We start from the raw sequence: 57671 nt of genomic DNA, 5'->3' as shown, positions 1-57671 counted from the left end.
ATCGATTGTTGATGTTTATTTTTAGAGGCCCCATTTATGTCTGACGTCCCCAATACCCCTTATGAAATTTTGGGTGATGACGGTATCCGGGCGCTGGCGGACGCATTCTACGATGCGATGGAGTCACTGCCCGAAGCAGAGGGTATACGCGCCATGCACGGCGATGACCTGACCAAGATTCGTTCCAAGTTCTGCGCTTATCTCACGGGTTGGCTGGGCGGTCCGCCGGTGTATCACCAGATTACCGGCACGGTTTGCCTGACCGAACCCCACGCGGCCTACCGGATTGGACCGGACGAGCGTGACCAGTGGCTGCTGTGTATGGAGAAAGCACTGGACACCATCAAGGCGTCCGACGTTCTCCGCGAGATGCTTAAAGACCCGCTCTACCGGATTGCTGAAGCGGTGCGCAACCGCGACAGTTCCGAGTTGCCCACCAGCGACCCCAACGTCATCGCCGCCGGTTAGCGTCGGTTTGACGGCGTCAGGGCGCCGCCGGCGGTAAAACATGTCGTCTCATGCGACATACCATCTCCTTCCGATCACAAATAGTCGGTTTTGAAGGCTAGAATCACTTGCATCGCGATCGATTTTTACTGATCATCCATACAGTACTTTTCAACCACCCGCAGGAGCCCAATCATGGACCCGAACAAGCAGAAGGCACTCGATGCCGCACTTTCCCAGATAGAGCGTCAATTCGGTAAAGGCACCGTGATGCGCATGGGGGATCAGGAGCGCGTCGCCATTCCCTCGATCTCGACCGGTTCCCTGGGGCTGGACATTGCACTCGGCATTGGCGGCCTGCCCAAGGGTCGGATTTGTGAGATTTATGGACCCGAGTCCTCCGGCAAGACCACACTGACACTGCAGGTGATTGCCGAGGCGCAAAAAGCGGGGGGTACAGCGGCCTTCGTCGACGCCGAGCACGCGCTTGACCCTCAGTACGCCGAAAAGCTGGGGGTTCAGGTCGATGACCTGATCATGTCGCAGCCGGATACGGGAGAGCAGGCACTGGAGGTGTCCGAGATGCTGGTGCGCTCCGGTGCCGTCGATGTATTGGTGATCGATTCGGTCGCCGCACTCACGCCAAAAGCCGAAATCGAGGGCGAGATGGGCGATTCCCACGTCGGCCTTCAGGCGCGTCTACTGAGTCAGGCAATGCGCAAACTGACCGGGGCGATCAAGCAGACCAACTGCCTGGTAATTTTCATCAACCAGATCCGCATGAAAATCGGCGTTATGTTCGGCAGCCCCGAGACCACGACCGGTGGTAATGCGCTCAAGTTTTACTCCTCGGTACGGTTGGATATCCGTCGCATTGGCGCGGTCAAGGACGGTGACGAAGTCATCGGCAATGAGACCCGGGTGAAAGTGGTGAAGAACAAGGTGTCGCCACCCTTCAAGCAGGCGGAGTTCCAAATCATGTATGGCGCGGGTATTTATCGCCTGGGCGAGGTGATCGATTGGGGCGTGAAGCTGAACCTGGTGGATAAATCAGGGGCGTGGTATGCCTACAAGGGCGACAAGATTGGCCAGGGTAAGGCCAATGCAGCGCGCTTTTTACAGGAGAACCCCCGTATTGGCGACGAGATTGAAAACCAGATTCGCCATCAAATGATGGGTGTGCCTCTCGCAGTCGTACCGGAATCCGAGTCCGAGGACGCCGGCGAAGTGGAGACCAAAGAGGCTGCTGCCGGGGAGTAACCTCCGCGCTGGCTTATGGAAGAAAAGCGGATTACCGGCGCCGATGTCCGTCGTTCAGCCATGGACCTGCTCGCCAGACGGGAACATGGCGTCGATGAGCTGAGGCGCAAGCTGCATCGTCGCTATGCCCGTCGCTTGCTGGATGCGGGCCTCATCGATGAGGCGCTTGAGCGATTGGTCTCCGAGGATTTACTGAGTGATACGCGCTTTGCAGAATCTCTGACCCGTCAGATGATCGAACGGGGCATGGGCCCCCGGCGAATCGTCCAGGAGTTGCAGGCGCGTGGGGTTGATGCCGAACTTGACAGCGTACTTGAGCGAGCCCAGATCGATGTCGATTGGTTCGATCAGGCATTCACGGTCTACAAAAAAAAGTATCGCGACGAACCGCTTCACAGGGATGAACCCGAAGCCACGTTCAAGGAGCGGGGCCGTCGGGCTCGGTTCATGCAGTACCGCGGATTTGAAGCGGAGCACTTCATGTCATTGCTCGACGTCGATTGATGGAGCCGGAGCGTTCCCCGTAACAGAGATCGATCACCGCGGTCAGTCCCTAATCAATATCTGCTACCCACTCAGTACCTGAAGCAGTAAAGGGCTGCTTCTGTGGGATCGCCCACCCGATCAGGGCGTAGAAAGCGCTTCCCGGAACGCTTCCGCTTTTTGTTTGATCACTTCAGCGTTGTCATCGCCCATTCGCATGATCTGTTTTTGCAGCGGCGGTAAGTTTTCCAGGGTTTCATCGACATAAACGTAGACCGCTTCCCGCTTGACCAACTCAGCATTGGGTCGAGCGGCCGGGGCGCTAATGATCAACTCGAGGGCGTAGAGAATCGAGTTCTCCAGATCCTCGGGTTGATAACCAAGCAGTCCATAGGCCTGCCCAATTTCGGCCTCAAATTGTCGATAGAGGTCGACAAAGGCTTCGGTATCAATATTCTCAATAAGCCCCGCGAGGTTCTGATAGCGGGAAAAGCCTTCGGGATCCATAGTGGTGACGCCGTTAGATTCCTCGATCGGAAAAGCGGCTTTGGGTCGACCGATGGGAATGAGTTTGTAAGGCACATTGCCAATCCGCAGATTATCGATAACAGCGACACCGCGGTCGATGGCAAAATCGGAAGCCATAAACTGATCCACCGCCGGTGGTGCCGAGAGCGCGGCATAGGCTTCCTTGATCGCCACTTCAGCGGCTTCTGGGGGCAGCGGGCCGCTATCGGCCTCTTCTTCCACGGGTCCCTCAGTCGGCGGGATAGCGGGCGTCATGGGTACAGACGCTTCTGCCGCTGTATCTTCGGGTTCTGCGGGGGCGGCGGGTGTAATGTCAGTGGCAGTGATCGGTTCGGCTACTGAAACCTCGGCTGGTTCTGAGACCACAGGTTCGTCCTGGGTAAATCCCCAAATCAGTGCGCCACCGATCAAAACAATGCCAATGATGGCTGGTAGCAGCGTACGACCCGATTGCCGGGCCAATCCCCGGTTAAAGGTGGGGTGTCTTCGATGCAAGATGGTCTTATTCATGGAGTAATTCATGGCGTAATCTCCTCTGCAACTGCGGTTCATTCAAGCCCGATTGACCGACTATCTTCTCATACCTCGGTTAGCGACGTTTAGCCCCTGTCGATGACCACCCATTGGGGCTCCAGCTACTGCTTAATTGCAACAGATTCAAAGCAATTACAGTACCGCGTGTGGGTTGGAGCCGCCTGAGCCAACGATGCATCGAGTACAACCTGTGGATTTTTCGATACTCAAGGTAGCTGCGTGGGTAGGAGGCCATGCAATCAGGGATTGTCACCCCTGCGGAGTGTTCGGTTTTGAGGCGGTTGGTGTAGAGGGTAAAGCGGGGCGTGTCAGAGAAGATCAACGATGGGAACAGAGAGGGTTGGGCAACTGTCGCAACCCTTGAGGTTGAAGTTCCAAGTAGCGCATCTTTCAAATAGGTCTTGGAGGTTGGTCGGGTTTGGCATAGGCAAAGCGTGTACCCGAACCCACCGAATGATAAGTATCCAGCCCGCAGGCGGTGACGAGTCGAAGCGCGCCAAGATCTACGGTTCCATCGTCAGCGACAGCGTTATCGGGAATGTCGATGCAGTCGATGTTGCCAATAATAAAGTGGGTGCCATTGTGTTTTAAAGGCAGGTGCTCAAGCAACGACAGACCTATCTGCAGCGGCGACTCGGCGACAAAAGGCTCTCTACGTCCGTCGATCCAGCGGGGTGTCAATCCCGTGGCCTCAAATTCAGAGGTCTCGCCGGAATACCGTGCCGAGGTCTGGTGCGCCTGTGGAACCATGTCCTCGGTAACGGCATTGACGCTGAATGCCCCGGTATCGAGAATATTGTTCAGGGTGTGCCGTTCAACGCCTTTTGGGCTGGGACGAATAACCATGCCCAATAGCGGAGGGTTGGCGCCGAGGTGGACGACCGAGGTAATGATGGCGAGGTTGGTCCGACCCTGATCGTCAATCGTGCCGATCAGATTGACTGGTTTGAAGCCGGCCACCGCGTTAATCAACTGCGCGCGCCATCGGGACTCATGGGCGTCCAGCGCTTCTTTATCAAGGTGCATCAGCGGTTGTTATCAAGCTGGCAGGAAGTGCCGTAGAGTCGGCTGAAGCGCTGTCGGGCCCAGACGTCGTAAACCCATCGCGTGAACGAATAAATCAGCGGCAGTTTCAGAAGCCGCCAAATTGGCAGCCAGGACGTGTGCTCCCAGGCGGCCAGATTGGCATCGATGCCGGTCAGGAAGGCGTCACCGCGTTTCATATGCAGCACTTTAAGCAGGGTGTCTTTGTCGGGTAAACCAGCGGAGTCAGATAGTGCGTGGATATCCTGCAGTATCAATTGATCATCTTTTACGCTGGCGAGTTTTGCCATCTCGCGCTTGCACAACGGACACTGCCCATCAAAATAAAGAATGTCGGCCATGATATTCAGAGACTCGTTTTGCTCGGGTGGAGTGAAGCGGTACAGGCTAGTGCTTTGATGGCGGTGTCGCCAACACACCAAGAATCTCTTCCCGAAGCGCCGCTTCGTCACCCCTGCGGAAACCGACATGCACCGACACCACGCGGCCGTCGCGATCCACAAGATAGCCCGAAGGCATACCGTTGACGGCAAAGCGTTTGGCGACATCACCCGATTTATCGATCACTGCCGGATAGGAGATGGGGTAGCGTTCGAAAAAGTCGAGGGCGTCCTCTTCGACGACATCGACGCTTATGGCGAGCGCTTCGAAGCCCTGATCCTTGAGTTCGCGGTAGAGCGCGTCCAACGCCGGTAGCGACAGTCGACAGGGGCCGCACCAGGAGGCCCAGAAGTCGATGTAGACCACTTTGCCGCTGAGATCTTCGCTGCCTATCGTGGTTGCCGATGAGTTGGTGAGGGTGGGTAGCTCGAAAAGAGGGAGCACCGGCCGATCGGCCTCATCGACCCCATCGGCCAACGAAACCGGTGCTGCCAGGATCAGGGTGACCACTGCGATGGCGATACTGCAAAAGAAGGGATTCATTGTGGACCTTTTGTGAATAAGCCCCCTCTATACGCAAAGCCGCGGCGGAGAGATTAGTCGCTGGTTAGGAGGCCATTAAGCGGTCTCGAGCCGCCGCATATTCGCTCTTCAGGCGGGCGATGTATTCGGCAGCAGGGCCCGTTTTGTGGACCGCACCGATGCCCTGGCCGCAGCCCCAAATATCCTTCCAGGCTTTCGAATCGGTATCACCACCGGAGCCGAAATCCATTTTCGTGGGGTCGCTTTCAGGCAGGTTGTCAGGGTCGAGACCGGCTGCAATGATCGAGGGCTTGAGATAATTCCCGTGCACACCGGTGAAGAGGCTGCTGTAAATAATATCGTCGGCGTTGTAGTCGACGATAGCCTGTTTGTAGGCGGCGTCCGCGTTCGCCTCGTCGGTGGCGATAAAGGCAGAGCCGATGTAGGCCAGATCCGCCCCCATGGCTTGCGCGGCGAGTACGGCTGCGCCATTGGCGATCGATCCGGACAGTAGCACCGGGCCGTCGAACCACTCGCGAATCTCCTGAATCAGCGCGAAAGGGGATTGTGTCCCCGCATGACCGCCGGCGCCGGCGGCAACAGCGATCAGCCCATCGGCGCCTTTCTCGATGGCCTTTTTAGCGAATCGATTGTTGATGATGTCGTGAAGAACAATCCCCCCGTAACTGTGAATGGCCTCATTCACAAATTCTTTGGCCCCCAGGGAGGTGATAACAATCGGCACTTTGTATTTCACACACATTTCGAGGTCATGCTGGAGCCGTTGATTGGAGCCATGCACGATCTGGTTGACCGCAAAGGGTGCCGCGGGTTGGTTGGGGTTTGCCTGATTGTAGGCATCGAGCTCGGTGGTAATGCGCACCAGCCATTCTTCGAGCACAGGCTCCGGCCGGGCGTTTAATGCGGGGAAGGCGCCGACAATGCCCGCCTTGCACTGGGCGATAACAAGGTCAGGATTGGAAATAATGAACAGTGGTGACCCGACAACGGGCAGCCGCAGGTTCTGGCTGAGTACGGGGGGCAACGCCATGAAACATCTCCGAAATGAGCGATGAACTGGATACAATTAAATTTGAACATACAGTATGTTTTTTGTTCGCTCAAGTATGTTGTCGGAGTATACGTAAGCCTTGATAGCTCCGCTGTCGGCGACAGTGCATAATCCGGGCAACGCTATTGATGAGCCGCCAATGTATTACCAGCACTTCGGGCTTGCGGAAGCGCCGTTTTCAATCTCGGTAAATCCGAAATACCTGTTTATGAGTCCACGACATCGTGACGCTCTCGCGCACCTGTTGTATGGCGTTGGCAGCGGCGGCGGCTTTATTCTGCTGACCGGTGAAGTCGGTACGGGCAAGACGACGATTAATCGCTGCCTGATCGCGCAACTGCCGGAGAATACCGACCTCGCTATCGTACTCAATCCCGCATTAAGTGCGGTGGAACTATTGGCCACGGTCTGCGATGAGCTTGATGTCGACTACCCCTCGAGCGCGCCCAGTCTCAAGCAGTTGACCGATGCCCTGCATCATTTCCTGCTGCAAAATCACAGTGCCGGTCGGCGCACGGTGTTAATGATCGATGAGGCGCAACACCTCGATTTCGACGTGCTCGAGCAGATTCGCCTGCTCACGAATCTCGAGACCGACGAGCAGAAGTTACTGCAGATTATTCTTATCGGGCAGCCCGAGCTGACGGCGAAACTGGGTCGCCCGGAGCTGCGGCAACTGAACCAGCGTATTACGGCGCGTTACGAACTCAGGCCATTGAATCCTGATGAAACCGGAGCCTACATTGCGCACAGACTGAGCGTCGCCGGGCTTTCGGGTGGCGAGGCATTGTTCCCGCCATCGGTGGTTCGTCAGATTCACAGGCAAACCGACGGTATTCCCCGTCGCATCAACCTGCTGTGCGACCGGGCCTTGCTTGGCGCCTATGGCCGGGGAGCCTCACGGGTCGATAAGCGTCTTGTGACTGATGCGGCAAACGAGGCTTTTGGAGCGGCGCAACGAAGTGGAAGACTCCCGGGGACTGCGATGTTGGCGGTCACGATCATGGTGCTGCTGGGGCTCGTTCTTGTCGGGCTCTTTTATACTCAGGATCGACGCATGGTTTCGGAGTCGCCACCGGTATCCAGTCCGGGTAATTCCAACCCTGTCGTTGTTGCACCCCAGACATCCTCGATAGCAGCCGATGCGGCGACAGTGGGCCCCTCGATCGAGCCCTGGTTACTCCCGCGTGCACAAGCCGAGTCCATTTTCTGGCAACTGCACACCGACGCGCCTCCGGTGCAGGATGTCTGTAGCGAGCGGATCACCACGGGTATGCAGTGTGTCAGAGATCGTGCGTCTACCTGGGATGCTCTGCGAGGTGCCAACCGGCCGGTTCTGCTCGACATGCAGACCCCGGATCGATTCAGTGCAGCAACGGTTGTCCTGGCCTTTCATGATGATCAGGCAACGGTGGTTGCCGGTGATGCTCTTGTGCGCGTGGCATTGGTTTCGCTCGCATCACGCTGGCAGGGCGGTTATCTCTGGTTATGGCAGCCCCCCGAGGACTGGTCAGGCCCTGTGGGTCTCGGGGATGAATCGCCGGTGGTGACGCTCGTCGCTCGGGATTTCGCTGAGCTCGACGATCAGGCGACCCCGCTTGCGGAGACGCGTTTCAATCAACGACTTGAAGCGAGGGTGAGGCTTTTCCAGCGCAGTGAGGGCCTCGCTGCCGACGGTGTGGTTGGGGCGGCAACGATGATGCGACTCAACCAGCGGCTGGGCCGTATGGCCACTGGCGATCTTGCCAGAGCGCGTTTTGAACGCGTAAAGGGCGAGGGGTAGGCCTGTGTCAATGATTCTCGATGCACTGCAGCGTAAGCGCCGTCAGGATGCCAACAACAATGAACTCATGCCCTCTGTGGATACCGAGCATCAGGTACCCCGATTATCGCCCGCGGGGGTTCAGGTACCCCTGTGGCTCATCGCGATTCTGGTCGTGCTGTTACTGGCGTTGGGCGTCTGGGTGTTTTGGTCTTCCCGGAGTGTCGCACCGGTACCTTTGGTCTCCAGTGAGTCGGCGAGTAGGCCGCCCGCTGTACTACCGCAGTCAACTTCGCCATCCTCATCAATTCAGCCGGCTCTATCGGCAGGCACAGCACAGGGTCAGGCGCCCGGGTTGGATCGCAATGCCCGGGATCCCGGTGCGGATAACGCGAATACCCCTGAGGTAATCCCGAAAGCAATAGCGCCGGTGCTACCCACGCCGGACTCCTCGGAACGCACCGGCAACTCGTCTGCGATTGCTGCGCTGTATCGGGAGGAGGGATCAATCGAGGCGGGTGAAACGGTGGCATCAACTGCCGGGCGCGTCGTCGATACGCCCGATGAGGAGTTAACGGGCAGAGACGTCGCTCAGGTCGCCGGCGACACATCCCCGCCAAGCGGTGAGACCGAGGAATCGCCCATAGACCTTGAGGCGATACTGCGAAAAGCGCAGGGCGAGCTCGGCAGACCCACACTGGCCCCGCATCCCGTTCCCTTACTTGAGGATCTCTCGCAGCAACAGAAAGACAAGATACCTTCAGTGCTATACACGCTTCATGACTACCGGTCCGATGGTACCTCCTCGCTGGTTATTAACGGACAAACGGTTGCTGAAGGACAGCGGGTGAAGGGCTTTCTGGTCAAGGAAATTCTAACCGACAGCGCGATATTGAACTGGGGCGGCGTTGACTTCAGGCTTCGTTCCTTAAACAGCTGGGTCAATCTGTAGCACATGGCGCTCCAGCCCATCAGGGGGCTGGATTGGTCAACCTGCGGTGGATGGCTTCGATACCGTTGATGACCTCGTCGTCCAAACTTAGGGTACTGCTGCCGATGTTTCTCGCCAGCTGATCCAGCGTGGTGGCGCCAATAATATTGGAGAGAACAAAAGGTCGCGAACTGACGAAGGCGAGGGCCATTTGTTCGGGCAGCAGCCCATGTTGCTCCGCCAAATCACAATAGGCGTCCGCGGCTTCCATGGCCTGCTCGCTGCCGTAGCGGACGAAGCGCTCGAATAACGCGAGCCTCGACCCTTCCGGTTTGGCGCCGTTGCGGTACTTGCCGGTTAGCAGGCCCATGGCCAGGGGGGAATAGGCCAGTAGCCCCACGTTTTCTCGGTGTGCAATCTCCGCGTGACCGATTTCAAAGACTCGATTGAGCAGGGAGTAGGCGTTCTGTACGCTTTGCACATGTGGCAAGCCGTGCTTCTCGGACTCTCGCAAAAACGACATGATGCCCCACGGCGTCTCGTTCGAAAGTCCTACGGCACGAATTTTTCCGGCGTTAACCAATGACTCCAGTGCGCGCAGCGTATCCTCAACAGGGGTCTCATCTGCCTCCTGGTGAACATACTCGAGCTGTCCGAAGGTATTGGTATGTCGATCGGGCCAGTGCAGTTGATAAAGGTCGATGGTCTCGGTTTGCAGGCGTTGCAGTGAGGCATCGACAGCCGCCTCAAGATGCTCACGGGTATGGCGAGGACCGCCCCGAAGATAAGCCATATGCTCACTCGGCCCCGCGGCTTTGGTGGCGAGTATCCAGTCGTCCCGCCGGCCCGTTTTTTTAAACCAGGTTCCAATGTACTGCTCGGTCAGTCCCTGTGTTTCCGGAGTCGGTGGTACCGCATACATCTCTGCGGTATCCATAAAATTGATGCCATTGTCGAGCGCGTATTCAATTTGCGCGTGGGCGTCTGCCTCGGAGTTTTGCTGGCCCCAGGTCATGGTGCCGAGGCACAGCTTTGAAACGGTCCTGCCATTAATACTGTTCAGTTGCATGGGATTACTCATGGGTATTTGACGATGTCGGTTGAGGGGCCAGCGACAGATAACGCATCATGACCGTGTGAATCTCACGTTGGCGCATATACGGTGTTACGAGGCCCTTGGCCTCGGCATTACCGAAAAGGGCTACGTTGGCTCCCGTGTGTTCGGTCACCGCATAATTATTGACGCCATAGTTGAGCCGCATCAGCCCGCCTTCCGGGGTCTTGAGACGGGCAATTTTCCCGGGGGAATGCACGCCCTCTGCGGCGCCACCACCGTAGGCACTCGGTTCGGGCACGATTTGTACGCCGTGGGAGTGGTCGGCTGTGACCAGTATCAAGGTTCGAGGATGGGACTCGGTAAACTTCAGAGCCTCAGCCAGTGCCTCTTCGAGCTGCTGGACTTCGCCGATGGCGCCGCAGGGATTACGTTGATGGCTTTGTTTGTCGATTGAGGCGGATTCCACCATGAGGAAAAAGCCTTTTGGATTCTCGGCCGAGAGCAGTCGCAACGCTGTTGCGGTCATTTGCCGTAGTGTGGGTGTATCACCAAATTCGGGATTGGGTTCGCAGCTCATCGGCGGTGGAAGAATAACAGGCGCATTAGGATTGGACGGATCCGTGAGTGTCACGGGTTCGGCCTTGCGGCTACCGGAGCCGCGCATTCGGACCTTTAGATTTTCCTTTGCCAATAAGCCCAGTGCACGTTGTCCCGGGGTGAGCGCGTCCAACTGCCCAAGTCGGTCGACTACCAGAAAGCCATTTTCGGAGGCTGCATCCCTCACGCGCTGGTTACTACCGGCAATGGTGGGTAAAAAATGCACTCGTCCACCGCCAAGCAACAGGTCAACCGGGGACTTTGCGATTTGCTCCGCGGTTGACCCCGGCCCGCCATTTTCGGTGGCTTCTTCGGGGCAGCCCGGGAAGTGCCTTCCATAGACAGTGCCGCCAAGAATGACCGCTGGATTTTCACAGTCGTCATGCGAGATGTGAGCGAGGAAAGTCGCCGGGGTGGCATCGGTCACTGCGGCGGTGGTAATGATGCCGGTGCGATAACCGGCACGTGAGGCGGCCTCAATAATCGAGGTGACCGGGGTGCCGTCGGGTCTTACGCCCACATGGTTGATATTGGTCACAACACCCGAGGCCATGGCGGTGCCGGTATTGGCGGAGTCGGGAACATAGAGCGGCGTGCCATCGGCTGCCTCGGTCTCAATCTGAATGGAGGCATAGACCGGTGCGGTATCCACCAGTAGCTGTCCGGCACTCCCGGTGAGGTAATTGCGGGCCATGGTGAGTTGCTGGGGCCCCAGGCCATCACCGATGAGCAGGATAACTGCCCGTGGCTCTTCAGAATTGCTGGACTCTGCCTGCACCAAAGATGCAAGTAGAGCGGTGAGCAACATAAAAAAAGGCCGATACTTCATTTCCAGTTCCAGTCGCAATCGGTGGCTACAGGACATTCGAGGGTATTGGTGACGGTGATTGTGGTACGGGGAAGGTTCGCTGTCATTAGGCCAATTTTAATTTAACGCCTAGCTTTTTCATTGCCGCTTCGCTCTCCTTGATCTCCCAGGTGGTCAGCGGGTGCAGATCGTGCCAGCCGTCAGGGAAGGTGAGGGTCAGTGTATTATCGCTGACCTCAACGGAAAAGTCGGGTAGCGTCACCAGGGATTCAACATATTTGAAAACCACCGCCAATCGCAGGAGCGCAATCATGCGCGATATTTTTTCGCGCTCATTCTTCGGAATGTCTTCCAGCAGATCGTCCCGAATTTTTCCCTGGAGTCCCTTTACGAGCGTCGCCATTATCTCCTGCTCATTCTGTGAGAAACCGGGCAGATCTGAGTTCAGCAGCAAATAAGCCGAGTGCCGATGATAGTGTTTCTGTGCAATCGCAATCCCAATCTCATGGCTACGACCCGCCCAGCGCAGTAGCTCGATATTGGCATCACTGAGTTTCCAGGCGTCCTGTACGCGCTCGGCAAGATAGCCCACCCGTCGCGAGACCAGCTCCGCGACCGTTTCGTCGGATTTATAGCGTTGCAGCATTGCTGCTATCGAGCGTTCACGCACATCTTCGTGGCTTAATCTCCCCATGAGATCGTAGATGACGCCCTCACGAAGTGCGCCACTTGACGTACGCATCTGATCAATATCCAGTCCGTCAAATATTGCCTGAGTGATGGCGACACCGGCGGCAATGACATCCCTGCGTTTTTCACTCAACCCTTCAAGCTTTATGTCGGCCATGGTTTCAAAACCCAACAGGGCCTTTCGCAACGCCTTCAGTGCCGCGCTGTCGATTCCTCCGCTGGTCAGCCCGGAGCTCTTTGCGAGCGCCTCGATCGCCTGCAGTGTTCCCGACGAACCTACGCACTCTTTCCAGTGCCGCGCGTCGAATTGCTTTCTGATATGAGAAACCTCGAGGCGCGCCTGGTCATAGGCGTTTTTGAAGTGTTGTTTGCTGATGACGCCCTTGGGGAAAAAACGCTGGGTATAGCTGACGCAACCGAGTTGCAGACTTTGCAAACGAATGGGTTCAAATCGCTGCCCAACGATGAATTCCGTACTACCACCACCAATATCAATAACAAGCCGCGAATGTTCGTCATCGGCGAGGGTATGGGCGACGCCCAGATAGACCAGGCGCGCTTCTTCGCGACCGTAGACAACATCGACAGGAACCCCCAGTAGTTTGGCGGCGGGCTCGGTAAACGATCGATAGTTTTTCGCCTGACGCAGGGCATTGGTACCGACCACTCTGATACGTCGCGGCTCGACACTGTCCAGCAATTGGCCGAATCGCGCGAGACAGGCGAGTCCCCGGGCTATGGCATCAGAATCGAGTTTCGATTTCTTTAGCCCCGCACCGAGTTGGACGCGCTCGGCGAGGGTATGCACCGGACGAACTTCCCCGTGCTCAACACGGGCAACAATGAGGTGAAAGGAGTTACTGCCAAGATCGATGGCGGCAAGTAAGTCGCCTTCAGCGAGGGGTTTCGATCGATATGGCGCCACAATGGGTCATCCCTTGAATTGAGTAGTAAATAAACAGCCACATACCGTGCCTCGAATTACGGCTCTGCAATCCCCGGTAGCCACTTTATCACGGTGATTGTGGCCTCGGCGCACGAGTGCGGTCGTTTACCCGTAGGTCCGCGGGGTTCGTGGCGGCATCCTCGCAGTCAGCTCATAGCCGATGGTACCGGCCCTATTGGCGACATCATCGATGGTAGGACTTGCCCCCCACAATAGGGCCGGGGTACCTATCTTTACCCCGGGGAGGTCGGTGACATCTACGGTGACCATATCCATGGAAACGCGGCCGACCAGGGGCGCTATTTCTCCGCCGATGTTAACCGGCGTACCATCCTCGGCGGATCGCGGGTATCCATCGGCATAGCCCGCAGCGACGGTGGCGATAACGCTGGGTCTCTGTGCACACCAGCGTCCCCCATAGCCCACGGTCTCGCCCGCAGCGATTGTCCTCAGGGCCATAACCGCCGACTGGAAAGACATGACCGGCTTTAGAGGCAGTGGATTCGGAGTGGTCTGCCCACCATAGAGCATGTAGCCGGCACGAACCCAGCTGGACTCCGGCACCGACCGCTGCGCGACCGCCGCTGAGTTACACAGGCTGGTGACGCTGGAATGTTGGCCGGTGATGTTCTGCCAGGCGTCGATCTGACGCTGGCTTAATGCCGTATCCGGATTCTCTGCATCCCCGAGATGGGACATGAGAGTGATATCCGAGAAACCCAGCTCGCGAATCCGGCTCAGCATCTGAGGTAACTTTTCGGGCTCTATACCAAGGCGATGCATACCGGTATCAATTTTCAGCCACAGCGGCGTGCCATGGTGTTCAGGTGATAGGTAGTCCAATTGATGCCGGCTATGGATAACCGGCCACAGCTTATGCTCAACAATGTGGCGCATATCGTCGGCAGAGAACAGGCCTTCCATCACCAGGATAGGTTCGGATATTCCTGCCGCGCGCAGTTCTACCGCTTCCTCAACAAGGGCGACCGCGAAGGCGTCGGCAATGCCGCGTAGTGCCCGTGCGCACGGTACGGCGCCATGCCCATAGGCATCCGCTTTGATCACCGCCATGAAGCGACTGGGGGCCGCCAGCGATTGACACAATTTCGCGTTGTGAACCAGGGCATCGAGATCTATCGATAACAGGGTGGGTCTTGACATGATTTTCCGTTTGCCTAATCCAGATCGAAGCGATGCCGATACAACAGCGTCTGGGCCTTTGACCAGAGTGGCCCGGGGGTGCCGTCACCCACAGATCGATTGTCGACCTCTATCACGGGTGCAATATCTTTTGTGGCACTGGTCAGCCATACCTCGTCTGCTCGTCGCACCTGTTGGCGGGTGATAATGGCTTCCTCGATGTTCCACCCGCCGTCTCGACGCATAAGATCAATTAATACGCTGCGTGTAATTCCCGGTAACTTTTGGTGGTCCAGGGGTGGTGTGATGACTCGATCGCCATCAGTGATGAACACATTGCACGCGGCGGCTTCTGTGAGTTCGTCTCTGTCGTTGAACAAAAGGATTTCCTCGACACCGGCCTCAACACCCTCCATGAGGTGTAGCACATTACCCAGCAGGGAAACTGATTTTATGTTGCAGCGCTGCCAGCGACGATCCCGGCCGGTGATCACCCGTAAGCCGGTGGCAGTCGAGGGGGCGCCGTCGCTGGCAGCCGGTATCGAATAGCTATAGGCGAAGACAGTTGGCTCGGATGTGGCCGGATACTTGTGGTTACGGGTAGAGGCGGGCCCGCGAGTGACCTGCAAATAGATGGCGCAGTCATCGGCGGCAGCTGATCTTCGAAGTTTTTCGAGGCAGGTATGCCAGTCGTCGGTTGTCATGGGGTTATCGATGTTTATGGCATCGAGACCGTCCTGTAATCGAGACATATGCCGCGTAAATGCCATCATGCGGCCCTCGCGGCAGGGAATGACCTCATAGATACCATCACCAAACAGGAAACCCCGGTCCATCGGCGAGATGGCCGCTGACTCGAGCGGTAAAAAATCCCCATTTACAAAAGCGGTTGTCACTGGTGCTACCCGTCCGTCGGTGTTGGTGCAAAAAGCACGTGATGAATTTTATCCAGAAGGTCTTCACATTCGCTGCAATCAAGTCCGTCCTCGGTCAGCGTATTTTGGTGGGTGACACCGTCAACGCTCCCGGCAGCGCTCAACATGCCGAGCAATCGTCGCGGTTGAATGCTCCAATGATGCTCAATGTCACTGAGTTTCTGCGCCATGGCGATGATTGCATACGCGCCCCAGTTGGATACGTCGGCGACCACCAGCTCATCACAGGTGGAAACCGCCGGCCGAATATTGAGGGTTTCGAGGACCTTTCCTGCGCTACCCATACCAATTTCGTTACCGCCATCGCCGATAGCAATAACGGGGCAGGGCGCGCGGTCGACCCAGGGCTCAAAAGGACGCACCTCCGCGCTGATGTCTTTGCCCGTAATATTGTAGTAATGGCCGTCAGCAGCGGCGCCGGGTCGCTCGATAACAATCATTAGCGAGGGTGAATGTTTTGCAAAAAAGCGTTCGGCCTCGCGATCGGCGTCGGCTTGCGAAAAACCGTTGATGATGTGGGTTGCCCGGTCCGCACCAATCGCGTTGATGAGTGGCGCACCGGCCATGAGTACGGGTCTCCCGCCACCTTGCAGGCAGAAATCGTAAAGCGCAATGGCCCCCGCGGGGCCATCGGTTTCGAAGGTGTTGGCTACGGGAAAGCCGGTTGCAATGAGTATTTCCTTGTCTGCATCGAGCAGACGACGGGCCGCACGGGCGACGTAACCCGGTTTCAGCGCATCGCGGACGCCCGACATTCCGCGCGGATTTCGATTAACCAGTAGCGCTTCGATCTGGTCACTGAATCGACTGATTTCGGCGTCAGTCATGGGCAATGGTTTGCCCCGGTGTCGTTACGGGTTTGAGCATGCGCTCTCTCTCAAAGTTATCGTTCAACCAGCGAATCCTATCAGCTTCGGTCTCTGTGACGGGCTGGAAGCGAACCTGCTGCCCCGGCCGGGCCTGCGCCAGCCGAACACAGTCGGATGAGATTACTGCCCCCGCCTTGGGATAGCCGCCCACAGTCTGTCGGTCATTGAGAAGAACAATAGGATTCCCCTCGGGCGGGATTTGTATGGCGCCAAGACAGGTGGTTTCGGAGTATAACTTTTCGATACCGGTTATGAGCGGGTCTCCGCTGAGCTTTATTCCCATTCTATTGGCACTGGCGGTCACGCTGAAGGATCCAGTATTGAACAGTCTGCGGGTCGCTTCTGGAAACTGGTCGAACTGAAAGCAGGGGATAAATCGCAGCGTGAGTATCCGTGATTCGTCACGGCGCGATACGGTCGGGTAGCACAGCAATGGGGCGGGAGATCCGGTTCGCAGGATCAATCGATCGCCGGCGACCAGCGCTCGACCGGCAAGCCCGCCCAGACCCTCGCGGACAACTGTACTGTGGCTGCCAAAAACCGCGGGTACATCGAATCCGTCTTTGACCGCGATATAGTGGTAGACCCCCCGACTCGGCGGCGGTAGCTCCAGTCGCTGGCCCGCTTCGAGCTGGAACCCCCGATTGATACCGATGTTATCGCCATCGACCAGTACCGGGGTGTCAGGCCCGGTTACCGCCACAGTACAGGGTCCATCCGCTGTGAGCGCGATAGATCCGTAGCAGGTTTCCAGGGCCGCTTCGTCTTTTGAGTTTCCGACCAGGCGCTGACCCAAGCGGTAGGCCGGAGGGTCCACCGCACCTCCCGGGCTCAGCCCCAGTCGTAATGAGTGTTGGCGCCCCGCATCCTGCAGTGTGCAGGGTGTGGACACGGTCTCGATCAACCACTCACTCAAGCGAACCACCGAGATCGAGGAATTCGCTTCGCTCTATCGCTTTGAAGCGTACGAAGGTGCCGACCGATATCAGGTTGGGTGTGCGAGATTCCGGGTTGAAAAGGGGTAGGGGGCAGCGTCCGATGAGATGCCATCCACCCGGAGAGTCAACGGGGTACACGGCGGTCTGGCGGTCTGCGATGGCGACAGATCCCTTGGGTACCCGGGCGCGGGGTGTGGAACGTCTGGGCTGGGACAGCCGCGGATTGAGATGTCCCAGATAGCAAAAACCGGGTGCAAATCCGTTGGCATACGCGTGGTAGCGTTCACGGGTGTGTAATTGAACAATTTCGTCTGGGGTGAGACCGGTTCTTTCAGCAATCGTCACGAGATCAGGAGCGACCTCGGTGCCGTAATAAACGGGTAGTGTGGTCTCAATAGCGGGACTGGAACCTGTTGATAGGGGTCGTTCCAGCCACTCCCGGATTTCGTGCATGACGGTTGGTCGGGTCAGCGCTGCGGGTTCAAAAAAGACACCGAGGGTCGTGTAGCTGGGCACAACATCATTGATGCCTGTCGGAAAGCGGGCTTCAATAAAATCAGCGAGCGCTATGATACGGCGGCTGGTCTCGGGTGTGGGTGCCCCGGTGAACGTGACCAGTAAACCCTGTTCACCCGCCAGGGTGATATCAGCCACGGGGGTTTAATACCCTTGGAGGGCTTCGCGAATCGCCGTCGCCACGGCCACCGCATTCGGCGTGTCGCCATGCAGGCACAGTGTGTCGGCGGTAATCGACAGTTTTTTACCTTTGCTGCTACGCAGCTCACCCTTCGCGACCGCCAGCGCCTGATCGACGGCCTGCTCGGTGCTCAGTAATGCTCCAGGTTTACCCCGTTCAATAAGATATCCGGCGTTGGTGTAGCCGCGATCACAGAACGCCTCAAAGCGCAGGTTGAGGCCGTGCTCCACCGCCAGCTCGACCGATTTTTTATCTCTCGGGGTCGCCATTACCACGAGATCCACCGACTTGTGCCAGCTGGATACGGCCGACATCACATCGTTGAGTAGGCCGAGATCTTTCATCATGTCGTTGTAGAGCGCACCGTGGGGCTTAACGTAATCGAGCTTTTTATTGTGTACACGGGCCATGCCATCGAGCGCCGACATTTGGTAGTGAATCAAATTGACCAGCTCGTGGCCCCGTATCGCCATTGATCGGCGGCCGAAGCCCTGCAGATCCGGATAGGATACGTGGGCACCAATTTCCACTTTGTGTCGACGCGCCAGTTCGAGGGTTCGTTCGATCGTGCAGGGATCACCCGCGTGAAAGCCGCAGGCGATATTGGCACAGTCGATCAGCGGCATCATTTCTTCGTCGAGCCCCATCTTCCATTTGCCAAATCCCTCGCCGAGATCACAATTGAGGGTTATTGCCTTAGCCATATCAATTTACCGCCAGTTCTGCATTACGTAAATCTGTGATCAGCATGTGCCCCGGAGTGTGGGTAAATGCAAGGGGTAGCTTCGCATTTTCCAAAGCAACCTGAGGCGTTACCCCGCAGGCCCAGAACACGGGAACTTCCCCTTCTCTTATGGAGACGGCCTCACCAAAATCAGGGGCCGTAAGATCGTTAATACCAATTGCCTCGGGCTGCCCAAAATGTATCGGAGCACCGTGCACCGTTGGGAAGCGCGCGCAGATCTGTATTGCGCGAATCGCCTGTGCGGGTTTCATTGGTCGCATGCTGACGACCATCGTACCGCGGAACACTCCGGACGACTCGCAGGGCAAATGGGTTCGGTACATGGGTACGTTAACGCCCTCCGTGATATGGCGCACTTCAACCCCCGCGGCGATGAGGGCCTCCTCGAAAGAAAATGAACAACCCAATGCAAAGGCGACATGGTCGGATTGCCAGTGATCGAGGAGATTATCGCACTCGGTGGTTAGCGCTCCCTGTGTCCAGATACGATAGCTCGGGCAGTCCGTCCGCACATCAATCGATGCGCCAAGCGCCGGTAATGTGGGATCGCCAGGTTCGGGGCTCATGGCGAGCAAGGGGCAGGGCTTTGGGTTGGTTTGGCAGAAGCGAAGAAAATCCGAGGCCGCCCCGGTGTCTAAAATCACGAGATTACACTGTACGAATCCGGGCGCGATGCCGCTGGTGGGCTTGCGCCATAACCCTTGTCGAATGTCGGCGCGTGCCGCAGCGCCGGTGTCAGGACAGTGATCTTTCAAATCGATCCCTACTCTTGTTGATGATTGTGTGTGCGGGTCTCTTGTATAGTAGCTGGGAAATAATCAGGAGCACACTCCATGCCGCATATCTCGGCTACCGCCGCTGAAACCCCCGCAAAACCCGCCCTCATTCTCGCCCCGAGTGGCGAGGTCGTTGATTACGGGGACCTCGATCGGAGAAGCAATCAAATTGCGCAGCTACTGCGCACCGCGGGTGTTCACACGGGCGATCATATCGCGCTACTGATGGGTAATCGACGCGAGCTTATCGAAATTGCCTGCGCCGCTGAGCGAGCGGGAGTCATTTTTTCCCCGATCCCAACGCACCTCGGGGAGGAGGATATACGCCATATTCTGGAAAATTCCGGCGCCACCTTGTTTTTTGCGGCTCTCGAGTGGGTCGATATCGCGCAGGCGGCGGCGGCCGGACTAACCGGGCTCACGCAGCGTTACCTGATGGATGGTGTGGTCGACGGTTGGGATTCCTTTGAGGAGGTCATCGATCAAATGCCCGAATGCGCGATTGATGATCAGGCCCTGGGGGCGCCGCTGATTTATACGGCGGGCACCACCGGCCGACCCAAAGCGGTATTACCACCTCGGGTATCGAAGGATTATGACGCGCCGCACCCCTTGGAAGTTTCTGTGGGATCGGCTTTCGGCTTCGGCGCGGAAACGACTTATTTGTCTACGGCGCCGCTTTACCAGGCGGCACCGATTCATTACAACTTACTGGTACTGGCCACCGGTGGCACCTCGGTTGTTATGGAGCGTTTCGACGCTGAAGCGGCGCTTGCCTTGATCGAGACCCATCGGGTGACCCATAGCCAGTGGGTACCGATGATGTTCATGCAGATGCTCAAGCTGCCCGCAGAGGTTAGTGGCCAATTCGATCTCGGCAGTATGCAGGTGGCGATTCACGCCGGCGCCCCGTGCCCGATTGCGGTAAAGGAGGCGATGATTGCCTGGTGGGGCCCGATTATTTACGAATACTACTCGGCGAGTGAGGGTGCTGGCTTCTCGGTGATTGATTCTGAAGAGTGGATGGCCCACAAAGGCTCGGTGGGTAAGCCCCTGTTCGGCGAGCCCAAAATTGTCTCGATTGACGGTAGAGAATTGCCGCCGGGGCAGATTGGAAAGGTTTTTTTCGCCGACCCTCAGCACCCATTCGATTATCACGGCGACCGGGAAAAATCACTGGCGGCGACGAATGAACACGGTTGGGTAACGGTCGGTGATGTGGGATACCTTGATGAGGAGGGTTTTCTCTATTTGACGGATCGTGCCGAGTTCACTGTGACCAGCGGGGGTGTTGATGTTTTTCCGGCTGAGATCGAAAACGTACTGATTACCCACGATAAAGTGGCCGATGTTGCCGTTTTTGGTGTCCCCAGTGATGAGCATGGTGAGTCTGTCAGAGTGGTCGTGGAGCCGGAGAACTGGGCGGACGCCACGGATGAGACCGCGTTCGAATTATTGGAGTGGCTGCGCGAGCGTCTCTCGCACATTCAGGTGCCGAGTTCTCTCGTGTTTCATGACCGTTTGCCGAGACAGGAAGATGGCAAGTTGCACAAGCGGTCCATGATGGAAGCCGCTCGCAAGGACTCGGATTGAGGTCGTAACATCAGGCCGCTCGGTCGTTGCTAAACGATGGCGCAGATCCGCCGGCTTTGAAGAAACGGAGTCGGGTGGCATTGGTGACAACACTCAGCGAGCTTAGCGCCATCGCTCCTCCGGCGACGACTGGGCTCAGTAGCGAGCCCGTGAAAGGGTAGAGCGCGCCAGCAGCAATCGGAATACCGACCGCGTTGTAGATGAAAGCGGCGAAGAGATTCTGCTTGATGGTTCGAATCGTTGCGCGGCTCAGTGCGATGGTATCGGCCACCCCCGTCAATGAATCGCTGAGTAGTGTGATATCGGCACTTTCGATGGCGATATCGGTGCCCGAACCCATGGCAAATCCAATATCGGCTGAGGCCAGAGCCGGGGCGTCGTTAATACCGTCACCCGCCATCGCAATCACCGCACCCGGGTGCCGCATGGCAGAAATCAGCGCGGCTTTATCTTGCGGTAGAAGGGTGTTTTCTACGCGCTCAATCCCCACATCATGGGCGATTCTTGTTGCTGCCGGTGCGGCATCACCCGTGAAGATGGCGACCTTGATGCCCATTGATTTGATGCGCTCAACGGCTTGTTTGGCGTCGTGTCTTAGGGGGTCGTCGATGCAAACGGTGGCGGCGAGCGTTTCGTCGATAGCCACGAAAACGACAGTCTGGCCGGGCACAGCGGCCACCGATGCCTGTCCAGTGTCAACGCCATGGTGTTGAAGGAATTGCTGATTGCCCGCCAGGATCCGCCATTCGTCGACCATCGCTTCGACACCCTGGCCAACATGGGCCTTAAAGCCTTTTGCGGCAATTGGCTGCAGGTTTTCCTGCGACGCATAGTCGACAACGGCGCGGGCAATGGGGTGCTCTGAGTGTGTTTCGACACTGGCCAGAAGCGCCATCACGTCGGGAATACTGTGGGTCCCGGTAGCGTCAACCTGCGTGATCCTGGGCCGGCCCGCGGTAAGGGTCCCGGTCTTGTCGATGACCAGATGAGTGATTTTGGCAGCTGTCTGCAGTGCGTCCCCACGCCGGATAAGCGCACCAAACTCGGCGGCCTTGCCGACACCCATAATGACCGCCATTGGCGTGGCCAGTCCGAGCGCGCATGGGCAGGCAATAATCAAAACCGAGGTAAATACCACGAAGGCGAGAGTTATCGACGGGTCGGGCCCGAAGGACAACCAGGCGAGCGCGCTGATCAGGGCTGTCGCCATCACGGCGGGTACGAACCATGCGGCGATATCGTCCGCCAATCGGCTTATCGCCGGCTTGCTCGACTGGGCTTCGCGAACCAGCCGGGTAATTCGCGCGAGCGTCGTGCCCGCACTGTGGCTGGCTACCCTGACACGAATAGAGCTCGAACCGTTCACCGTGCCTGCCGTCACAGTATCTCCGGCGTTTTTCAGGCGCGGCATCGGCTCCCCGGTGAGCATCGATTCATCGACATAGGCGGTACCTTCGATGATGCTGCCATCAACCGGCATCCGCTCCCCCGGTTTGACCCGGACCTCGTCATGACGCTTCAGGCCCCTGACCGGCACGTCGGTCTCGGTGTCGCCGTCAATTTTGTGGGCGGTGTCGGGCTGCAGCGACAACAACCGTTTCAGCGCGTCGGTACTGTGTGCCTTTGCATTGGCTTCGAGCGCCTGTCCAAGGCTGATCAGGCCGAGAATCATTGCAGATGCTTCGAAATAAACGTATCGCGACACGACGGGGAAAAGCGAAGGAAAAACCACGACCAGCATCGAATAGAACCAGGCGCTAAAGGTGCCAATGGCGATCAAACTGTCCATGGTGGCATTGCCGTGAAATAAAGCTCTAAGCCCATCGCTATAAAAATGGCGGCCCGTGGTCAGCATTAATGTCAGCGTGAGCAGCCCGATAGCGCCCCAGCCCAGCTGTTGCGACGGCGATGTGATCAGCATTGAGCCGCCCAGCCAGCCGTAGGCCATAACCGGTAGCCCGAGACCCAGTGCAAACACAGTAGAACGCCATGCGCGCCGGCGTGCGTTATGGGTTGCTTCCTGCTGCTCTTCGATAACGGCGGAGAGATCCGCCTCATCAAGTAAACGGGCGCGGTATCCCGCATTTTGCACCGCATCGAGCAAGCGTTCGTTGTTGACCTGCCCAATAACGCTGGCGGTGTGCTCTGCAAGGTTCATGCTGGCCTGTTCGACCGCGGGCACGGCTTGCAGCGCGCGCTCTATTTTTCCCACACAACTGGCGCAATGTGCACCATCGATGGCGAGAAGGTGGCGCTGCTGCAGGCCTTCTTCGCTTGCCGGCGTCGTTGTCATGGCCGTAGGCGCAGAGTCTGCCCCGGTTGCAGGTAGCGGTCGGGGGCGAGTTGGTTCCACTGTTGCAGCGCGTCGAGATCGAGGCCGAATCGGCGAGAAATGCTCCACAGGGAGTCGCCGGACTTGACTTCATATCGACCCGGGCGTCGTCCACGTTCCGGCCCGATACGGGCAAGCGCGAGTGCATTCTCACCCTGCAGCGAACCTGGGATCATCAGGCTGTCGCCGGCACGAATCAGGTGTCCCTCGATGTCGTTGATCTCGCGAATCAGTGTTACGGGCGCGCCCATACGCCGGGATATCTTCGTCAAGGTGTCTCCCGGTTCAATGGTATAGCGTACCCATTGCACTCGATCTTCGGGGGCGAGTTGTGCCAGTTTGCGGGCAAAAGGTTTGGCGAGCGATTCCGGAAGCCACAATACCTGGTCCGGGCCTCGCGCGGTCGCCCAACGCAGTTGCCCCGGATTGAGACGCCGCAGCTCCTCAAGGGGCAGTCCCGCCAGTTGCGCTGCCCGTTCCATTTCGATTTGACCCGCGACGGCGACAGGCACAAGGCGGGCATCAATCGGCACGGAGGGAAGAGCGATTCCGAGCGTTGCGCGCTCCCGGATAATTTCTGCCATGGCCAGTAGGCGTGGCACATACCGTCGCGTTTCACGGGGCAGATCCAGGGACCAGTAGGTGGCTTCCAATCCGTTCTCCTCGGCGCGGGTGATGGCGCGAGACACGCGTCCCGGGCCACTATTGTAGGCGGCCAGGGTTAAAAACCAGTCACCATCAAAGCGGGCGTTGAGCGCTTCCAGGTAGTCGAGTGCAAATTCGGTCGCCTCAGCGACATCGTAACGTGCGTCGTACCACCATGTTCGTCTCAAACCATAGTGACTGGCAGTGCCAGAGGTGATTTGCCAAAGCCCGGCGGCGTGGGCGCTAGAGTACGCCCAGGGGTCCAGCATGCTCTCGATGACGGGAACCAATGCCAGCTCGATGGGGAGGCCCCGCGCTCTGACGGCGGCTACCACGGTTTGCAGGTGGGGCTCTGCGCGCTCTGAGATCACCTCGCTGAGCTGGGGCTGTTGCAGGTAGCGATCGCGCGCGCTGGCGATTTCTGGGTCTTTATCGGGCGCCCGCCAGGTTGAATCCCGGGCGATGAGCGACCAGAGGTCGATAGGTGCTATTGGTTCAGCGACGACGGTTTCAACGACCTCGGTGGCCGGGCCCGCGTCACCAAGCTCTGTATCTGCTGTCCCTTGCCCCGTGTCTGACGGCATCAGCGCGCCACATCCTGCCAGCACGGACGTCAGCACCGCCAGGGTGAGAAAGCGAGGTGCAGGTCCCATTAAAAGTTGTCTTTCCAGCGCCTCAGTGCGGCAAATATTTCGTGGGGCGCGTCTCCTGTTAATCGATCCTCTCGCTGCAGCTGCTCGACTATCGTCGGCTCTCCGCATCGAAGAAAGGGATTGGTTTTGAGTTCCCAGGCAATCGAGGAGGGTACTGTGGGTTCGCCCGCTGCCCGCACCGTTTCAAGGTCTTCGATACGCGCAGTAATGGCGCTATTTCCAGGTTCTGCCGCGCGGGCAAAAGCAAGATTCGCGAGGGTGTATTCGTGAGCACAATACACAGCGGTTTGCGGCGGTAATGCGGCGAGTCTGGCCAGCGATTGGTACATGAGCGGCGGCGTACCCTCGAACATTCGACCGCAGCCTGCAACAAACAGGGTGTCGCCGCAGAAAAGCGCAGGCTCACTGGTGTGCGAGAGATACGCAATGTGATCGAGGGTGTGGCCCCCGACCTCGAGCACTTCGAATGATTCTCCGAGGACGTCGATCTGATCCCCGTCTTTCAACGGATGATCGATACCTTCGATCTCGGGGTTGCGGGGTCCGTAGACTTTGCATCCGGTAGCCGTCTTCAGGGTGAGCACCCCACCCACATGATCGGGATGATGATGGGTGATCAGAATGGCGTGGAGATCCAGTCCACGCTCGGCGAGTACCGCCTGCACGGGTTCCGCATCGCCGGGATCCACCACAACCGCACGATGTTGAGTGTCTTCCAGTAACCAGATGTAATTGTCCTGAAATGCTGGAATGGGGCTGATTGAAACAGACATTGTTTTGACTCCACTTGCCTGTTGGGAGGTAGCGGCGCTACAGTCCCCCAATGACAACACTTTCGCATGATACATCGTATTCTAACGATCCCCGCGAGGCACTGGAAACCTGGTATGCCACCAGTGGCGTTGGCCAGCGCCTTCGGGAGCAACTTGTGGATGACCTTTCCATAGCACTCGACGAACTGTTCGGCTACCACATGGTGCTTTTGGGAACAGACCCCGCGATCGATATACCCTCCATGACACGGGTACAGCAGGTGATACGCAGCAGGCCCGGCGCTGGCCCGGTTGGCACCGGGGCGTTGAGTGTGTATGCCCTCGATGAAGAATTGCCTTTTGAAACCGAGTCGGTGGACGTTGTCGTGGCATTACACGCGCTGGATGTAAGCGAGGACCCGCATCAGGCACTGCGCGAAATCCGCCGGGTGCTCACGCCGCACGGACACCTGATTCTTGTGGGAATGAACCCGCGATCCCTGCTGGGTGGCCTGCGCCGCCTGCAGTCGGCTCGATCCCAGTCACCCTGGCGAGGCATCAGCCCTGTTAGTCCGCACAAGGCGCAGGACTGGCTCTCGCTTCTGGATTTCAACAGTGATCATGCCCGCCACAAACTTGTAGTGCCAACTTCGACTCGGGGACGCCTGCGGGGCGTATTGCAGCGGCTTGATGAGCGGCTGGTCAGGCACAATGTCCCCCTGGGTAGCGCTACGTGATTCATGCGCAAAAAATGGTAAGGGCACACCTGATCGAGGTCGAAAGTCGTCGCGTTCGTGCGCGGCTGATCTCCATCCCGGTCAGCAGGCCGGTGGCGGGCGCTCGATTGCCCACGCAGCAACGCTACCGCCCAGGCCCGCGCCTGCGTCCCGTCAAATAAGCGACATTCGCATGACTACCAGCGTAGAGGCTTTCACCGATGGTGCCTGCCGCGGCAATCCGGGACCCGGCGGCTGGGGAGTGCTGTTGCGGCGAGGCGATCGTGAGCGGGAGCTGTGGGGAGGCGAGGCGCAGACCACCAACAACCGCATGGAGTTGACAGCAGCAATAGAAGCGCTTCGCTCCCTGAAGGACGGCTCTACCGTCGATCTCACGACGGATTCGGTGTACGTGCGTGACGGCATTACCCGATGGGTTGCCGGTTGGAAGCGTAACGGCTGGCGTACTGCTGCGCGCAAACCGGTCAAGAACCAGGATCTTTGGCAGTCGCTTGATGAGCAGTGTGCCCGCCATGAGGTGCGCTGGCATTGGGTTAAGGGCCACAGTGGGCATGCAGAGAATGACAGGGCCGATGCACTCGCCAACCGCGGCATTGATGAGCTTAAGGGATAGATAGCATGCGCCATGTGGTACTGGATACGGAAACGACGGGTCTCGAAGTCACTCAGGGGCATCGTATTATCGAAATTGGCTGTGTGGAGCTGGTGAATCGCAAGCTCACGGGAAATCATTACCACCAATACGTGCAGCCCCAACGCGAGATCGATCCGGGGGCGATGGAAGTCCACGGCATCACCCCCGACTTTCTTGCCGATAAACCCACATTTGATCGTGTTGCAGACGAGTTTTTGGCCTTTATTGATGGTGCGGAACTGATTATTCATAACGCCCCCTTCGATGTTGGTTTCATCGATGCCGAGCTGGATCGACTCGGTGCCCGGCGCACTGCGGTGGCAGATCACTGTCGCGTAACCGACTCGTTGGTGCTCGCCCGACGCAAACACCCCGGCCAGCGCAATAGTCTCGACGCCTTGTGCCAGCGCTACGGTGTGGATAACTCCACCCGGACCCTGCACGGGGCACTGCTGGATGCGGAGATTCTCGCCGATGTCTTCCTGCTGATGACCGGCGGACAGACCAGCCTGGGGTTGTCGGATGATGAGGAGGGGTCTTTGGATACCGCGGATAACCCCGACGGTGGCATCCGCAGGCTACCCACTTCGCGTCCGCCCTTACGGGTGATGCGAGCGTCAGCGGAAGAGCTTGCCCGGCACGAGCAAAGGCTCGATGCCATTGCCGCCGCCAGCGGCGGCCCGGTGATCTGGCGGGAGCAGCAATCCGCGGCGGAGTAAATTCACCACCGCGGTTGGATGGCTCCTGTCAAATAAAGGCCGCTACTGCTGCCGCGCCTACCCCACCGAGAACCAGCGTATAAGGCACAGCCATGATGACCATTCTGCCGTAGGACAGGCGAATCAGGGGTGCCAGCGCTGAGGTCAGCAGGAACAGGAAGGCGGCCTGACCGTTCGGGGTTGCCACGCTGGGCAGGTTGGTACCTGTATTGATGGCGATTGCCAGCTGATCAAATTCCGCCCGGGTAATCTCACCGGCATCCAATGCACTCTTGACCTCGCTGATATAAACGGTCGCCACGAACACGTTGTCACTGATCATCGACAGAATGCCATTGGCCGCGAAGAACATGATCGGTCGGACATTGGATTCCATCGCCAGTACCGCATCAATAACCGGAGTGAACAGGTGCTGCTCATGAATAACCGCCACAATGGCAAAAAAGACCACAAGTAACGCGGTGAAGGGGAGTGCCTCTTCAAAGGCGTGACCTAACTGGTGCTCCTCGGTGATGCCGTTAAAGGCGGTGAGTAATACAATAACCATCAGTCCAATCAAGCCCACCGCGGCAAGGTGGAAGGCCAGGCCAATTACCAGGATGGCCGCGACGATCCCCTGAACAACCAGTTTGGCCCGGCTTCGGGAATTGGCGCGGCTCGCTTCGCGTTCCTGAAACTCCTCCAGCACCCGCCGCACGTTCTCGGGCAGCTGAGCGCCGTAGCCAAACCAGCCCGTGGTCTCCAATAGCAGGCAAGTTACCAGGCCGCAGGCCAGTACTGGCATGGTGACGGGGGCCATCAGCTTAAAGAAGGTGATGAAGTCCCAACCGGCTACGGTCGCGATCAGAAGATTCTGTGGCTCGCCGACCAGGGTGCATACCCCGCCGAGTGCGGTTCCGACCGCGCCATGCATCAGCAGGCTGCGCAGAAAGGCCCGGAATTGCTCCAGTTCCTCGTGATGCGTATCCCGTACTTCGGCGTCGTTCCCGTGGTCGTGGTCCTCGTGATGGATGCCTTTGCCGGATGCTACCTTGTGATACACCGCATAAAACCCGACGCCAATGGTGATTAACACCGCGGTTACTGTTAGCGCGTCGAGGAAGGCTGACAACACTGCCGCTACCAGTGAAAACAGCAGCGAAAGCATTTTTTTGGATTTGACGTTTAATAAAATCTTTGTAAAAACAACAAGTAGCAAGTCTTTCATGAAGTAAATTCCCGCTACCATAAACATCAGCAGAAGGATGACTTCAAAATTAGCCAGAGCTTCATCGTAGACAGTGTGGGGCTCTGCCAAGCCAATAACGATGGCTTCAATCGCCAGAAGGCCGCCGGGCTGCAGCGGGTAGCAGCGCAACGCCAATGCTAGGGTAAAAATAAATTCGCCGATCAATACCCAGCCGGTAATAAAAGGGCCCGCTACGAGTAGCAGCAGGGGATTGATTACCAAAAAGGCAATAATCGTTTGCTTGTACCACGTCGGTGAGGGTCCAAGAAAGTTGTGCCATAACGCCTGGGAAGAGGTCTCGCTCATTGTGAACTTCGCCTTATTGTTAACGGGTGATACCGCGCCAACGGCCACACCGTTGATTCAGAAATAAATCACGACCCGACTATTCTAGGCGATGTAGCGCAAATTGGTGTCGCTTTAGGGCCGCGCTACGGGTTCGGGTACAATGCCCGCCGAAATCAGGAGGCGTCATGTTGTCGTTTGACAGTCCTTCGGGTCCGCCCGGACCCGAGGACGTTGTATTTGTATTTGCGGGTCAGGATTGCATTGGCGATCTCATGGCATCCCCCGGTAGCCCCTGGCGCTGGAATGAGGTGGTACGCGTGTTCGGTGAACGCGACGTTGTACCCGTGGGTTACTGGCAGCAGCAACCCGCCTTCGCGGTGGATCTGGAGCCGGAGAAGGTAGATCCTCTGAGGCACATCCCGAGCAGTCTGTATAGCTTGCTGGGGCGCATTGACGACGCCTTGTTCTCGGCGCAGGGTCGGGCCTTCCAACTCCTTAAGTGGCAACGCGATCATCAATTTTGCGGGCGCTGCGGCAGCAAAACTGAACTGGGGGATTCGGGGCGGGGTCTTGCATGCGCCCGGTGCGAGTTGATGCAGTATCCGCGACTCGCGCCGTGTGTCATTTTCCTGATTCAGCGCGGGGAGCAGATACTGCTCGCCCAGGCGAATCATCGACGCGCTACTTTTTACAGTACGCTGGCTGGATTCGTGGAGCCCGGCGAAAGCGCTGAGCAGGCCATCGAGCGTGAGGCGTACGAGGAGGTCGGTGTGCAGGTATCCGATATCCAGTATTTCCGATCCCAGGCGTGGCCCTTTCCCGGCCAGCTAATGCTGGGGTTTTTCGCCCAGTACGCGGGCGGTGAACTGCGGCCGGATGGCGATGAAATCCTCGAGGCCGGGTGGTTTGACGCCCATAACCTGCCACCACTACCGCCAATGACATCGATCAGTGGCCAACTCATATCGCACGGCTTGGTGAACGACCAGGCCTAAACGGAGCCGTTATGGAATTATTTTCGGAAATCGCAGTGTTCTTTTTTGAAGCCATTATTCTGGTTGTGGCTATTTTACTGGTGGTCGCCGGTGTTGTGGCTCTGACTCAGCGTCGACGTGGGTCGGAAGACGGCTATATCGAGGTGCGCGAGGTTAATGAGCGTTACACGAATTTCCGTGACACCGTACGTTCGGTGACGGAAGACGAGGCCAGCGCCAAGCGGCGAAAAAAGGAAGAGAAAAAGCAACGTAAGGTCGAGCGAAAAGCGGCGAAGAAAAAGTCTGCAGAAGACGCCCGGCGGCCTCGATTGTTCGTTCTCAACTTTGATGGCGATTTGCGCGCCGCGCAGGTTGAGCAGTTGCGCGAGGAGCTGTCCGCCATTCTTCCCGAGGCGCGAAAGGAGGACGAGGTACTCGTTCGGCTTGAGAGTCCGGGCGGTATGGTCCACAGCTATGGGCTCGCCGCCAGCCAGCTGCGTCGCGTCGTCGACGCGGAGATTCCGCTAACGGTCGCGGTCGACAAGGTTGCCGCCAGTGGCGGGTACATGATGGCATGCGTGGCCGATAAAATAATCGCGGCGCCGTTTGCGGTTATTGGCTCTATCGGAGTGATCGCGCAGCTGCCTAATTTTCATAAAGTGCTGAAGAAAAATGACATCGATTTTGAGCTTCTCACGGCGGGTGAATACAAGCGCACCCTGACAATGTTCGGGGAAAACACCGACAAAGGCCGGCAAAAGTTTCTTGAAGAACTGGAGGATACCCACGCACTGTTCAAGCAGTTCGTCGCTGAAAATCGTAAACAGGTGGCTATCGAGCAGGTGGCTACCGGTGAAGTGTGGTTCGGGCAGCGTGCCCTCGACGTACAGCTGGTCGATCAACTATGCACGTCAGACGAGTATCTTCAGAAACAGCTCGATGAGCGAGATATTATTGAGGTTCGCTACGTCGGTAAACGTCATTGGCAGGAGAAGTTGGGATTGGCGGCCGAGAGTGCCATCGAACGGGCTCTACTCAAAGTGTGGCAACAGGCAACCCAACGACGCCTTCACTAAGCCTTAGCGTCAGGATTTGATCGCGAGGTCATCGATCGCGTCTTGATGGCATAGATAGACGTTGCCATCCAGATTCTTCAGAAAGTCGGTGTTTTTCAGCGCATCCATTACCGGGCCCTTGATCTCGCTGAAGTGCAGCTGGATGCCTCGTTCGTGAAGTTGTTCATGGATCTCTGTAAGCGCCTCCAAAGCGCTCAGGTCGATCTCATTTACCGCCGGACACATCAAGACCACGTGTCGCACCTGCGTATTGTTGGCGAGTTGACCCATGATGACATCGTGCAGGTAATGCGCATTGGCAAAATAAAGGCTCTCATCAATTCTGATTGATACCACATTGGGATAGGTGACGACGTCGTGGCGATCGATATTGCGATAGTGCTGCGTACCGGGAATCGTGCCAACGACTGCGAAGTGGGGTTTGCTTGTTTTGTAAAGGTGCATGCCGATGGAGGCCAACACTCCCGATAGCACGCCTATTTCAACGCCGAAGCCGAGGGTCAGTAGGACCGTTGCCATTACTGCGATGAAGTCGTTTCGGGAAAATTGCCACGCGTGTCTTATGATCTTCCAGTCGATCAATGAGGTGACGGCAATGATAATGGTCGCCGCCAGGGTTGCCTTTGGCAGGTAGTACAGTGCCGGCGTCAGAAATAGCGCCGCCAGAGTAATACCGCCCGCGGTCATGACCGATGCGGCCTGAGTCTGGGCCCCTGCATCGAAATTAACGACTGAGCGCGAGAAGCCCCCAGTAACCGGGAAGCCGCCGGATACCGCGGCCGCGATATTGGCACCCCCAAGCGCGATAAGTTCCTGATTGGGATCGATGCGCTCGCGCCGTTTGGCTCCCAGCGTTCGGCCGACCGACACCGATTCCACAAAGCCGATTAGTGCGATCAGGAAGCCGGGTACCAACAGTGCCTTGATCAGGTCGAGATCGAATGGTGGTGTGCTGAAGGCGGGTAGACCGCTGGGCACGTGGCCCACCAGCGCAACGCCACGGGCCTCGAGGTCAAACTGGAGCACTGCCAGAATCGTGAGCACAATGGCCATCACGGGCGCCGCTCGTGCGGCCACGTCAGCGCTGGTTTTGGAGATCCCCATCAGGACCAGTGCAGGGCTCAGATAGTTGCGGCAGCCCAATAAGAAGAGCAGGGCGAAGATACCCACTGCTGTTGTTGCCCAATTGAGATCGGTGATGCTGTCACCGAGGCTCATAAGTAGTGTCGGTAGCGTTTCGCCATGGGCCGAGATGCCCAGAATGTGGCGCATCTGACTCAGCGCAATAATAATTCCGGAAGCCGTAATAAACCCGGACACCACCGGGTGTGACAGGAAATTACTGACAAAGCCAAAGCGCAGTAGACCCAGCGCCATCAACAGGACGCCACTGATACCCGCGAGGGTGATTGCGGCGCTGGCATAGTCCGCGGTTCCCTGCTGAGCAACCGTTCCCACAGAGGCTGCCGTCATCAGTGAGACTACGGCGACCGGGCCTACTGACAGGGTGCGACTGGTGCCGAAGATGGCGTAGGCTATGAGCGGCAGAATCGACGCATAGAGCCCCATTTCTGCAGGCAGCCCCGCCAACAGTGCATAGGCGAGGGATTGCGGGATGAGCATTACCGTTACGATAATTGCGGCGGTGATATCCCCCGTAAATTGCCGCGAGGTATAACGCCGACCCCAATTGAACATGGGTATGAAATGGGACATCAGGAGGTGTGTTTCAAACCTGCTGAACCGGTGCGGCCATCCACTCCCGACCCTTTAGCATTGCGTTCCAGTAGATCCAGGGCAGGGCGCGGGACTTTAAAAGCCAGGCAAGGCGGGACGGCTCTTCGCCATTGATAATCCATTTCGGGAAACTCGGTAGCAGTTTTCCACCGTAGCCAAACTCCGCAAGCACAATTTTTCCCCGTTCGACCGTCAGGGGGCACGAACCGTAGCCATCGTAATGGGCGATGTTGGGCGCCTTGCCCGCATGTTGAAGCAGGTTCAATGCGACCACGGGTGCCTGCGCTCGCGCCGCCGCCGCGGTCTTCGCATTGGGCGCACTGATGCAATCACCCAACGCCCAAATATTGTCATAGTGCTTGTGCTGAAGGGTATTTTGATCGACATCGACCCAACCTGCGTCATCGGACAGCGGTGACTGGGCGACAAACGCCGGTGCGCATTGGGGCGGGCAGACATGAATCATGTCAAAGTCTGACTCGATGGTTTCTCCGGACGCGGTACTAAACGTCGCGATCTTGCGCTCCCCGTCGATACGGGTGAGCGTATGTTGGAAATTGAGCGTCGCGCCGTAGCGCTCGATGTACTTCATCAATGCGGGTACGTAAGCCTGCACGCCAAAAAGGCCGGGAGTGGCGGTGTAGAACTGTACATCGATAGTGTTGATCACGCCGGTTCGCGTCCAGTGATCCGACGACAGATACATGGCTTTTTGGGGTGCACCGGCGCACTTGATGGGCATGGGCGGTTGCGTGAACAGGGCCTTGCCCGTCTTCATACCCTGCACCAGCTGCCAGGTATAGGGAGCCATGTCGTAGCGATAATTGGAGGTGACGCCATTGCGACCGAGGGTTTCCTCCAGGCCGTCGATACCCGACCAGTTAAGGGTTAAACCCGCACTGACGACGAGCCGGTCGTAGGCGATTTCGCTGTCATCATCGAGCACCACCCGGTTGTTATCGGGATCAAACCCGGAAACCGACTGCTGAATCCATGTGGCCCTGGGGGGGATGACGCTGGCCATTGGGCGACCGGTGGATTCTGGATTGAAGATACCGCCGCCCACCATTGTCCAGCCCGGCTGGTAGTAGTGCATAGTGGCAGGATCGATCAGCGCTATGGTCATCCTCGGTTCACGGTTGAGCAAGCTGGCGCAGACTGCAATTCCACCGGCGCCAGCACCCACCACCGCCACGTCAAAATGTCGCGACACTGTCGAGTTCTTCATGGTTATTCCCCCGTAGGTTGCTGTAGTAGTCCCGTTCGCGTTTCAGATCTTGTCGGCGAAGCGGGCAACGTCGTCGCCACCGAATACATTGATGGGCAAGCTCAGGAACAGGCGGCCATTGGCTTCGGCGGGTGGCAGATGTCCTGCACGCATGTTCACCTGAAGCGAGGGTAATATCAGCGTCGGCATCGCCAGTGTGTTGTCCCTGGTTTCCCGCATGGTGACAAACTCTTCTTCAGTGACGCCCTCTTTGACATGGATGTTGCTCTTGCGCTGATCGCCTATGGTGGTCTCGTAAGCCAGTTGCCGACCATTGGGTTGATAATCGTGGCAGACAAACACCCGGGTTTCCGCGGGCAGGTTAAGCAGTTTTTTGATCGACCGATAAAGGGTTTTTGCGTCTCCGCCGGGGAAGTCACAGCGCGCGGTGCCGGCGTCGGGCATAAACAAGGTGTCGCCCACAAACAGGGCATCATCGATGCGATAAGCCATGCAGGCTGGTGTATGTCCGGGCACATGCAGTGCACACGCCACCAAATTACCCACTTTGAAGCTGTCGTTGTCGCTGAGTGTGACGTCGAACTGGCTGCCATCGGTCGGGAACGCATCAGTCTCGTTGTAGACCTGTGCAAACGTGCTTTGTACGGTGGTGATGGCACTGCCGATAGCGATTTTCCCGCCCAGTTTTTCTTTTAGATAAGGCGCTGATGTTAAATGGTCCGCGTGCACGTGGGTCTCAAGAATGTAATCGACTGTGAGTCCCTCGGCGGTGACATAGGCGATGACTTCGTCCGCAGATTCTGTGGTCAGAGTACCCGACGCGTAATCGAGATCCAGTACCGGGTCGACGATAGCGCAGTGCCGGGTTTCGGGATCCGTAACGATGTAGGTCAGGGTCCAGGTGCGGGGGTCGAAAAAGTGCTTAACAACGGCGTTGTGGGGTGTTCGATGATCATTCACGGTATCGTCTCCATCGATGTGTTCAAGTGCTTAACAGGTCCGATCAGGTATCCCGCAGATTTCTATTATAACTACTTTTGGTTATTACGTTAGAATATAAAGTTATTAAAATGCGGTGGTTTAAAGGTGCGGCGTGTTCCAGTCGATTATCCCAGCAGCCAGGGTGCCAACTCTTCCCGATTGGCAACCACAATCTGCTGCGCCAATGGACTGGCTGACGGGTCGACGTTATCCAGTCTCAATAGCTGTAATAAATAGGGTAACAATCGTGCGCGAACCGTCAGTTTGAGCTGACCCGCCTGCATCTGGTGGTCGTGGGCCACGACCTCGGCCTGGGCTGCGGTCAGGTCGGGGTCCGGTTCGATGACGATCTCGAGGTAAGTGTTCCATGTGTCATCGCCCTCAACACCTTGAGGTGAAGCATCAAGCAACTCGGGATCCCCTCGGAACCGGCTGAGGACAAAGTCGCGATAATCCCGGTTTTTCTCACACCAGGCGCGAACATGCCACCTTAAGCCGGTCCAGACCAGGGTGTGTGGAACGATAATTCTTCCCTCTCGGTCGGGGTTGTTGAGCGAGACGTAATCCACCTCGACCCGCCGTTGGCCCCGGGCAGCCTGCACCAGTGGGCGGAGAATGGACGGGCTTACCGCACGATTGGGCGCGGCCAGTACCTCCGTGTTGGTGCCTGCAAGGGGCAGGCCGCCGGCAGCCCGGGTCAGTTCGCTGGTACTGGCAAGCAGTAGCAAGTAATCATCGGCGTCGCCGCGGCTTACCGTCGGGACGAAATCGTCGCTCGGGAGGTAACCTTTTTGGTATTTGTCATAGTAGAGGTTGCCAGGACCGATAACCCGGTTATAGCAATTGATATCTTTACTGGCTTGCTGACGGCCGATCCCGAACGCCTCGCAGAGATGTCGGGTGGTCAACCGACCCTCCCACAGTGCGATGATCTCGATAAACCGGTAGCGGACCAGAACCTCCCAGCGCTGGCTTGTATCCGTACCACTCATCGGAGTGAGTCGAGAATGAACTCAATATCCTCGACACGGGTTCTGGGGTTGACCACACAGAAACGCAGAACGGTTTCTCCTTCATGCTTGGTGGGTGTGACGAAGGCCTCCCCGCGCCGCATCAGGTCATTGCTCCAGGCCTGATAGTCTTCAGGGGTCCAACCCTTTCGCCGAAACATCACAATCGACAGGCATTGCTCGACAACGAGCTCAAGATTTGGGTGATCCTGCACCAACGATGCCGCCGCACGCGCCACAGAAAGGGTGGTTTCGACCGCATCGCTATAGGCTTTCGTGCCGTGGGTGGCCAAGCTGAACCATAAAGGGAGCCCCCGGGCCCGGCGCGACAGGTGATGCGCATAATCGGAGGGATTCCAGATGCCACCGTAGAGCACTTCCAGATAATCGCCGTGCTGGCGGTGGGCGCGGCGCCCGGTTTCCGGATCACGGTAAATCAGTGCGCAGCAGTCGAAGGGGGCAAACAGCCACTTATGGGGGTCAACGATAAAACTGTCCGCGCGTTCGATGCCATTGAACTGGGCTCGGACGCTGGGTGCGGCCAAACCGGCGCCGCCGTAGGCGCCGTCCACGTGGAACCAGAGTGATTCCCTTTCGCAAACATCGGCGATTCCTTCAAGGTCATCAATGATGCCGATGTTGGTGGTTCCTGCGGTCGATGCCACCGCGAACAATCGTGCCCGATCATCGGGGTCTAACTGCGCGATGGTCTCGGCCACACCCGCACCGGTCAGTCGGTGTCCCGGTACGGTAACGATGTCAGCATCCATTACCCGGGTTGCCTGGGCGATGGAGGCGTGGGCCCCTGCGGATGAAATGACCAATCCGCGCGTCTTTCCCAGTCCGCTTCGATCCCGCCACTGGTGGCGGGCCGCGACCAGTGCGCTCAGGTTTCCGGCGGTCCCTCCGGCGACAAACACGCCACCCGCTCCAGTGGGAAAACCCGCCAGATCGGCAATCCATCGCAGGGCCTGATTCTCGGCATACACCGCGCCTGCGCCCTCCAGCCATGAGCCGGCGTAAATGCTCGAGGCGCCCACTACCAGGTCAAAAAGTATTGATGCCTCGGTGGGTGCGGCGGGAACAAAGGCGAGTAGTCGCGGATGATCCACAGACAGGCAGGCAGGGGCGAGCACATCGGAAAACACGCGTAACGCCTCAGTACCACCCAGTCCGGCTTCGGTCACTGTCTGCCCGGCCTTACTCTCCAGTTCTACCTCGGTAGCCGGCGCATCCATTGGTGGAGGGTCCATTCGCATTCTATCCAATGAATACTGCATGACGGCCTTGGCCAAGGTTTCCATGTCGTCATTGAAACTATGCACAGACCGCTCCTGTGGGCATTGTTTGATGGGTCTAATTATGCCGCGAAGCTAGAGGCAAACCAGCACTATATTTGGCCATCAACCGGTTATAGCTGCACTTGTGTCGGTATTCGTACTGCTTCTTACCAGTAACAGCCCAATTCCAGCGATCGCTGTACCGATCAATATGGCCGCCGCTGTTGGGACCACGGTGCCGTCATACGCGGCGCCCGCGAGATAACCGGCAGCCGATGCCGATAGGGCATGGATAAAGCCGTACACCGCCGAGGCGGCGCCCGCATTCCTGGGAAACAGCGCGACGGCGCCCATGGAGGCATTGGCGAAAGTAAGCCCGATCCCCAGAAAAATAGAGAACGTTGTAATGACCATCACGAGCGCTGAAACCGGGGTTTGCAGCGCAAACCAGAACTGAAAAAGCGCAGCGATCAATGCCAGGATGCAACCCATCGACAGGGTGCGGTCGAGGCCCAATCGAATCACCACTCGGGAACTGAGCAGACTGCCCGACATAAACCCGCCGACCGTGATCAGGAACGCGTAGCCAAAATTAATGGGCTGCACAGCAAAGACGTCGTACATGATGAATGAGACGGTCGATAAATAGGCAAATATGGCGGAGAAAGACGCAGCTCCGCAAAGTTGGTAACCGATGAACTGGCGGTTGCGCAGGCAAGCCGCAAATTGGCGGAGCACTGATTTCAGCCCAAACGGTCCCTGACCGATGGCGGGCGCCGTCTCGTCGAAAGTCCGCAATCCCAAGAGCACGAGCACGGCAAACACGGCCAGTGCTCCGAAAGTCGCGCGCCAGCCGACAAAGACCAATAGCCAACTGCCGATGATTGGTGCTACCAAAGGCACTAGCGCCATGGCGGCGCCCAGCGTCGACATCACTTGTGCGGCGCGGTTGCCGTGGTAGCGATCGTGGACGATGGCTCGGGCAATGACCAACCCGCTGGCCGCTGAGAAACCCTGTAGTCCGCGGGACAACCACATCATCTCGATGGATTGCGCAAGACCACAGGCGATAGAGGTCACGAGAAACAGCACGGTGCCTGCTGTGGCGACGGGGAGCCTGCCGAAATAATCCGATAGGGGTCCGAACAACAGCTGACCCACAGCAATGCCAATCATAAAAATGCTGAGTGTGAATTGTCCGGCACCGGCGTCGGTGCCAAATTCCGCTGCCATATCGGGAATGGCCGGAAGGTAAAGATCGGTTGCGATCGCCGAGTAGGCAACCAGCGCGACCAATGTTACCGAGGCGACGCGTTCGCGCACTCAGTTTACCGTCATTGGTGCAAGAACGACCACGGGACAGCTCTCCGGCACAAAAAACTGACCGTTCTCAACATCCATGATGTCGAGACCGATGGCGCGATCGTTTTCCATGAGAGCAACCCGCATCAGGTACCGCGACTCACTGCTTTTAAGCTCGACGACCTGGAGTAAACGAATAGTGGTTTCTTCGTCCTTGGCAACGTGAACAGCAACCTGCTCCATATATTTTTGAGCGGCAGCAGGTTCCATGGGAGTCATTGGCTGTCGCAATGCCTGTTCCAGCATGTGGGCGAGCAGGGCTTTGTTTTGATCGGAAAACAGGATTGCACCCGCGATTTCATCGAGTTGTGTCATCGACTTGCCTTGATTGTGTTGGGTATTTGAAGGGCGGTTTCAGCGCTGAGGCGATGGCACGTGCAGCGCGTCGCCCAACCCAGTTATTATAACACTGCGTCGTGACAGCTGCTGGCCACGCACAAAAGCGATGCGCAACCGGTCACGGATTCTTAACAGGACTTGATATGGACCCTTTGAGCCAAGGTGCCCTGGGTGCCTCAGCGGCACTCTCTATACCTACCCCCCTGGCACCCACTGGGTCAGCTTCCGCAGCACCACCGACGCACAGGCTTGATGTCGCCGCGATGGGTGTGCTGGCGGGTATGGCAGCGGACCTCGACATATTGATCCGGTCTGATGTTGATCCGCTTTTGTTTCTCGAATACCACCGTCAATTTACCCACTCGCTGGTCTTTATTCCGATCGCCGCCCTAATGCTTGGCACCGTGTTTTATGCGTTTGTGCGACGCCAAATGCGCTATCGGGACACTGTGCTCATTGCAGGCATTGCCTATGCCACCCATGGTCTACTTGATGCCTGTACCAGCTATGGGACTTTACTGTTTTGGCCCTTTAGCGATGCTCGCATCGCCTGGAACAATGTATCGGTGATCGATCCGTTGTTTACGGTGCCGCTGTTTGTGCTGGTGGTTATGGCGCTGCTGAAAAAACAACCGCTATGGGCCCGTATGGGTTTCGCATGGGCACTGGTCTATTTGTCGCTGGGTGTGTGGCAGCACGAGCGCGCCGTCGCCCGTGGTGCTGAACTTGCCCTGTCCCGAGGGCATACGCCGGCTGCGGTTGATGCGAAACCCAGTTTTGGCAACCTTCTTTTATTCAAGACGATCTATGAGTACGACGACCGGTATTACGTCGATGCTGTGCGCGTCGGCTGGCAGCCCTCGGTTTATCCCGGTGAATCCGTGGCCAAACTCAATATCTCCAAAGATATCCCCTGGCTGGACCCCAAGAGCCAGCAGGCGCAGGATATCGAGCGTTTTCGATGGTTCTCTGCGGGCTATCTGGCAATGGACCCACGCGGGGAGTATCGAATCACCGATATTCGCTATTCGATACTCCCCAATCGCGTGCGGGGGCTGTGGGGTATCGAGCTCAATCCCAATGCCGCTGCGGATACCCACGCGGCGTTTATCAGCACCCGGGAAGTCGACGAATCAAAGACAGCGCTTTTTATGTCGATGCTACGGGGTTTGCCCGATAAGACTTGACGCGACGGCCAAGGCTACCTAACCTTGCCGTCCTCCGCCCGTAGCTCAGCTGGATAGAGCACCAGGCTTCGAACCTGGGTGTCGGGAGTTCGAATCTCTCCGGGCGGGCCAGATCTCTATCACTCCCCCAAACAAGACGCTACATCCCTAAGTGAGGACACCGATTACGCTCGCAAGCAGCGCCTCGCCCTAACAATGTTCGGTTGTTTTGTGCGACGCGGTAATGGGCTTGCCCAAAGCGTAATCGCACGAAAACAGGCACGGGTGGTGCCGTCTACTACCGCGCCGGGCAGTGTGGGGTGAATGCCGGTTAGGCGCTGGTTGGACGCAGGAGTCAGCGCTGGAGCCTCCCGACTTGATTGCAACCCCCTTGTCCGCGTATACCCGTTTATTCCCAAACCAAGCCAAATGAGCAGGACAGTCAATGGATGTGATCACCGCGATCGAGGGCCGGCAGAGTATTCGCGATTTTGACGCGAGTCGGGCGGTGTCCGATGACCTTATAAAATCCATGCTGGGTACCGCGGCACGAGCGCCCTCGGGCTCGAATATTCAGCCCTGGCACGTTTACGTGGTCAGAGACGAGCTGCAGCGAAAGATTACCGACGCCTGTGTCGAGCGCTTTTTGAGCGGTGACGAGGGCGAGGCGGAGTATCACTATTATCCTCGCTCGTGGCGCCAGCCGTATATTGGTCGTCGGCGCGAAACCGGTTTTGGCCTCTACGGTTTATTGGGTATCGATAAAAGCGATAAAGCGGCGGTGCAGGGTTACCGGATACGCAATTACCAGTTTTTCGGTGCGCCGGTAGGGTTTTTCTTTACCATTGATCGCGACATGGAGCCGGGAAGCTGGCTCGATTACGGTATGTTTCTCCAGTCGTTGATGCTTACCGCGCGAGCCCGAGGCCTGGAGACCTGTGCCCAGGCGGCCTTCTGCCCCTATCACGACAGCATCACGCCGTTAATCAACGCCCCCGAGCAGGAAATGCTGGTTTGCGGAATGTCGATGGGCTATCCCGTTGCAGGCTCGCTGATCAATACCTATCGCACCTCTCGCCTGACCGCGGACGCGTTTACTCATTTCCCTTCTTGAAAACCAGTGACCGTGTCGTGGTAGACGTGCCGGTAGCAAACCGGCCTTTATACAAACTGACGTTTATAGAAAACGCCGTTCACAGAAAGAGGTGTTTATAGAAAGTGCCGTTTATGGGGAAAGTGCCGTTTATGAGGAAAGCGCCGTTTATGAGGAAAGCGCCGAGCGTTCACCCCTGCTGGGTGTAGGAGTACTAGGCGGGTTTTTCCGTTGTATTGTGTGCGTGCTCGGCTGCCGCGTTCGCCGTTTTCTGGCGCTGTCGCGATCGCAGTTCGAGGAAGGCGACCGCCAGCACAACTAACAGGGTGCCGATGATCTGTGCCGGGGTGAGGATTTCACCGTAAAATTCATAAGCCATGATGGCGGTTGCTGGCGGGCCCAAAGTGCTGATCAGTGCGCCGCGGGAGGCCCCGATACGTCGCACGCCTTCGGCCATAAAAAAAAGCGGCAGGATGGTGGCAAAAACGACCAGTCCCAGCATGGTGAGTGCACTTCCCGCGTTGAGATCGATGGCCAGCCACCCCGGTGTGGTGAGCTGATAATGTACGAGAAAGGCGACCCCGGCCGCGGTCATCGCAATGGCCGTGAAGTTGGCGGACCCCATTGAGAGGGTCAGGCGGGCGCTGACCAGAAAGTAAATCGCGATCGTCATTGAGCAGAACAGGACCCAGGCGACGCCCTCGATCTCTTCGGCAGTTAATGTGGTATCGGCAGCGCCCGTGACCAGGACAATGCCGACGGTGGTTGCGCACAGCGCGCCCAGTGTCGACAGGGGTGGCCAACGTCGTGTAAGCACGGCTTGCAGTGCAACCACCATAGCGGGGTAAGAGAACAGCAGCGCGCGTTCTACGTTCGCCTGGATCAGGGTCAACGCGTAAAAGTCCATCAGCGACCCAAGGTAGTAGCACAGCAGCCCCGAAGCTGCGGCAGCTACGATGGCCCAGGGCGTAAAAAAGGACTGACTCCTGCGGGTGCGTTGTCCGTTGATAACGGCGATAAGCACAAAGCCGGGCACGGCGAGGACCGAACGAATCGCTGCGACGTCATGGTAATTGAGCCCTTGAGTATAAAGCGCCTTGGCGAACAGGCCCTTGCTGGCCAGCATGACGGCGCTTGCCGCGATCAGTAACGCGCCCAGTAAGGTCCCCCGAGGTAGGATGCTCAGGCTCCTGACGCGGCGTTCAGTTCTGCGATTAACTCCTGGGTACTCATCACCCGTGACCATAGGCGGCGCAGCATGGTGAGCGTCGCTTGCTGCATCTCGTCGCTATCAGTACCCGTGGCGTCCTCGACCACGACCACCTGGTATTGCAGATCACAGGCCTCCATCGCCGTCATGGCGACGCAGTTGTTGGTCGAAACTCCTGTGGCTATAACGGTCCTGACGCCAAGCGCCCGAAGGGTGCTGTCCAGCGCAGTAGAGCGAAACGCGCCCTGGGTAATTTTATTGAGCACAAGTTCCCCTGTCTTGGGCTTCAGAGCGTCAACGATCTCGTGTTCTGGCTGACCGGCAATATTGTTGGTCGCGCGTATGATGGGCGCCATATGCGCTGGCGCGTCTTCACCGTCGGCGCGATTGGCCCCGTAGGTAATGTAAATAATGTGCCCGCCCGCCGCTCTGAAATAATCGAGCAAGGTTCCGATATTGGGTTCGAGAACCGTTTCGATACGATCGTAGCGATAGGTGGCGCGGGCGTCTTCGCCGCGTTCAGTTAATAGCTTGCCCAGTCCCATCCCGCGGTTACCGGTAGCATTCTGCATGTCGATGACGATCAGCGCGCTGCTCTCAATATCGGGTGTGAAGGCCTGACTGAAGGCGTCGATAAAACTGGGATTGGTCATAACCGATTACCGGTAGGGTGGACAGGATCAGGCGTCGTCGTTCTCGACCTGGGCGACGACCGCGCTGTAGTCACTGGCATCGGTATCGTCAAGGCCCTCGAGCTCTGCCGAGATAATGCGGGTGACCTCCTTGAATAGTGTCTGATGGCGTGCTGATCGGTCGCTGAGCGCTTCCTCATCGAGCGCGAAGGTCTCGATGTCGACCTGTGAGAACAATCCCTTTTCCTGGGCAACTCGCTCGAGCGTATCGAGCCGATCCCGCGTTACCGACAGTTCTCCTGCAAGCGCCATGATCATTGACAACAGTCGATCGACGTCGGGATCGGAAAAATAGAACGGCCGTTTCCCTTTTGCGCGACGCTTTAGCGTAACGCCTTCGCCACTCATTTTTGGCATCCGTAGATAAACCAGACACCACCGCCACCAAAGTCACCCCCCTGAAACGTCATCGACCGCTGGGTTTCCTGGAAGGCACTCGGTGCCATAACCTTGATGATGGGCTTTTCAAAACCGGCATTACTCGCCAGGGCATCGAGATCCAGCTGGTGGCTCTTGCGCCAAAAGGGCTCGTTGTTGTTTTCGCTGTCCCAATCAAACAGGAAGGTTTCGAAGGGCGACATCCCCTCATAGGGAGGCGTTTCAACATGCAGCATAAGACCGCCGGGCTTCAACACACGATAACACTCGCCAATAATATTTTTAATCGCAGCCGACGAGGTTTCGTGCAACAGAATATGCGAGACCACCAGGTCAAAGGAGTTGTCGGCGTAATGTGTGGACTCGGCGTTTTGCTGAGAAAAGTGCACGGGTAGCTGCATTGCGGAGGCGCGGGCGTGGGCATGTCGCAACATCGGGGCGGCCACGTCGATAGCGTGGACTTCGGCATCGGGGAAGCTGCTGGCGTAGGGCAGGGTGCTGTGACCCACCGCGCAGCCCATATCGAGGATTTTCTCGGGAACAAAGTCCGGGTATTCGGATTGCAGCCAGGCGACCGTGCTGTCACCCATATCCGCGTTGTTCACGCCCATTTGTCCCATCGCATACAGATAAACGGCGCGGTCATAAATCGCGCCCTGGGCGACGTCATCCTCCGTGTATTCGGTGTGGTAACCGCCGGGTTGGCAGTGAATATCGACCGCAGTGTGATACGCGGGTGTCATGAGCTTGGGGTCGAGGGTCAGCGAGCCGCAGGGTGGGGTGTTGCGAGCATTCCCCACCAGCGAGGGTAGGGTTCGCTCTACAGGAATCTGGGCTGAGGACCACATCATTTCCTGACTGGTGCGCAGCAGTGAACTCCAGGCCTGATAGTGGCTGTCCTGTTTCATTACCGTGCCGACTTCCTGCATGGTTTCCGGCTCGCGCTGATGCTCAGCCTCGAATGTGGGCTTGGCGCGTTTTTCGTAGGCGGTCTCGAGTCCCGGGTGGATGGCGCCGACCAAATACTCCTTGAAGGAGCGAACAAAGTGTTGTCGCGCGAGTTCGTCGTGAGTGGTTTCCGGCAGTGCGCCATGTCGGGCTTGCTCTTTGTAAGTCGCAGACATCGTCGTCATCCTCGAGTGGTTCAGGTGCGGAGTAGGGGAACTATTTGATTGACTATAACCCAGTGATAACGCAAGTTAAAATCTGTTGCAGAAACACGGTTTTACTCGATGCCGCAGTGTTCTGCTGGTCTTTCTATCGCTAATTCGGAGAGGGGTTCCATGGGTGATTTGATAGTTGATCTTGCCGGAAAAGTCGCTGTAGTAACGGGGGCAAGTTCGGGGATTGGTGCCACTGTGGCGGCAGCTCTCGCAGCGGCGGGCGCGACGGTATTTGTTAACTACAGGGGGGAGGCCGACCGTGAGGCGGCGCTGTCGGTGGTAAATGCCGTGGAGCACGCCGGCGGCAGCGCCCATGCTATCGCCGCTGATGTGACCAACGAATCCCAGGTTGACGGGATGTTCAAGCAGGTCATCGAGCAGTGTGGCCACCTCGATATTCTGGTCAACAACGCCGGTATTGCACACAGCGCACCCATAGAGTCGATTTCCCTTGAGCAGTTCCAGCAGGTGCTGAATGTCCATCTGGTGGGGACGTTTTTGTGCACGCGTGCGGTGTTGCCCCATTTTTATGCGCGCAACAGCGGTCGAATTATCAACACCGCTTCCCAATTGGCGTACATCGGTGCACCGGGCTTTGCCCATTACACGGCGGCGAAAGGCGGGATACTGTCATTCACACGCAGTCTTACGCTGGAGATTGGTGATCGCCAGGTTACGGCAAACTGCGTCGCCCCTGGCGCCACGATGACACCCATGCTTGCCGATGTGCCGGAAGAAGTGATTTCTGCTATCCGCGCCAAAATTCCTGCAGGCCGTCTGGCCGAGGTCGACGATATCGTCGGTGCTTATTTGTTCCTGGCCAGCGACGCTGCGGCCCACTTTAGAGGCCAATGCCTGAGCCCGAACGGCGGTGATGCGTTTCTGTAGCGAGAGCGCGCGTTGAAGGACGGCGGTATGAACAATAGATAAGCCCACTTATTTGTCATTACATAACGCAACAGAGGAAGGACTATGAGCAAAAAAACCGCGCTGATCACCGGTGGTGGTATCGGTCTTGGAAAGGCCTCGGCCGTAGCGCTCGCGGAGCAGGGCTACACCGTCTATGTGACCGATGTCCTCACATCCGAGGGAGAGGAGACCGCTGCTGCGATACGTGAGGCAGGCGGGGACGCCGAGTTTCGTTTTCTGGATGTGACCGACTCGGATGCCGTCACCCGCCTGGTGTCTGAGATCGACGCGGAGCACGGATCGCTATCGGCACTGGTACTCAACGCCGGTATTGCCAAAACATTACCGCTCGATACGCTGACCGATGACCAATGGGATGTGACCCTCGATATCAATCTGAAGGGCATGATGCGTGTGCTGAGAGCCGCAGCGCCGGGAATGAAGCGGGCGGGAGAGGGCGCTGTGGTTTGTTTATCTTCAATCGTAGGCGCTCTGCTGGGCTGGTCGGAGCATATTCCCTATTCGTCGAGCAAAGGTGGCGTGGCGGGGTTGGTTCGCGCCGCTGCCCTTGAGTTAGCGCCGCATCAGGTACGTGTCAACGGCATTGCTCCGGGTGTGATTCGCAGTGCGCAAACCCTGGATCCGGTAAATTCGCTGGGCGAGGAGGGTTTAAAAGCGTTTGCGGGCACCGTGCCATTGGGCCGTGTCGGCGATCCACGGGATATTGCCGATGTCGTTGTGTTCCTGCTGTCCGATAAGGCCCGATACCTGACTGGGCAGGTTATTGCTGTCGATGGGGGTTCCACTATCAGCCTCTAGTATTAAAGGCGATCCCTGAAATCGGCGATGAAACATAAAAAAGCCGGCCTCGGTTACCCGGGCCGGCTTTTTCGTCGATGGTCGCTTAGAAGTTGTAGGACACTTCAAGACCCATACGACGCTGGGTTCCCGGGCTGATGAAGCCGCCACCAAACTCGGGGGCGAGAATCACTTCCGCGATGAACTCCTCATCGAAGACGTTCTGGGCGAAGGCTGTGATGCTCCAGTTCATGGAACGCAGCCCCAGACGCACGTTAGCCAGGCCAAAGCCGTCGACTTTGGTCACGTCGTAGTTGGCAGGCGGACCACCAAACAGCGTCGCGGGGACAATGTCATCCTGCACGGTGTGGTAGTACGTATCGCCCTTGTAGGAGTACTCGAACCGACCGAACATCTCCCAGTCGCCAATAGGCTGGGTGTACTGCAATGCGGCGTTGGCTGTGAACTCGGGGTTGTTGGGCACTTCGTTACCCACGGTGTAATCACGCAGTGAGTTCTTGTCGATCTCACCGTCGACCTGAGAGTAGCCCACGTCAAGACGCAAGGCATCCGTCATGGCCCACTGGGCGCTCAACTCGAAGCCCTGCAGCGTCACTTCGTCGATGTTGGAGGCGGTTCTCAACAGACCGAACGGACCGACAAAAAATTCGAAGAACTGCATGTCGTCGACTTCGGTGTAGAACACCGCACCATTTAGGTTAAGCGTATTGTCGAGCAGCGCTGAACGGAAACCGAGTTCGAACGCACTGGAGGTTTCTTCCTCGAATAGCACCGGCGGTGCGACCAGCGCGCCGCCATTTTGCACCAGATAAAAATCAACGATTTCGGTAGAGCCCGCGTTGTTGAAGCCACCCGCCTTGAAGCCTACGCCCCAGCTGGTGTACACGGTTGTGTCGTCGGTGACATCCCAGGTCAGGCTGACTTTGGGCTGAATCTGGTCAAAGGTTTCACTGCGCTTGCCAATCTCAGAGGCGACGGTGAAGTCGTCGAAGTTAACAAAGCCCGGGTTGAGTGGTGATGCCGGGAGCGTCTCGCCGTCGAGCGTACATTGGCCACCGCAGAAGTCGATGAAGTTGGAGAAGTTGCCATCGGCCGGCGAGGGCACATTGTTGGTGGCTTCTCTTTTTTCCCGGTCGTAGCGCGCAGCGACTGAAAGCTCGATACGATCGCTGATGTCGTAGGCAAACGAACCGAACACCGCCAATACCGTGGTGTCAAAAGTATCGTTCACCATGGCATCGGTGAGCGGGCTGAAGATTTCCTGGGGTGTATTGCCCGAGGGGTTCGGCCAGTTGGTACCGTCATCCAGGGCCTGGCTGACCGCCTGGTAGCGCTCGATATCGAGGAAATACGCACCGGCCTGCCACCGGAGGGCTTGATCGGCGGGTGAGTCAAACTGAATCTGGAAGCTGATGTCTTCCTGGAAGCGCTCCTGATACTGGTAGCCATCGCAGGTGGTCGGGCTGTAGGGCGGAAGGACTGCAGCACCGGGAGCGGAACCAAATATGAACGTAGGCGCGGGTAGCGCTGTAACACCACCCGGTACATCCGGCGTGTAAGAGGGCGCAAGCGCATCGAGAGTGTTCTGACAAGCTTCAGTGCCGTTGTAGAAGCCGAAGGCGCCGGAGGTGCCATCAGCGATAAAGGAGTCCTCGGTGTCGCTGTAGGCCATCCAGGTGGTCATGCTGGCCCAGTCGAACTGCCAATCCGCTTTGATTGAGAATTCCCAGACGTCCTGCTGGTTGTCGGGCTTTACGTTGTTCGAGAAAATAAAGTCGTGATCGTTGACGTCCTGGTAAAACGCTTCAGAGCCCGGGGTGCCAAAGGCCTGAAAGCTGGGAATCGCAAAGCCCGCGTTAAAGGCAATCGCTGCCGATTCGGACTTGCCATATCGCAGTTTGGTATCGATCGACAGGGTGTCAGTGGGGTCAAACACCAAACGTCCCTGAATCGCATAGTTTTCCTGATTATCAACCACATCGTCATTCAGGAAGGAGTTGCTGTAAAAGCCATCGGAGGTGCGGTAATCCACGGTGAGGCGACCGGCGACGTTCTCGCTGAGTCCACCGGCTATTGTCGCGAGGCCAGTGTAGGTGTTGTCTTCAGCAAAACTGAATTTCAACTCGCCTTCGGTTTCCTGCGTCGGGCGCTTGGTTGACATGATGACGGCACCTGCGGCTGCAGATCGACCGTATTGAGCGCCCTGTGGGCCCTTGAGGATTTCGATCTGCTCGAGATCCGCATATTCGCGGTTGAAGGCGTAGGTGTTGACGTAAAGAATGCCATCGATGATCAGCGCGAAGTTGGTTTCGGCGTCCCGCGCGCCATTGAGGCCGCGAATGGACAGCGAAGAATCGCCGGTCTCAACCGTGTTGATCATGCTCACGCCCGCTGTTTGCGAGATGAAATCCTCGGCGCGCTGGATACCCATGTCATCAATCTGGCCCGCGGTGAACGCGGTAACCGTGCTCGGTACGTCCTGCAGGGATTCTGATCGCGCACGTGCGGTAACCACGACTTCCTCAAGCTGGGCCTGCGCCGCCGCGGGAAGTAGTAGTGAGCCTGACGAGGAGGCGAGTGCACAAATCGCCGCTGTGAGTAAGCGCGGCTTGCTGGCCGGGCGCTGGAGGTTCGCGTTCTGGGATTTCATGAGTGGGTCACCTTTTGTATTCGCTACTGGGAAACTTCGCCGTGGGTCGGCTCTATCTTCACGCTTGACCACGGGAGCAGGCCACGTATTTTTACGTGGCCATGCGCTCTGGATGGGTCCCGACCAAATATCCCGATACCGGAGGCGCTGGTCAAGGCCTAATAGAGCCGCATTTAGGCGTGCCCACCACAGGTATATAGACGGGAATCGGCTACGCTTAGCAAAGATATACCCACGGTTACCCGGTACGGATCAACTCCGCTGAGCGGAAATATGTCGTATTCCCGGAGTTCGTTGGGGTCGTGACAGTCACTGCCCATTGAATCGGGCGCATGGCGTTGCGCTGCACACTGTGGGGCGCGGGTGGTTTGTCACGTGTCCAACCTGGCGGAGGCCCGGATTAGCTTGCGCCTGAGCCTACTAAAAGACGGACTCCTCTAAATCTGTGCGGATGCTCGACCGTTGAATGACGGGGTTTATCCTGGCGAAATACGTTTCTCTAAATCGGTCTCAATGGCGGCGTTTACTGCCCGGTGAATGTTACACTTTTTCGAATCGGGCGGCTGACCGCGGTAATTGCGCGTTGGATCCGGTCATTTTGGAACACTACAAGGAGAGGAAGAGATGGCGCGTTGTGTCATTGTGGGCGCGAGCCACGCCGCCGCCCAGGTCGTCTTTAGCCTGCGGCAGTTGAAGTACGAGGGCGAAATAGTGCTCGTCGGCGACGAACCCTATCTGCCCTACAACCGGCCTCCGTTGTCGAAGACCTTTCTTTCTGGCGATGTCAGTATCGATCAAATCTTGATCAGGCCCGAAAAAGCCTATGAAAAGGCTGAGGTCACTCTCAAGCTGGGCCGGCGGGCCATCGCGGTTGATGCGACGGCCAAGGAACTAACGCTGGATGACGGAGAGGTCATACCCTACGACAAGCTGGTGCTGGCCACAGGCTCAAAAGCGAGGCAGGTTTCCCTCCCGGGAAGCGATTTAAATGGCCTTCATTATCTTCGTACCATTGAAGACGTCGAGGCTATTCGCCAGCGCGTAGCTCCTGGTAGTCGCGCAGTTATTGTCGGTGGCGGCTACATCGGTCTGGAAACCGCCGCAGCAATGCGAAAGCTGGGCATGGAGGTGACGGTACTCGAAGCCATGTCGCGTATTCTCCAGCGCGTTACGGCGCCAAAGCTGTCCGAGTTTTACCACAGGGTGCACACCGAGGAAGGGGTGTCGATCCATGTCGATGCGATGGTTTCATCCATTGTCGGCGATAAGAACGTCGCGGCGGTGACCACCGCCGATGGCGCCGAATACCCGGCTGACGTGGTGGTTGTGGGCATTGGTATTCTCCCCGAGGTCGACCTTGCGGAGAGTGCGGGCGTCGACGTCGACAACGGTATTCTGGTTAATGAATTCGCTGAAACCAGTAACCCGGATATTCTCGCCTGCGGCGATTGCACGAGCCATTTCAACCCGATCTATCAGCGTCAGATTCGGCTTGAATCGGTACAAAACGCCGTTGATCAGGCGAAAGTCGTGGCCGCGACAATTTGCGGCAAGCGTGATGCGTACTCCGCGCTGCCCTGGTTCTGGTCCGATCAATACGATATCAAGCTGCAAATCGCGGGGCTGTCGCAGGGTTTCGATCGCGTGGTTGTTCGCGGTGACATCGACGCGGGGCGCAGTTTCGCTGCTTTCTACCTGCTCGGTGATCAATTGCTCGCGGTGGATGCCGTTAATCGCCCCCAGGAATTTATGATCGGGCGACGCCTGCTCAGTCAGGGGATATCACCGCCGGCAGAGATGCTTGCCGATGATGGTGTCGATGTAAAAAGCTTAATCAATGCTTAAACTGAAACCTTTTCCAACGACCAGGGAGTCTGTCTTATGAAAACGCGTGCGGCTGTTGCCTTTGGTGCCGGTAAACCTCTCGAGATTGCGGAGGTTGACCTGCAGGGACCCAGGGCCGGTGAGGTCATGGTAGAGATCAAGGCGACCGGTGTTTGCCATACCGACGCTTTCACCCTGTCAGGGGATGACCCGGAGGGCGCCTTTCCAACGATTCTCGGCCACGAAGGCGCGGGTGTGGTAGTGGAAGTCGGTGAAGGCGTCACCAGTGTCAAACCCGGCGACCATGTTATTCCCTTGTATACCCCCGAATGCCGCCAGTGCGATTTTTGCCTTAATCCCAAAACCAACCTTTGCCAGGCGGTGCGCGAAACCCAGGGTCAGGGCTTGATGCCGGATCGAACCAGTCGATTCTCCCTCGACGGTGAGCCCCTGCTGCATTACATGGGCTGCTCCACATTCTCCAATTTCACGGTGTTGCCAGAAATCGCCGTTGCCAAGGTGCGCGAGGATGCGCCCTTTGACAAGATTTGCTACATCGGCTGCGGGGTGACCACGGGCATCGGTGCCGTCGCTTTCACCATGAATGTGGAGCCGGGTTCAACGGTGGCCGTTTTTGGTCTGGGTGGAATCGGACTCAATGTGCTTCAGGGCGCCCGAATGGTCGGCGCCACACGCATTATCGGCATCGATATGAATCCTGCGAAAGAGGCTTTGGGTCGTCAGTTCGGTATGACGGATTTCGTCAACCCCAAAGAGGTCGATGATGTCGTTGACCATTTGATACAGATGACCGGCGGTGGCGTTGATTACAGCTTTGAATGTATCGGCAACGTGCAGGTGATGCGCCAGGCACTGGAGTGCTGCCACAAGGGATGGGGCCAGAGCTGCATCATCGGCGTTGCCGGCGCAGGTCAGGAAATATCCACCCGGCCTTTCCAGCTGGTGACCGGACGCTCATGGCGTGGTACCGCTTTCGGCGGCGCACGGGGCAGAACCGATGTCCCGAAAATCGTCGACTGGTACATGGAAGGCAAGATCAATATCGACGATATGATCACCCATACGATGCCGCTTGATGACATCAACAAGGCGTTTGACCTGATGCATTCGGGTGAGAGCATCCGCTCGGTGGTGTTGTACTGATGATGGCAGAAATCATTGCCGAAAATCGGTGTTTCGGTGGTCGTCAGGTGCGTTTCAGACATCGCGCGGAAAGTGTGAATTGTGAGATGGTGTTCTCGGTGTTTCTGCCGTCGAGCAGCCGCCATCAGAAGGTTCCCGTGATGTACTGGCTGTCGGGGCTCACCTGTACGGACGAAAATTTTGTTACCAAGGCCGGCGCCCAGGCGGCGGCTGAAGCGCTCGGTATCGCGATTGTTGCGCCGGATACCAGCCCCCGCGGCGACGATGTGCCGGATGACCCTGAGGGCGCCTACGATTTTGGGCTCGGTGCGGGATTCTATGTCAATGCAACCCAGGCGCCCTGGAGCACCCATTATCGAATGTACGATTATGTGCTCGATGAGTTGCCCGCGGTGGTTGGCGAAACCTGCCCTGTTGATGTGTCCCGAGCCGCTATTTCCGGACACTCCATGGGGGGGCATGGTGCTCTGACCATCGGCCTGGCTAATCCCGATCGTTACGCTTCGGTATCTGCATTTGCGCCGATTTGCGCGCCGACTGAGTGTCCCTGGGGTGAAAAGGCGTTAACACATTATCTCGGCGACGATCGGTCGGCCTGGCAGGCTCACGATGCCTGTGAAGTTGTGAAGGCGGCGAAACAGCACTTGCCCGTGCTCGTGGATCAGGGATCGGCGGATGACTTTCTCGCCGAGCAGTTGCGCACTCGACGTCTGATGGAGGCGAGCGAAGGTGCAGCTTACCCGATGACCATTCGACTGCAGGCAGGCTATGACCACAGTTATTTTTTTATCGCGTCGTTTATTGAGTCGCACCTGCGCTTTCACGCGGGCAACCTGGCCTGATTATCGGCTGCGAGCAACCGGCACTGCAGTAAACTCAGGCGGGTGCCTCCGGTGGTGCACGGAGGCTGATGCCTGCACCCGCGAGAATTAACACGATTCCCGCCATAGTCTCGTAATTGGGTGTTTCTCCGAAAAACCAGAAGCCCAGCAATGCCGCGAACACAATCTGGATGTAACTCAAGCTGGTGTTTCGGCTTGCGGTTTCGACTTGCATTGCCCGGGTCAGTGCCACCTGCCCCAATTGTGTGAAGCAGCCTACACCGAGTAAAACCAGCAGTCCGGTTGTGTCTGGAAGGACGAACGCGTTCCATCCCAGGATCAGACTGCCGGGAATACAGACCATCGGAAAATAAAGCACGATGACCGATGGGTGTTCGGATCGGGCAAGTTTGCGCACAATGGTGTAGGCCAAACCGCTACCAGCTGCGCCGGCGAGACCGGCGGCGACACCCCAGGGCGGCAGGCCGCCAACGCCCCCGAAAGATAGACCGGGAAGCGCCATAACCAGCAACCCCGCAAAACTAAACACCACGCAGGTCAGGGTCCGGCGTGTCGGGTATTCTCCGAGCAGTAGCAGTGCGAGCACCGTGGTGAACAAAGGATGCATATATTGCAGCACCGTCGCCTCTGCGTAGGAGAGGGTCAGAACGGCGTAATAAACGCAGCTCAGCGACGCAAATCCCACCAGTCCGCGTATCAGGAGCAAACCCCTCTGTGTCCCCAGCGGGTGTATCGACACACGGCGGATATCGAAAAGGCTTAGCAACACCGACACCAGCGCGCGGGCGAAAATAATCTGCATCAATGGAATGCCGAGATCACCGGCTGTTTTTACAAGTGCACCCATCAAGGCAAAGCCAAGGGCGCTGAGAATCATGAAATAGGGGCCAGTTAGCGTCACAAATGCTTTGCTCCGGAGCAGGTTACCATTACGATGCGATCGCGGTTCGCCCCGACTTCGAATAAGGTCACTTCAATGAAAGCCATTGTTATCGATAAAACCGAAGACGCCCAACGGGTATCGCTCAAAGAGCATGAAGGTTTCGGTGCTCCCGGTGACGGGCAGGTTTGCGTCGCAGTCGAGTATTCCACAATTAATTACAAGGATGCATTGGCGATTTCTGGAGCCTCACCCGTAGTGCGATCGTTCCCACTTATACCGGGCATCGATTTCGCAGGCACGGTGACGGATAGCGCCCATGAAAAATGGCAGCGAGGGGATCGAGTGCTGCTCAACGGTTGGGGAGTCGGCGAGGCCCATAATGGAGGGCTGGCCCAGCAGGCCTGTGTTAGTGGCGACTGGTTACAGTCGATCCCCGATGCTTTTGACAGCCGCAGTGCTATGGCGATCGGAACGGCGGGTTATACCGCGAGTCTTTGCGTCGATGCCCTGGTCAATCATGGTTTAGAGCCCGATAGCGGCCCCGTGCTTGTCACGGGCGCCAGCGGTGGTGTGGGTAGTCTGGCGATCGCGCTACTCAGCGCGGCGGGGTATACCGTGACGGCAGTGACAGGGAAGACCGCTGAGGAGAGTTATCTCCGAGCGCTGGGGGCCAGGGAAATTCTCGATCGGGCTGAGCTGGGCGAGCTTGGAAAGCCCCTACAGAAAGAACGGTGGTCGGGTGTGGTTGATGCGGTAGGTGGGGCGACACTCGCCAATGCCTGCGCCCAGACGAGTTATCGGGGTGCCGTCGCTGCCTGTGGTTTGGCGCAGAGTATGAAATTCCCGTCGACGGTGATGCCCTTTATTCTGCGCGGCGTCACCCTGTACGGCATCGACAGTGTTATGGCGCCAATGCGCGTGCGTGAACTCGCCTGGGCGCGATTGGCCCGTGATCTCGATATTCGACATTTGGACGCCGTCATCAGCGAAATTTCACTCGCGGAGTCCATTCGCAAGGCGGGTGATGTTTTGTCAGGGGCGCACCGGGGCAGATTCCTTGTCGATGTTAACCGCTAGTGCGTTCGGTTTCGTTCCGAGGGAAATAACGGCTTGCCGGTTACAGCAACGGACGCCGGGCGGGGACGCTAATGCCAGTTGGTTAAATGGGCGCATTGCAACGATGGCACAGGACTGCGCAGCATTATGACATCCCATGCCGTGATTCAGCGCTGGCACGAGATTGTTGCGGCTAAAGATCCCTCCAAACTGCACGACTGGCTCGCCGAGGACTGCTGCTTTTGGTCTCCTGTGATACACACGCCGCAACAGGGTCGAGCGATAACGATGTTTTACCTGTCGGCGGCATTTGGCGTTTTAGGACCAAAGTTGCGATATGTTCGTGAATGGGTTGGCCCGAGCGATGCGGTGCTCGAGTTCGAGACGCAGGTCGACGACGTCATCGTTAATGGCGTGGATATGATCCATTGGAACGAGGCGGGGTTGGTCACAGAGTTCAAGGTAATGATCCGCCCGCTCAAGGCTATCGGTGTCGTGCAGGAAAAAATGGCGACAATGCTGGCGCAATCCAGAGAGCTGTCGGGTGTTGGTTAGGTGTATGGGGCCGGATTCCCGGGCAGAATGACGGGGTTTTCGTGTACGCTTGGTGTCGCGTCAGTTGCAAGCCTGAAACAAAATCATACAGTGAGTGCACAGTTTTGAATGATGAAACCAACCCCGGTGAAGAGCTCTCTCGCCATCTAGTTCATGCATTGATTCGCGTCGGCCTGATAGCTCTGGTCGTCGTCGCCTGTGCCCGTATTTTCGCCCCGTTTTTCGGCATTATGTTGTGGGCAGTAATCCTGGCGGTGACGCTGTTTCCGCTGCACCAAAAACTGGTGCCGAAGTTCGATGGGCGCGCCGGACGAGCATCGACACTTATGGTACTCGCGATCCTGTTGATACTGGGTGTACCGATGGTGACGCTGGGTATTTCGGCGGTCGATCATACGACTGACGTGCTCTCGAATATGAAAAGCGGTGAATTTGAGGTGCCTCCGGTAAATCCTGCGGTTGGAAAAATCCCTATTGTCGGCGAAAATCTGATCGCGTTGTGGGAGTCCGCCTCTGAGGATTTCGCGGGAACATTGCGGGATCACAAAGATCAGGTGTCCCACTACGCGTCAGTGCTGCTGAACTCAGCGACCAGTATGCTGGGTGCTGTCTTGCTATCCATGGGTTCGATGATTATTGCCGGGGTGATGATGGCTTATGGCCATGCGGGCGCAGCGGCGATGGAGCGGGTGTTGCACGCCCTGGTTGGAGACGCCGGTAATAATCGAGGGCAACAGGTGTTGCGGTTGTCCACGGCGACTGTCAGATCAGTAGCTGTGGGTGTTATCGGGGTGGCGCTGATTCAGGCACTGCTCCTCGGCGTTGGTTTCCTGCTGGCAGGCATTCCGGCCGCCGGTTTACTCACCTTCGCGGTATTCTTTTTGGGAATTCTACAATTGCCGGCGCTACTCATTACGCTGCCCATAATCGCCTATCTTTGGGGTGTGGGTGATGGCTCTACGCTGGCGAACTCGATCGCGTCGGTTTATTTCATCGTCGCTGGAACCGCCGATGGGTTTCTCAAGCCCATGCTGCTCGGTCGCGGTGTTGATGCGCCTATGCCGGTCATATTGCTTGGCGCATTAGGTGGCATGGTATCGATGGGTATGCTGGGGCTGTTTGTCGGCGCCGTCGTGCTTGCCGTGGGCTACCAGATTTTTATGGCATGGGTGGACTTTGTCTGCGACGGCAGAGAGCCCCTTACTTCGCAAACCCCCGACTCCTGACCGCGCGGGTTCATTGTGCTTGTGATCGCATAACCGATGTCGCTGCTATTGCGTTGGCGTAATTCAACAGCCGCAGGAATACTGTGTGTCTTGCAGGGCTGTGCGAGTGTGGGGCCTGATTTTTCAGAGCCAGCGGTGCCCTGGTTGGATCGGTGGCAGAGTAGCCTCTACGGCAATGTCACTGCCGCTGATCGTGAGGCCACCGATTTAACATTTTGGTGGTCGCTGTTCGGTGATCCCGAACTTGATGTGTTACAGCGGGCCGCCAGGGCGGATAATCCGTCGCTTCGTATCGCCGGATTGCGGGTGATCGAGAGCAGAGCCGTGCTCCAGGGCGCGGGCGCTGCACGTCTGCCACAACAGCAACTGGTCACTGGTGGTGCAAACTATGTTGTCCAGGATCAATCAGGCGGTGGAGATCTCGATTTTACGCAGACCGATATCGGTTTGTCGGCGGCCTGGGAGTTGGATTTCTGGGGTCGGTTTGCACGGGGAATAGAGTCTGCGGATAGCGTTTTTTTTGCGTCGGTTGCCAATCAGCAGGATGCCCAGGTTTTATTGAGCGCTGCGGTGGCCGATACCTATTATGCCTACCGCACGGCCGAGCGCCGAATCAGCATCGCCAAGGAAAACGCGGCGATACAGCAAAGGAGTCTGGATATTGCATCGGCCCTGTTCTCCAACGGTGAAAACTCCGAATTGGATTTGCAGCAGGCGAGGGCGAGTTATTTTGCCACTTTGGCGTCGATACCGGCTTTGGAGCAGGCGCTTGGGCAAATCGAGAACGCGCTGGCGGCACTGCTGGGCCGTTCCCCCGATGACTTACCCGAGCTCAATAGTCGTGACCAACGGCTACCTGCCGTGAAGCCGGACAGCCTTGCAGGTGTTCCGGCAGAGTTACTGCGCCGGCGACCCGATGTGCGTTCTGCCCTATGGCAAGCCGCTGCGCAGTCGGCCCAAATTGGGGTTGCCGAGGCGGATTTCTATCCTTCGGTGGCCCTGCTCGGCGGTTTTGGCTGGTCAGACAGTGGCTTGCCCGGCACGGGTTCCGCGACCAGCCTCACGTTGGGATCATCGCTGAGATGGAATATTTTTGACTGGGGTCTTATTCAGAGCAATGTTCAGGTTCAGGATGTCCGCCTGCAGCAAGCCATTGAGTCCTATCGCAGCGTGGTGCTCAATGCGGCCCGGGAGATGGATAACGCGGCATTGGCAATGGTCAAAACCCGAGAACGCACCGAATTACTGGTCGAGGCCTTGCATGCAGCGGAGCGCTCGCTCGAACTGGCACTGATTCAGTATCGAGAGGGC

At 57.4% G+C, this 57671-nt stretch carries 54 protein-coding genes and 1 tRNA gene; 23 read left to right on the top strand and 32 right to left on the bottom strand.

The annotated features are described in order from the left end of the window. Positions 1-36 precede the first annotated feature (36 nt). The 3 genes from NOR51B_RS13000 to NOR51B_RS12990 all read left to right on the top strand — a co-directional run bounded on the left by NOR51B_RS13000 (position 37) and on the right by NOR51B_RS12990 (position 2211). Positions 37-468, top strand: a complete 432-nt coding sequence (locus NOR51B_RS13000; protein WP_009019930.1) for a group II truncated hemoglobin — start codon at positions 37-39, stop codon at positions 466-468. Positions 469-642: 174 nt separating this feature from the next. Next, positions 643-1707 (top strand): recombinase RecA, encoded by a 1065-nt coding sequence (gene recA, locus NOR51B_RS12995; RefSeq protein ID WP_009021561.1) that lies wholly within the window; start codon positions 643-645, stop codon positions 1705-1707. A gap of 15 nt (positions 1708-1722) precedes the next feature. Continuing rightward, positions 1723-2211, top strand: coding sequence for a regulatory protein RecX (locus tag NOR51B_RS12990; protein WP_009020349.1), 489 nt, complete (start codon positions 1723-1725; stop codon positions 2209-2211). A 120-nt stretch (positions 2212-2331) separates the two neighbouring features. On the opposite strand, the gene NOR51B_RS12985 is transcribed toward NOR51B_RS12990, so the two are convergent. From NOR51B_RS12985 to NOR51B_RS12965, 5 genes are all read right to left on the bottom strand, one after another. After that, positions 2332-3240, bottom strand: coding sequence for a DUF3014 domain-containing protein (locus NOR51B_RS12985; RefSeq protein WP_040482123.1), 909 nt, complete (start codon positions 3238-3240; stop codon positions 2332-2334). Positions 3241-3642: 402 nt separating this feature from the next. Next, complete coding sequence (locus tag NOR51B_RS12980) at positions 3643-4278, bottom strand: flavin reductase family protein (protein ID WP_009020755.1); 636 nt, start codon at positions 4276-4278, stop codon at positions 3643-3645. After that, a complete protein-coding gene (locus NOR51B_RS12975; protein ID WP_009019541.1) occupies positions 4278-4637 on the bottom strand; it encodes a thiol-disulfide oxidoreductase DCC family protein in 360 nt (119 codons plus the stop codon). Before NOR51B_RS12975 ends, NOR51B_RS12980 begins: the two co-directional genes overlap by 1 nt. Before the next feature lie 46 nt (positions 4638-4683). Continuing rightward, positions 4684-5220: a TlpA disulfide reductase family protein gene (locus NOR51B_RS12970; protein ID WP_009020007.1), complete on the bottom strand. Its 537-nt coding sequence runs from the start codon at positions 5218-5220 to the stop codon at positions 4684-4686. 64 nt (positions 5221-5284) lie between these two features. Further along, entirely contained in the window at positions 5285-6250 is a 966-nt protein-coding gene (locus tag NOR51B_RS12965; RefSeq protein WP_009020152.1) for an NAD(P)H-dependent flavin oxidoreductase, read from the bottom strand. 100 nt (positions 6251-6350) lie between these two features. Between NOR51B_RS12965 and NOR51B_RS12960 the strand changes: the two genes are divergently transcribed. Continuing rightward, positions 6351-8054 (top strand): ExeA family protein, encoded by a 1704-nt coding sequence (locus tag NOR51B_RS12960; RefSeq protein ID WP_230198470.1) that lies wholly within the window; start codon positions 6351-6353, stop codon positions 8052-8054. Positions 8055-8064: 10 nt separating this feature from the next. Further along, positions 8065-8985, top strand: coding sequence for a general secretion pathway protein GspB (locus tag NOR51B_RS12955; RefSeq protein WP_009019608.1), 921 nt, complete (start codon positions 8065-8067; stop codon positions 8983-8985). 19 nt (positions 8986-9004) lie between these two features. Here NOR51B_RS12955 and NOR51B_RS12950 read toward each other — a convergent pair whose 3' ends face one another. The 10 genes from NOR51B_RS12950 to NOR51B_RS12905 all read right to left on the bottom strand — a co-directional run bounded on the left by NOR51B_RS12950 (position 9005) and on the right by NOR51B_RS12905 (position 19141). Continuing rightward, positions 9005-10033 carry an NADP(H)-dependent aldo-keto reductase gene (locus NOR51B_RS12950; RefSeq protein ID WP_009021471.1) on the bottom strand — a complete coding sequence of 343 codons (1029 nt, stop codon included), beginning with the start codon at positions 10031-10033 and terminating at the stop codon, positions 9005-9007. A 4-nt stretch (positions 10034-10037) separates the two neighbouring features. Beyond that, positions 10038-11447, bottom strand: a complete 1410-nt coding sequence (locus NOR51B_RS12945) for an alkaline phosphatase (RefSeq protein ID WP_050759488.1) — start codon at positions 11445-11447, stop codon at positions 10038-10040. An 85-nt stretch (positions 11448-11532) separates the two neighbouring features. Then, positions 11533-13041 (bottom strand): Ppx/GppA phosphatase family protein, encoded by a 1509-nt coding sequence (locus NOR51B_RS12940; protein ID WP_009018957.1) that lies wholly within the window; start codon positions 13039-13041, stop codon positions 11533-11535. Positions 13042-13167: 126 nt separating this feature from the next. Next, the gene (alr, locus tag NOR51B_RS12935) at positions 13168-14223 is read right to left on the bottom strand and encodes an alanine racemase (RefSeq protein WP_009019980.1); all 1056 of its coding nucleotides are present in this window, start codon (positions 14221-14223) and stop codon (positions 13168-13170) included. Between the two features lie 14 nt (positions 14224-14237). Further along, positions 14238-15098 (bottom strand): aminotransferase class IV, encoded by an 861-nt coding sequence (locus NOR51B_RS12930; RefSeq protein ID WP_009020361.1) that lies wholly within the window; start codon positions 15096-15098, stop codon positions 14238-14240. A 5-nt stretch (positions 15099-15103) separates the two neighbouring features. Beyond that, positions 15104-15964, bottom strand: a complete 861-nt coding sequence (locus NOR51B_RS12925; protein ID WP_009020185.1) for a glutamate cyclase domain-containing protein — start codon at positions 15962-15964, stop codon at positions 15104-15106. Beyond that, positions 15957-16922, bottom strand: coding sequence for a 5-oxoprolinase subunit C family protein (locus NOR51B_RS12920; protein WP_195891502.1), 966 nt, complete (start codon positions 16920-16922; stop codon positions 15957-15959). Before NOR51B_RS12920 ends, NOR51B_RS12925 begins: the two co-directional genes overlap by 8 nt. After that, on the bottom strand, positions 16915-17598 hold the full coding sequence (gene pxpB, locus NOR51B_RS12915; RefSeq protein WP_009020639.1) for a 5-oxoprolinase subunit PxpB: 684 nt from the start codon (positions 17596-17598) through the stop codon (positions 16915-16917). Before pxpB ends, NOR51B_RS12920 begins: the two co-directional genes overlap by 8 nt. A gap of 6 nt (positions 17599-17604) precedes the next feature. Beyond that, positions 17605-18345: a 5-oxoprolinase subunit PxpA gene (locus NOR51B_RS12910; RefSeq protein WP_009019265.1), complete on the bottom strand. Its 741-nt coding sequence runs from the start codon at positions 18343-18345 to the stop codon at positions 17605-17607. Between the two features lies 1 nt (position 18346). After that, a complete protein-coding gene (locus NOR51B_RS12905; RefSeq protein ID WP_009020600.1) occupies positions 18347-19141 on the bottom strand; it encodes a putative hydro-lyase in 795 nt (264 codons plus the stop codon). Between the two features lie 78 nt (positions 19142-19219). On the opposite strand from NOR51B_RS12905, the gene NOR51B_RS12900 reads away from it, so the two are divergent. After that, complete coding sequence (locus NOR51B_RS12900; protein WP_009019626.1) at positions 19220-20755, top strand: AMP-binding protein; 1536 nt, start codon at positions 19220-19222, stop codon at positions 20753-20755. A gap of 10 nt (positions 20756-20765) precedes the next feature. On the opposite strand, the gene NOR51B_RS12895 is transcribed toward NOR51B_RS12900, so the two are convergent. From NOR51B_RS12895 to gloB, 3 genes are read right to left on the bottom strand one after another with little or no spacing between them, the layout of a single operon-like run. Continuing rightward, positions 20766-23048 (bottom strand): heavy metal translocating P-type ATPase, encoded by a 2283-nt coding sequence (locus tag NOR51B_RS12895; RefSeq protein WP_009020217.1) that lies wholly within the window; start codon positions 23046-23048, stop codon positions 20766-20768. After that, complete coding sequence (locus NOR51B_RS12890; RefSeq protein ID WP_009021340.1) at positions 23045-24385, bottom strand: LysM peptidoglycan-binding domain-containing protein; 1341 nt, start codon at positions 24383-24385, stop codon at positions 23045-23047. Before NOR51B_RS12890 ends, NOR51B_RS12895 begins: the two co-directional genes overlap by 4 nt. Next, a complete protein-coding gene (gene gloB / locus NOR51B_RS12885; RefSeq protein WP_009019822.1) occupies positions 24385-25158 on the bottom strand; it encodes a hydroxyacylglutathione hydrolase in 774 nt (257 codons plus the stop codon). The genes NOR51B_RS12890 and gloB overlap by 1 nt, the downstream gene beginning before the upstream one ends. Before the next feature lie 50 nt (positions 25159-25208). Between gloB and NOR51B_RS15065 the strand changes: the two genes are divergently transcribed. The 3 genes from NOR51B_RS15065 to dnaQ all read left to right on the top strand — a co-directional run bounded on the left by NOR51B_RS15065 (position 25209) and on the right by dnaQ (position 27227). Beyond that, positions 25209-25874 (top strand): class I SAM-dependent methyltransferase, encoded by a 666-nt coding sequence (locus NOR51B_RS15065; RefSeq protein WP_050759486.1) that lies wholly within the window; start codon positions 25209-25211, stop codon positions 25872-25874. A gap of 172 nt (positions 25875-26046) precedes the next feature. Then, on the top strand, positions 26047-26487 hold the full coding sequence (gene rnhA, locus NOR51B_RS12875) for a ribonuclease HI (protein WP_009020423.1): 441 nt from the start codon (positions 26047-26049) through the stop codon (positions 26485-26487). A gap of 5 nt (positions 26488-26492) precedes the next feature. Then, positions 26493-27227: a DNA polymerase III subunit epsilon gene (dnaQ, locus tag NOR51B_RS12870; RefSeq protein WP_009021120.1), complete on the top strand. Its 735-nt coding sequence runs from the start codon at positions 26493-26495 to the stop codon at positions 27225-27227. A 28-nt stretch (positions 27228-27255) separates the two neighbouring features. Here the strand turns inward: dnaQ and nhaB are convergent, their stop codons facing one another. Then, positions 27256-28761: a sodium/proton antiporter NhaB gene (gene nhaB / locus NOR51B_RS12865; protein WP_040482120.1), complete on the bottom strand. Its 1506-nt coding sequence runs from the start codon at positions 28759-28761 to the stop codon at positions 27256-27258. A 167-nt stretch (positions 28762-28928) separates the two neighbouring features. Between nhaB and nudC the strand changes: the two genes are divergently transcribed. Both nudC and sohB read left to right on the top strand, forming a co-directional pair. Continuing rightward, positions 28929-29738, top strand: a complete 810-nt coding sequence (gene nudC, locus NOR51B_RS12860; protein ID WP_009020833.1) for an NAD(+) diphosphatase — start codon at positions 28929-28931, stop codon at positions 29736-29738. Between the two features lie 11 nt (positions 29739-29749). After that, positions 29750-30793 carry a protease SohB gene (gene sohB / locus NOR51B_RS12855; RefSeq protein ID WP_009019405.1) on the top strand — a complete coding sequence of 348 codons (1044 nt, stop codon included), beginning with the start codon at positions 29750-29752 and terminating at the stop codon, positions 30791-30793. 9 nt (positions 30794-30802) lie between these two features. On the opposite strand, the gene NOR51B_RS12850 is transcribed toward sohB, so the two are convergent. The 7 genes from NOR51B_RS12850 to NOR51B_RS12820 all read right to left on the bottom strand — a co-directional run bounded on the left by NOR51B_RS12850 (position 30803) and on the right by NOR51B_RS12820 (position 38706). Then, the gene (locus tag NOR51B_RS12850) at positions 30803-32509 is read right to left on the bottom strand and encodes a SulP family inorganic anion transporter (RefSeq protein ID WP_009019587.1); all 1707 of its coding nucleotides are present in this window, start codon (positions 32507-32509) and stop codon (positions 30803-30805) included. A 13-nt stretch (positions 32510-32522) separates the two neighbouring features. Further along, a complete protein-coding gene (locus NOR51B_RS12845; protein ID WP_009019711.1) occupies positions 32523-33758 on the bottom strand; it encodes an NAD(P)/FAD-dependent oxidoreductase in 1236 nt (411 codons plus the stop codon). Positions 33759-33800: 42 nt separating this feature from the next. Beyond that, a complete protein-coding gene (locus NOR51B_RS12840) occupies positions 33801-34718 on the bottom strand; it encodes an MBL fold metallo-hydrolase (RefSeq protein WP_009019109.1) in 918 nt (305 codons plus the stop codon). Between the two features lie 146 nt (positions 34719-34864). Further along, positions 34865-35731 (bottom strand): helix-turn-helix transcriptional regulator, encoded by an 867-nt coding sequence (locus NOR51B_RS12835; RefSeq protein ID WP_009019620.1) that lies wholly within the window; start codon positions 35729-35731, stop codon positions 34865-34867. Then, on the bottom strand, positions 35728-37074 hold the full coding sequence (locus tag NOR51B_RS12830) for a pyridoxal phosphate-dependent decarboxylase family protein (protein ID WP_009019535.1): 1347 nt from the start codon (positions 37072-37074) through the stop codon (positions 35728-35730). The genes NOR51B_RS12835 and NOR51B_RS12830 overlap by 4 nt, the downstream gene beginning before the upstream one ends. Before the next feature lie 78 nt (positions 37075-37152). Then, positions 37153-38352, bottom strand: coding sequence for a multidrug effflux MFS transporter (locus NOR51B_RS12825; RefSeq protein WP_009020458.1), 1200 nt, complete (start codon positions 38350-38352; stop codon positions 37153-37155). After that, the gene (locus NOR51B_RS12820; protein WP_040482119.1) at positions 38353-38706 is read right to left on the bottom strand and encodes a hypothetical protein; all 354 of its coding nucleotides are present in this window, start codon (positions 38704-38706) and stop codon (positions 38353-38355) included. Positions 38707-38873: 167 nt separating this feature from the next. Here NOR51B_RS12820 and NOR51B_RS12815 point away from each other — a divergent pair, with 167 nt between their 5' ends. The 3 genes from NOR51B_RS12815 to NOR51B_RS12805 all read left to right on the top strand — a co-directional run bounded on the left by NOR51B_RS12815 (position 38874) and on the right by NOR51B_RS12805 (position 41010). Then, entirely contained in the window at positions 38874-39917 is a 1044-nt protein-coding gene (locus NOR51B_RS12815) for a metal-dependent hydrolase (RefSeq protein WP_040482118.1), read from the top strand. Between the two features lie 34 nt (positions 39918-39951). Then, positions 39952-40028 (top strand) — tRNA-Arg (locus NOR51B_RS12810). A 313-nt stretch (positions 40029-40341) separates the two neighbouring features. Then, positions 40342-41010: a nitroreductase gene (locus NOR51B_RS12805; RefSeq protein ID WP_009021447.1), complete on the top strand. Its 669-nt coding sequence runs from the start codon at positions 40342-40344 to the stop codon at positions 41008-41010. Positions 41011-41203: 193 nt separating this feature from the next. On the opposite strand, the gene NOR51B_RS12800 is transcribed toward NOR51B_RS12805, so the two are convergent. The 4 genes from NOR51B_RS12800 to NOR51B_RS12785 are packed head-to-tail and all read right to left on the bottom strand — an operon-like array spanning position 41204 to position 44393. Further along, positions 41204-42235: a DMT family transporter gene (locus NOR51B_RS12800; RefSeq protein ID WP_081443973.1), complete on the bottom strand. Its 1032-nt coding sequence runs from the start codon at positions 42233-42235 to the stop codon at positions 41204-41206. After that, positions 42172-42852 carry a cysteine hydrolase family protein gene (locus NOR51B_RS12795; protein WP_009021375.1) on the bottom strand — a complete coding sequence of 227 codons (681 nt, stop codon included), beginning with the start codon at positions 42850-42852 and terminating at the stop codon, positions 42172-42174. The genes NOR51B_RS12800 and NOR51B_RS12795 overlap by 64 nt, the downstream gene beginning before the upstream one ends. Before the next feature lie 27 nt (positions 42853-42879). Next, positions 42880-43239 (bottom strand): hypothetical protein, encoded by a 360-nt coding sequence (locus tag NOR51B_RS12790; RefSeq protein WP_040482117.1) that lies wholly within the window; start codon positions 43237-43239, stop codon positions 42880-42882. Next, on the bottom strand, positions 43236-44393 hold the full coding sequence (locus NOR51B_RS12785; protein ID WP_040482116.1) for a class I SAM-dependent methyltransferase: 1158 nt from the start codon (positions 44391-44393) through the stop codon (positions 43236-43238). Before NOR51B_RS12785 ends, NOR51B_RS12790 begins: the two co-directional genes overlap by 4 nt. 159 nt (positions 44394-44552) lie before the next feature. On the opposite strand from NOR51B_RS12785, the gene NOR51B_RS12780 reads away from it, so the two are divergent. Next, on the top strand, positions 44553-45320 hold the full coding sequence (locus NOR51B_RS12780; RefSeq protein ID WP_009020683.1) for an SDR family NAD(P)-dependent oxidoreductase: 768 nt from the start codon (positions 44553-44555) through the stop codon (positions 45318-45320). An 84-nt stretch (positions 45321-45404) separates the two neighbouring features. After that, positions 45405-46160: an SDR family NAD(P)-dependent oxidoreductase gene (locus NOR51B_RS12775; protein WP_009019023.1), complete on the top strand. Its 756-nt coding sequence runs from the start codon at positions 45405-45407 to the stop codon at positions 46158-46160. Between the two features lie 85 nt (positions 46161-46245). Here the strand turns inward: NOR51B_RS12775 and NOR51B_RS12770 are convergent, their stop codons facing one another. Beyond that, positions 46246-48810 carry a TonB-dependent receptor gene (locus NOR51B_RS12770; RefSeq protein WP_009020398.1) on the bottom strand — a complete coding sequence of 855 codons (2565 nt, stop codon included), beginning with the start codon at positions 48808-48810 and terminating at the stop codon, positions 46246-46248. Positions 48811-49434: 624 nt separating this feature from the next. Between NOR51B_RS12770 and NOR51B_RS12765 the strand changes: the two genes are divergently transcribed. Genes NOR51B_RS12765 through fghA form a run of 3 tightly spaced genes read left to right on the top strand, consistent with a single transcriptional unit; the run spans position 49435 to position 52640 of the window. After that, the gene (locus NOR51B_RS12765) at positions 49435-50655 is read left to right on the top strand and encodes an NAD(P)/FAD-dependent oxidoreductase (protein WP_009019171.1); all 1221 of its coding nucleotides are present in this window, start codon (positions 49435-49437) and stop codon (positions 50653-50655) included. A 36-nt stretch (positions 50656-50691) separates the two neighbouring features. Beyond that, a complete protein-coding gene (locus tag NOR51B_RS12760) occupies positions 50692-51798 on the top strand; it encodes an S-(hydroxymethyl)glutathione dehydrogenase/class III alcohol dehydrogenase (protein WP_009021128.1) in 1107 nt (368 codons plus the stop codon). Beyond that, a complete protein-coding gene (fghA, locus tag NOR51B_RS12755; RefSeq protein ID WP_009021590.1) occupies positions 51798-52640 on the top strand; it encodes an S-formylglutathione hydrolase in 843 nt (280 codons plus the stop codon). Before NOR51B_RS12760 ends, fghA begins: the two co-directional genes overlap by 1 nt. Before the next feature lie 34 nt (positions 52641-52674). Here fghA and NOR51B_RS12750 read toward each other — a convergent pair whose 3' ends face one another. Further along, positions 52675-53541 (bottom strand): DMT family transporter, encoded by an 867-nt coding sequence (locus NOR51B_RS12750; protein WP_230198469.1) that lies wholly within the window; start codon positions 53539-53541, stop codon positions 52675-52677. Positions 53542-53616: 75 nt separating this feature from the next. Here NOR51B_RS12750 and acuI point away from each other — a divergent pair, with 75 nt between their 5' ends. The 4 genes from acuI to NOR51B_RS12730 all read left to right on the top strand — a co-directional run. Continuing rightward, positions 53617-54600: an acrylyl-CoA reductase (NADPH) gene (acuI, locus tag NOR51B_RS12745; RefSeq protein WP_009021300.1), complete on the top strand. Its 984-nt coding sequence runs from the start codon at positions 53617-53619 to the stop codon at positions 54598-54600. A gap of 126 nt (positions 54601-54726) precedes the next feature. Beyond that, on the top strand, positions 54727-55134 hold the full coding sequence (locus tag NOR51B_RS12740) for a nuclear transport factor 2 family protein (RefSeq protein ID WP_009020223.1): 408 nt from the start codon (positions 54727-54729) through the stop codon (positions 55132-55134). Positions 55135-55238: 104 nt separating this feature from the next. Further along, complete coding sequence (locus NOR51B_RS12735; RefSeq protein ID WP_009021102.1) at positions 55239-56360, top strand: AI-2E family transporter; 1122 nt, start codon at positions 55239-55241, stop codon at positions 56358-56360. Between the two features lie 36 nt (positions 56361-56396). Next, positions 56397-57671 (top strand): efflux transporter outer membrane subunit (locus NOR51B_RS12730; protein ID WP_040482115.1); only part of this gene is annotated, 1275 nt, incomplete at its 3' end.

It is taken from the genome of Luminiphilus syltensis NOR5-1B (assembly GCF_000158175.1).
Lineage (GTDB): Bacteria > Pseudomonadota > Gammaproteobacteria > Pseudomonadales > Halieaceae > Luminiphilus > Luminiphilus syltensis.
The sequence above is the reverse complement of the archived record's forward strand: the minus strand, read 5'-3'. Positions and strand labels throughout refer to the sequence as shown.

Bases quoted from the DNA above. Each gene is read 5' to 3' on its own strand.
- NOR51B_RS13000 (WP_009019930.1), top strand. From the start codon at position 37: ATGTCTGACGTCCCCAATACCCCTTATGAAATTTTGGGTGATGACGGT.
- recA (WP_009021561.1), top strand. From the start codon at position 643: ATGGACCCGAACAAGCAGAAGGCACTCGATGCCGCACTTTCCCAGATA.
- NOR51B_RS12990 (WP_009020349.1), top strand. From the start codon at position 1,723: ATGGAAGAAAAGCGGATTACCGGCGCCGATGTCCGTCGTTCAGCCATG.
- NOR51B_RS12985 (WP_040482123.1), bottom strand. From the start codon at position 3,240: ATGAATTACTCCATGAATAAGACCATCTTGCATCGAAGACACCCCACC.
- NOR51B_RS12980 (WP_009020755.1), bottom strand. From the start codon at position 4,278: ATGCACCTTGATAAAGAAGCGCTGGACGCCCATGAGTCCCGATGGCGC.
- NOR51B_RS12975 (WP_009019541.1), bottom strand. From the start codon at position 4,637: ATGGCCGACATTCTTTATTTTGATGGGCAGTGTCCGTTGTGCAAGCGC.
- NOR51B_RS12970 (WP_009020007.1), bottom strand. From the start codon at position 5,220: ATGAATCCCTTCTTTTGCAGTATCGCCATCGCAGTGGTCACCCTGATC.
- NOR51B_RS12965 (WP_009020152.1), bottom strand. From the start codon at position 6,250: ATGGCGTTGCCCCCCGTACTCAGCCAGAACCTGCGGCTGCCCGTTGTC.
- NOR51B_RS12955 (WP_009019608.1), top strand. From the start codon at position 8,065: ATGATTCTCGATGCACTGCAGCGTAAGCGCCGTCAGGATGCCAACAAC.
- NOR51B_RS12950 (WP_009021471.1), bottom strand. From the start codon at position 10,033: ATGCAACTGAACAGTATTAATGGCAGGACCGTTTCAAAGCTGTGCCTC.
- NOR51B_RS12945 (WP_050759488.1), bottom strand. From the start codon at position 11,447: ATGAAGTATCGGCCTTTTTTTATGTTGCTCACCGCTCTACTTGCATCT.
- alr (WP_009019980.1), bottom strand. From the start codon at position 14,223: ATGTCAAGACCCACCCTGTTATCGATAGATCTCGATGCCCTGGTTCAC.
- NOR51B_RS12925 (WP_009020185.1), bottom strand. From the start codon at position 15,964: ATGACTGACGCCGAAATCAGTCGATTCAGTGACCAGATCGAAGCGCTA.
- NOR51B_RS12910 (WP_009019265.1), bottom strand. From the start codon at position 18,345: ATGGCTAAGGCAATAACCCTCAATTGTGATCTCGGCGAGGGATTTGGC.
- NOR51B_RS12900 (WP_009019626.1), top strand. From the start codon at position 19,220: ATGCCGCATATCTCGGCTACCGCCGCTGAAACCCCCGCAAAACCCGCC.
- NOR51B_RS12895 (WP_009020217.1), bottom strand. From the start codon at position 23,048: ATGACAACGACGCCGGCAAGCGAAGAAGGCCTGCAGCAGCGCCACCTT.
- NOR51B_RS12890 (WP_009021340.1), bottom strand. From the start codon at position 24,385: ATGGGACCTGCACCTCGCTTTCTCACCCTGGCGGTGCTGACGTCCGTG.
- gloB (WP_009019822.1), bottom strand. From the start codon at position 25,158: ATGTCTGTTTCAATCAGCCCCATTCCAGCATTTCAGGACAATTACATC.
- NOR51B_RS15065 (WP_050759486.1), top strand. From the start codon at position 25,209: ATGACAACACTTTCGCATGATACATCGTATTCTAACGATCCCCGCGAG.
- rnhA (WP_009020423.1), top strand. From the start codon at position 26,047: ATGACTACCAGCGTAGAGGCTTTCACCGATGGTGCCTGCCGCGGCAAT.
- dnaQ (WP_009021120.1), top strand. From the start codon at position 26,493: ATGCGCCATGTGGTACTGGATACGGAAACGACGGGTCTCGAAGTCACT.
- nhaB (WP_040482120.1), bottom strand. From the start codon at position 28,761: ATGAGCGAGACCTCTTCCCAGGCGTTATGGCACAACTTTCTTGGACCC.
- nudC (WP_009020833.1), top strand. From the start codon at position 28,929: ATGTTGTCGTTTGACAGTCCTTCGGGTCCGCCCGGACCCGAGGACGTT.
- sohB (WP_009019405.1), top strand. From the start codon at position 29,750: ATGGAATTATTTTCGGAAATCGCAGTGTTCTTTTTTGAAGCCATTATT.
- NOR51B_RS12850 (WP_009019587.1), bottom strand. From the start codon at position 32,509: ATGTCCCATTTCATACCCATGTTCAATTGGGGTCGGCGTTATACCTCG.
- NOR51B_RS12845 (WP_009019711.1), bottom strand. From the start codon at position 33,758: ATGAAGAACTCGACAGTGTCGCGACATTTTGACGTGGCGGTGGTGGGT.
- NOR51B_RS12835 (WP_009019620.1), bottom strand. From the start codon at position 35,731: ATGAGTGGTACGGATACAAGCCAGCGCTGGGAGGTTCTGGTCCGCTAC.
- NOR51B_RS12820 (WP_040482119.1), bottom strand. From the start codon at position 38,706: ATGACACAACTCGATGAAATCGCGGGTGCAATCCTGTTTTCCGATCAA.
- NOR51B_RS12815 (WP_040482118.1), top strand. From the start codon at position 38,874: ATGGACCCTTTGAGCCAAGGTGCCCTGGGTGCCTCAGCGGCACTCTCT.
- NOR51B_RS12805 (WP_009021447.1), top strand. From the start codon at position 40,342: ATGGATGTGATCACCGCGATCGAGGGCCGGCAGAGTATTCGCGATTTT.
- NOR51B_RS12800 (WP_081443973.1), bottom strand. From the start codon at position 42,235: ATGGTCACGGGTGATGAGTACCCAGGAGTTAATCGCAGAACTGAACGC.
- NOR51B_RS12795 (WP_009021375.1), bottom strand. From the start codon at position 42,852: ATGACCAATCCCAGTTTTATCGACGCCTTCAGTCAGGCCTTCACACCC.
- NOR51B_RS12790 (WP_040482117.1), bottom strand. From the start codon at position 43,239: ATGAGTGGCGAAGGCGTTACGCTAAAGCGTCGCGCAAAAGGGAAACGG.
- NOR51B_RS12785 (WP_040482116.1), bottom strand. From the start codon at position 44,393: ATGTCTGCGACTTACAAAGAGCAAGCCCGACATGGCGCACTGCCGGAA.
- NOR51B_RS12780 (WP_009020683.1), top strand. From the start codon at position 44,553: ATGGGTGATTTGATAGTTGATCTTGCCGGAAAAGTCGCTGTAGTAACG.
- NOR51B_RS12775 (WP_009019023.1), top strand. From the start codon at position 45,405: ATGAGCAAAAAAACCGCGCTGATCACCGGTGGTGGTATCGGTCTTGGA.
- NOR51B_RS12770 (WP_009020398.1), bottom strand. From the start codon at position 48,810: ATGAAATCCCAGAACGCGAACCTCCAGCGCCCGGCCAGCAAGCCGCGC.
- NOR51B_RS12765 (WP_009019171.1), top strand. From the start codon at position 49,435: ATGGCGCGTTGTGTCATTGTGGGCGCGAGCCACGCCGCCGCCCAGGTC.
- NOR51B_RS12760 (WP_009021128.1), top strand. From the start codon at position 50,692: ATGAAAACGCGTGCGGCTGTTGCCTTTGGTGCCGGTAAACCTCTCGAG.
- fghA (WP_009021590.1), top strand. From the start codon at position 51,798: ATGATGGCAGAAATCATTGCCGAAAATCGGTGTTTCGGTGGTCGTCAG.
- acuI (WP_009021300.1), top strand. From the start codon at position 53,617: ATGAAAGCCATTGTTATCGATAAAACCGAAGACGCCCAACGGGTATCG.
- NOR51B_RS12740 (WP_009020223.1), top strand. From the start codon at position 54,727: ATGACATCCCATGCCGTGATTCAGCGCTGGCACGAGATTGTTGCGGCT.